The following is a 57671-nucleotide window of genomic DNA, read 5'->3' as shown; positions in this document are numbered from 1 at the left end:
GGCCGGCCAGTCCCTCGAGCGTCGTCGAGGCGCGGTTGCCCTCGTCCCGGTTCAGGACGACCTCCTCCTCCCGCACCTCCCCGGACTGCTTGTCGAGGACCTTCTTGACGCTGGTGAGCGCGACGATCTCCTGGTCGAACCGGCCGGCCTCCTGCGCCGCGGCGGTGCGCTGCTGTGACAGCAGGGCGAACTCGTCCTGGCGCTCCCGGCTCACGCCGTAGCGTTCGGCGACGATCTCCGCCGTCTGCAGCATCGGCATGTAGATGCTCGGCTTGTTCTCGACCAGCCAGGGATCCGTCGCGCGGTGGTTGTTCATGTGGTCGTTCTGCACCAAGGAGATCGACTCGACACCGCCGCCGACAGCGACCTGCATGCCGTCCGCGACGATCTGCTTGGCGGCCGTCGCGATGGCCATCAGACCCGAGGAGCACTGCCGGTCGATCGTCATGCCCGACACGCCGTCCGGAAGTCCGGCCCGCAGAGCGGCCTGGCGCGCGACGTTGAACCCGGCAGACCCCTGCTGCACGGCGCAGCCGAAGACGACGTCCTCGACCTCGTCTCCCTCGATCCCGGCGCGCCGCACGGCGTGCGCAAGGGCGTGGGCGGCGAGTTCCTGCGCCTGGGTGTCGTTGAACGCACCGCGGTAAGCCTTGCCTATCGGCGTCCGTGCCGTCGAGACGATGACTGCTTCCCTCATGTGGCCTCACTGCTTCCTGTGGGTCCCGCGGGTCCGGGAGCTTTGGGCGTGATTCGGCTCCGTGGGCCGGGCTCGTTGCCGGTGATCCGGGCCGATGGTCGGCTGGGGCGCTGTGAGCGGTCGTCGAGCGTCTCCCTCGTCGACCGAAGAGGTGAGTCATGACCGCGGGGGTGACGGAGCCGGCCTCCCCACTCGTTATAGTTGAATTTGGCGTCATGTTCAACCATGCTCTTCGGCGCTCGCGGCCTTGACAGCCTGCCTCCGCATCTGAAGGCTACCGACCAGTCGGTATGAGGAGGTGAGTCGTGACCGAGTCGAGCATCTTCACCGCCGCGGGCGTGTTCGACGCGATCGTGGCGGGTCCGCCCGAGGGCCGCCCGGTCTTGCTGCTGCACGGCTTCCCGCAGACGGGACTGGTGTGGAAACGGCAGATCGCGGCACTGGCCGCGCACGGCTACCGGGTGGTGGCGCCCGACCAGCGTGGATACTCCCCGGGTGCCCGCCCGCAGCGGCCCGAGGACTATCGCATCGGTCGCCTCGTCGACGACGTGGTCGCGATCACCGAGAAACTGGGCTGGGCGGCGTTCGACCTGGTCGGCCACGACTGGGGAGGCGCGGTGGCCTGGTGGACCGCTCACGCCCACCCCGGCCGCGTGCGCACCCTGACCGTTGTCTCCACCCCTCACCCCGGCGCTCTGGCCACCACACTGCGCACCGACCTGGATCAACGCGAACGCTCGCACTACATGATCGACTGGCGCGAAACACCCGCGACCGAAGAGCGCATGCTCGCCCACGACGCCCAGGAGCTTCGCGCGTTCTACGCCGGAAAGGTCCCCCAGGACAGCGCCGAGGCCTACGTACGGCACCTGTCCCGGCCGGGCGCTCTCACCGCGGCGCTGAACTGGTACCGGGCCGGCCGCCCCGACGGCCCGATCGGCATCATCGACGTGCCCACGCTGTACGTCTGGAGCACGCAGGACAGCGCGTTCGGCCCGGCGGCCGCCCAGGAGACCGGGCAGTGGGTCAAGGGGCCGTACTGGTTCGAGACCCTTCAGGGCGTCAGCCACTGGGTCCCCGAGGAGGCGCCCGAGACGCTGAGCGGCCTGTTGCTCGGACACCTGCGAACGCACGGTCAGCAGAAACCGCGACGCAATGCCCCGTTCGTCGACTCTCCGAAGAGGTGACCCCATGAAGACAGCGCGGGCGGCCTGGCGCCGCCTCGAGCCCGTACACGGCATGATCTACTTCGTTCCCGAGGCTAGGCGACGGTACGCGGACCTCGGACTCAGTGGACGCGCCGGGTACTTCGCCTCCCGCAGCGCCGCCTTCGGCCGAGCATCCGCCGAGCTGGTCATCTCGACCTTCTACAACTTCAATCCCGATTTCGTACGCCGGGCGGTGGAGGGGGCCTGGGACGCGACGACGCCGCGGCAGGTGCTGGACGCGCGGTACGCCGCGGCGGGCGAAGCCCTGCGGCGCGCGGGAATCCACGAGCTGCCCCACTTGGAGGAGGTCCTGACGCTGACCCGCCGGGCAGCCGAGGCGGCCCGCGAACATGCGCAGGGCCGTCCGCTGTTCGCCGCGCATGCCGCGCTGCCTTGGCCGGAGGAGCCGGTGCTGCAACTGTGGCACGCCCAGACGCTGCTCCGGGAGTTCCGTGGAGACGGCCATGTCGCGTGCCTGCTGAGCGAGGGCGTCGGAGGCTTGGAGGCACTGATTCTGCACGCCGCCACCGGTGAGGTTCCCGGCGACTTCCTCAGGGCGAGCCGCGCCTGGCCCGAGGACGAGTGGGACGGTACCCGGGAGCACCTGCGAGAGCGAGGCCTTCTCGACGGCGACTCCCTCAGCTCGCAAGGGGCACTCCTGCGCGGGCACATCGAGGACCGCACCGACCGTCTGGCCCTTGCCGCCTACGCCGCCCTGAGTGACGCCGACTGCGAGCGTCTCGCCGAACTGGCCCGCCCGTTCGGCCACGCCGTCGTCGAAGCCGGCCTTCTCAAGGTCGGCTGACCACCGTTCCATGCCGTGAGGACGGGCGGCGGCTCGCCTGGGGGCACGCACCTGTCGACGGAACCGGCTCGACGGTCTCCAGAGGGTCGACTGAGCCACGCCGGCACAGTCGGTCCCGGTGGTCGCCCCCGGACAAGGAGGGACGGAACTGTCCGGGTTGATCACCATGTCGTGGGAGGGCGAGCCCGGCGCCTGGTCGCCGGAGTTGAGGGCGGCGAGAAGGCCGGAGCCTGTACGCATCTCGGCGCAGGAGGTGCCGAAGCGGGTGTTGGCGCTGTCGGTCCCCCGGCTCGGGCCGCCCAGCGCCAAACAGGGCGCCGGCCTGCCCAGCGCCGCCGCCCGCCGCGACCGCCGAACCGGACAGCTGCAAAGGCTCTGAGCGCATGGTGGTGGGTGCCGCCACGGATGCCCGGAAGCCAGCAGCCATGGTTGCCGAGGCAGTCCGCCCGCCCTCCTCGGCGCTCAAGCGGCCTCCACCCCCTCCAAGACGCCGTCTCTATCCGGTCATTCCCCTGCCGGTCGGTAGACACGGAACCCAGTGAATGGAACGCTCCCTACAGAGCGCGGACGGTTCGCACGCCGTGCGCAGCCCGCCGGCCCCCTGCTCCGGCCCGCCTCGCCGCTCGAGCGCCGCACCGGAAGGCGCCCGGCCGCGTTTCTCGCACGAGCCGCATCCGCACCAGCAGGAAGTACTCGCCTCAGCCGAGTCTTCCGCTTCCTCTCCGAGAGGAGTGCACCGATGAACCTGCGAACCAGCCCGGCGGCACTCGCCGTCGTCCTCACCACGGCCGTAGCGCTCGCCGCACCCACAGCCAGGGCTGACGCGACGCCCGCAGCCGCCGGACCGACGGAGTTCACCGTGGACACCACGTCCGACGCGGTCGATGCCGACCCGGCGGACGGCCTCTGCCGCACCGCGTCGGGCGCCTGCAGCCTGCGTGCCGCGGTGATGGCCGCCAACGCCCGCCAGGGCAGCACCATCACACTGCCTCCGGGCCGCTACCAGCTGACCGTCCCACCGGATCCCCGCCTGATCATCGGAGACCACCCCGACCCGACCACGGGCGACCTGAACGTCACCGCGCCCACCACGATCCGCGGCTCCGGCGCACGGACCACCGTCATCGACGCCAACCACCTGGACCGCGCCTTCCGCATGCAGGCGGACACCCGGCTGTCCGATCTGACGATCACTGGGGGTGTGGCCAAGGAGCGCGAACTGCCCATCACCGACACCGGTGGCGGCGGCATCGCCAACGGACACCACATGACGCTGCGCCGGGTCGCCGTGACCGGGAACTCCGCGGGCTACGGCGGTGGCATCTTCAACATCCCCGGCTCGCACCTGGATCTGATCGACAGCACCGTCGGCGCGAACGTCGCGGGAGAGGCCGGGGGCATCAGGTTCGACGACACCGGCACCGTGACCAACTCGACGGTCGCCGACAACCGCGTGACAAATCCAGGCGACCGCCCCGGCAGCCTCGCCGGCTACGGCGGCGGGATCGACATCCGTGGCCGTGGAGCCGTGGAAATCCTCAACTCCACTATTTCCGGCAATACTTCGAGCGACGGCGGTGGCGGAATCAACATCGCCCCCGCCTACCTCGACAGCCTGCCCTCCCCGATCCCCGACGTCGTCGATCTGCCGCTGGGGCGACTGACGTTGCGCAACTCCGTCGTCGCCGGCAACACCGTCGACGGCAAGGCCGCCAACTGCAAGAAGGCCTTCGCCACCATCGCCTCGGGGGGCCACAACATCGACGGTGACGGCAGTTGCCGACTCACCGCCGCGGGCGACCTGCCCAGCCGTGCGCCGTTGATCGGCCCGCTCGCCGACAACGGCGGTCCCACGGACACCGCCGCGCTGCTGCCGGGAAGCCCCGCCCTGGACGCGGCGGCCGACTGCCCGGCCACTGATCAGCGCGGTGTCGGTCGCCCCCAGGGCGCCGCCTGCGACATCGGCGCCTACGAGCACACGCCATGACGACAGCGCTCGCACCGGCCTCAGGAGATGCGATGAGATCGCCGAGCCTGCGCGACACCCTGGCCCGCACCGTGATCGCGGTTTTGGCCCTGCTGCTGTCCTCTGTCGCCGTTCCCCCGCCCACGGCCCGTGCCGACGCCGCTCACGACTCCCCGGTCGTGCGCACCGACCGCGGCTGGGTGCGCGGCGCGGCGCTGCGCGACGGCGGCCGGGTCTTCCGGGGCATACCCTTCGCCGCCCCACCGACGGGCGGACTGCGCTGGCGTCCCCCACGACCCGCTGAGCGATGGCCCGGCGTGCGGGACGCCACCGCAGCGGCCCGACCCTGCCCCCAACCGCCGCTGACGCTGCTCCCCGACGGCGGCCCCGTCCTGCCCGGCGAGTCCAACCGCACCGGCAGCACGACGGAGGACTGCCTGTACCTCAATGTGTGGACCCCCGCCCGCACCGGTGGCCGGGCCTTCCCAGTGCTGGTGTGGCTGCACGGCGGCGGCAACGCCTATGGCGCCGGCAGCGACTACGACGGCTCGATGCTGACCGCGCGGGGCGTGGTCGTGGTGACCGTCAACTACCGCCTGGGCGCACTGGGGTTCCTCGCCCATCCCGCACTGTCGGCGCAGAGCGAGGAACACGCCTCCGGCGACTACGGCTTGATGGATCAGCAGGCCGCGCTGCGCTGGGTTCGGCACAACATCGACGCCTTCGGGGGCGACCACAGACGAGTGACCCTCGGCGGCCAGTCCGCCGGATCGGCGGACACCTGCGCCCACATCGCCTCCCCGACCGCCGAAGGCCTGTTCCAGCGGGCGATTCAGCAGAGCGGGAGCTGCGCCTCGGACGGCGGTCTGACACCGCTCACGCTGGGCGCGGCCGAGCGGAGAGGCAGCGACTTCGCGGCCTCGGTCGGCTGCGCGGACCCGACCGTCGCGGCGACCTGTCTGCGCGCCCTGACCACCACCGAGCTCCTTCGCGGCACCGGGACCGGGACAGCGTCCTTGTGGGGCCCGAACACCGGGCCACGTGTCCTCCCGCGTGCTCCGCACAGGGCATGGGCCGAGGGACGAGTGAACGCCGTCCCGACACTGAACGGCAACACCCACGACGAATACCGTTACTTCACGGCGCTGTACGTGGATCTGCTCGGCGGCGGCCCCTTGACCACGGCTTCTTATGCCGCCCTTGTCGGGCTCCAGCACGGCGGCCGCGCAGCGGCGGTCCTGCACACGTATCCGGCCTCGGCGTATCCATCCCCCAACCTGGCCTACTCCGCCGTGAACACCGACCAGCGGTTCGCCTGTCCGGCACGGGCCGACAGCCGGCTGTACGGCACCCGGGCGCCCGTCTACGCCTACGAGTTCCACGACCCCCAGGCGCCACCGTTCCTCCCGGCGCCGCACACACCGCAGGGCGCGTTCCACGCCTCCGAACTCGCCTATCTCTTTCCGATGGACTCCCTGCACCTGACGCCCGCCCAGCGACGGCTGTCCGCCACGATGACCGCCTACTGGGCACGGTTCGTGGCCACCGGCGACCCCAACGGCTCCCGGCTCCCCGCCTGGCCTCGCCACACGGCCGAAGAGGACCGCATCCAGGTGCTGGCGCCGGACCGGGTCGCATCGACCACCGGCTTCGCGGCCGACCACCACTGCGCGTTCTGGCTCACCTCCGCCACTTCCCGTGGAGCCGTGCGATGACGTCGGCGCATCGGCGGCCGCGACGAACCCTCAGCCCCTGGGATATGGCTGCCTGCCCGCATGGCTTGCGACGAGCGTCCCCGTCCGTCATTCGCTGTCCGTGACGTCATGCGACAGGGTGCCCTCACCCGAGGGTCCGCGCACCAGAACGTCGTGGTGAGCCGCGAGCGCCAGCAAGGCGACGTGCAACGGCCCGGTCTCCAGGACGGCGCCCGGTTCGAACCAGCGGGCGACGGCGCTGCCACTCGCCATCCTGAGTGTGAAGCGCGCCAGTTCGTCCGCCACCTCCGGGCGGTCGCTCAGCCCGAAGACGGCGCTCAGCGCATCCTGGGCCCAGGACACCAGCGCGTCGCGGTAGTGGTGCACCTCGGCCACGGCCGCCGCGCTGGCGTCCTCCTGGACCATGCCCAGCCCCAGCAGCAGTTTCAGACCGTGCGGGTGGCGCCGGAAGGCGTCCTCGACCTCCGCGAGGAAGGCGTCCAGGCGCTGCGCCACGTCGGCGCCCGGCACCTCGGCCGGGGGCAGGGCTGCCAGCAGTGTGGTCCTGGCGCGCTCCAGCACCGCGACATAGATTCCGTCCTTGCTGCCGAAGTGCCAGTAGATGGAGCTGGCCGGCAGGCCGCACTCGGCGGAGATCATGGAAATGGACGTGGCGGCGTAGCCGTACCGCGACATCAGTCCGCCGGCGCTGTCGAGAATCGCGTCACGAGACCGCGCGCCGCGGTCCTGGGCCAGTGCCTCCGTCATACAGCCGACTCTAGGCGAGAGGCTGGGCGGCGCACCCTTCTTGCTCCGCCCTGCGGCGCATCCGCGCCCGGGCACCTGGTGCCGGCTGTGCGGCCCCTTAAGGTGAGCTGTGGGGAACGAAGATCGACGCGGGTGAGCGGGTCACCCGCCGGGCCGGGGGGCGACAGCGTGGCAGGACTGGTGGGCAGGTCGTCGGAACTCGCGCGGCTGGACGCCCTGCTTGCGGGCCTGGACCGGTCGGACCTGCCGAAGGTCGTCGACATCGTCGGTGAACCCGGCATCGGGAAGAGCAAGTTGCTCGACGAAGTGTGCGCGCGGGCCCGCACAACCGGGTTCACCGTACTGCGCGGCCGGGCCACGGAGTACGAACAGCACGTCCCCTACCAGCTGTTCACCGACGCGTTGGCCGACGCCGGCCCACCGGACGCCGGCCCCGCCCTGGCCGAAGCGCACTCGGTGCTGTGCGGCATCCGGAAGGGGCTGGGCGACGGATCCGCCGACGGCACCTCCGCCCGGTTCGGGCTGCATCGTGCGATCGCCGCTTCCCTGACGCACCTGAGCGAGCAGGGACTGGTGCTGGCCCTGGACGACCTGCACTGGGCGGATCCCGCCTCCCGCGAGCTCGTGGACCACCTGATCCGGCACCCTGCGCGCGGACGCGTGCTCCTGGTGGTGGCCCGGCGGGTCCGGCAGACGCCGACCCCCCTGACCGCGGCGCTGACGCGCGGCGCAGCGGGCGGAGCCGTGCTCCAGCTCGCCCTGGAGCCGTTCTCCGAGCAGGAATCCGTCCTGGCACTGGCTCCCGACGTTCCCGAGGACCGGGCCAAGCGGCTGCACGCCGCCGGCGAGGGCAACCCCCTGTATCTGTTCGCCCTGGTGCACGCCCACCGCACGGAAGCGTCACCGCACGGCCTCACGCCCGACGGACTCGGCGACGCCGTGGACCCGGCCGGCCTGCCCGCTGGGCTCGCCGCGCTGCTGCTCGACGAGTTGGCCACGCTCACCGGGCCGCAGCGCCGGCTCGTCGAGGCGGTGGCGGCACTCGGCGACCACGCGACGCCTGCCATGCTGACCGTGGCGACCGGGCTGTCCCCCGAGGACGTCGAGAACGAGACCGGTGCTCTGGTGGTACGCGATCTGCTGCGCGCCGGGCCGGGCGGCCCGTGGGCGCTGCGCCATCCCCTGCTCCGGGCCCTGGTCTACGAACGAACCGCGCCGGGGTGGCGGGCCGAGGTCCACCGCCGTGCCGCGCGCGAACTGGCCCGTGGCGGCGCTCCCGCCATCGAGCGGGCTCGCCACGTCGAACGGTCGCTGACCGGCTGGGACCCCCAGGCCGCACAGGTGCTCGTCGATGCCGCCACAGGGTTCGCGGCGACCGCGCCGGCCACGGCCGCCCATCTGCTGGACGTGGTCCTCACTCATATGCCGGACAGCTCCGACCGTTTCGGACAACGCGGCGAACTGGTCCTGGCCCGCGCCCGCGCGCTGGGCGTCAGCGGGAGCCTCCAGGAGAGCCGGGACCTGCTGCACATCCTGATCGAGAAGGCCGGCAAGGACCATCCCGAACTGCGTACGCAGGCCGTCGCCCGGTGTGCGGTGATGGAGCGGCACCTCGGCCATTCCCCCGAGGCCACCGCCCTGCTGCGCCGGGAGCTGTCCCGCGATCCGGGCCCGTCCCCCACCCAGGCGGTCTCCCTGCGACTGGCTCTCGGGATGTCCGCCCTGCTCACCGCGTCCTATCCGGAGGCACGCGAGGACGTCGCGCAGGCTGTCGCCGTCGCACGTTCCCACGACCATCCGACCGGCGAGGCGGCGGCGCTGGCCCTGGCAGCCCTGGGCGAGGCGTACGAGGGGGAGACGGAGGCGGCGGCTCGTTTCGCCGATGCCGCCGGTTCACTCGCGGACGCGCTGACCGATCCCGGTCTCGCGGATCTGTGCGAGGCGCTGGTCTGGCTGGCCTGGGCGGAAACGCTGCTGGAGCGCTACGGCGACGCCGAGCGGCACATCACCCGCGGGCTCCGCATCGCCCGCCGTACCGGACAACTCCACGTGTTGCCTCACCTGTTGACGAGCCAGGCCTTCGTCCACCTCACCACCTGCCGGCTGCCGTCCGCGCTGGAGGCCGCCGAGGAGGCGGAGTCCATCGCCCGGGCCGCGGGCAGCGACGAACTCCTGGGCTTCACCCTGGCCATCAAGACACTGGTGCTGTTGCTGGTGCGTCCGCTGGGGGACGGCAGCGCCCTGTCCACCGGCGAGGAGGCCGTCGCCGCGGCGGGCCGGAGCAGGGGCTGGTGGTCGTCCCTGGCCTGGTGCATGCTCGGGCACGCGACGTACGCGAGCGGAGACCCCCACCGCGCGCAGGAGGCCATCACGACGGCAGGCGGCGGCGCTGAACTGCCGCTGCTGCAACCCTCGATCCGTCCGGGGCAGCTCGACACCCTCGCGGCCGCGGCCCTCGCCGCGGGTGACGTCGACGCGGCCGGCCGCTGGGTCGCCCAGGCGACCGTCGAGGCCGACCGGCTCGGCCTCGACGGTCAGCGCGCCGCCGCCCTGCGCGCCCAGGCCACGCTGGCCGAGCACAACGGCGAGACCGCCAGGGCCGTACGGCTCCTCGACGCGGCGGCACAGGAATACGTCCGCTGCGGCCAGTCCCTGTGGGAGGCGTACTCCCTGCTGCGGGCGGCGCCCTTGGCGCGGCGCACGGGGCAGGGGGCGCGTGCCGCCGCCATGTGGCGCCGGGCGCACCGGATCGCCGTCGGCGGCGGCGCACGCCTGCTGGTGGACCTCGCCGAACTGATCCGTCCCCAGGTGACGGAGGAGACGCCGACGGTGCCCGCGCAGCTCGCGGAGCTGACGGCCCGTGAGCTGGAGGTGGCGGAGCTCGTGGCGCGAGGGCTGAGCAACCAGGACATCGCGGCTCGGCTCCACCTCAGCCGACGCACCGTCGAGACCCACCTGTCCTCGATCTACCGCAAGGCGTCGGTGCCGTCCCGCGCGGCCCTGGCCGGACTCATGACCCGCGTCGGGCTGGGAGCCGGATCCTGAGCGACGTCCGGTGATCAGGCGTCGGCACGGACCCGGCCGCCTGAAGCTGTGGCGCAGGGATCACCACAACGGCGACCGCGACTGTGGTGAGCCACGACGCGTACAGCACGGCCGGGTCTACCCGGCGGCGCGAGGCACCTGGGACGCGGCGAAGCACGTAGAGGGTTACGTGTTTCCACTGAGGTCTCTTCCCGTGCGGCCGTCTACGGTCGGCAGTCGGACGGCTGAAGCGGTGGCAGAGGGGAATGCGTGGAAGGCAACACCCGAGGTGTGGGGGGAAGTTGGGTGGCGCTCGTGGTGGCGGGGAGTCTGCTGGCCGGGTGTTCGGCACAGGGGGCGGACGGCGGCTCCTCGCCTCGAACGGGGTCTCCCACGCACACCGCGACGTCTGAAGCAGCGGCGCCCTCGTCGGGCGGCTCTTCCGCCGGGCCCGCCTTCAGACCGGACGCCGACCTCGTCCCGAGGACCTCGAAGGGCGGGCAGGACCTGGTGGACTCCGTGGTGTTCGCTCCGGGCGACTGGGGCCGGCGCTTCGTCGCTCAGGACCCGGCCGAGAGCACCCCGGGCACCTGGGCGGTGCTGGACGACAACTGCCGCTGGGAGCGGCCGAAGCTCCCCCGAGGCGTACTGGCCAGTCTGTCCCGCTACGGCCGGCTGCCCGCCGGCGGAGGGAAAGGTGCCGTCAAGGTGACGGCCGCGGCCACCACGCACTCCTCCGTCCTCGGCGCCGACGAACAACTGAGCACCACCCTGGAGGAAGTCCTGCGCTGCCCGGAGCAACGGCCCCGGGCCGACGAGCGGATCACGGGTCTGAACTCCCTCGGCACCCCCTTCGGCGCCCGCGAGCAGGACTACGCCGACGACTCCATCCTGGAGGCCGGTCAGTACGTCGGGAAGAGCGGCGCCGCCCAGCCGTACCTGTGGATGGTCGCCCGGCTGGGCACGGTCGTCGTGGCCGTCTCCGTGACGGGCGGAAGGGGGCACACTCAGGAAGAACTCAAGGAACTGGGCAGCACCGCCCTGGGTCAGATGCTGGTGCGCGTCCAGCAGCGGCTGAAGGAGAAGTGATGGAGCCGCTGCGTACCTCGGACCCCTCCCGGCTGGCGGGCCATCGGCTGCTCGGGCGGCTCGGCGCGGGTGGCATGGGTGTGGTGTACCTGGCCCGCTCGGCCGGCGGTGCACTGGTCGCGCTGAAGGTGATCCAGGCCGAGTACGCCGAGGACGCCGGATTCCGGGAGCGTTTCCGGCGCGAGGCGGAGACGGCCCGCCGGATGACGAGCCCTTGGGTGGCGTCTCTGGTGGACGCGGACCCCGAGGCAGCGTCGCCCTGGCTGGCCACCGTCTTCGTGCCGGGGCCCTCGCTGGGCGAGGCCGTCGCCGCGCACGGGCCGCTGCCCGTACGGAGCGTGCGGGTGCTGGGCGCCCGGCTCGCCCAGGCGCTGCGCGACCTCCACGCGGTCGGTCTCGTGCACCGGGACGTCAAGCCCGGCAATGTGCTGCTGGCCCTGGACGGCCCCCGGCTGATCGACTTCGGCGTGGCCCGCGATCTGCGGGACACCGCTCTCACGTCGACCGGTGTCGTGGTCGGCACCCCCGGCTTCCTGGCACCGGAACAGGCCCAGGGCGGGCGGGAGGTGGGCCCGGCCGGCGACGTCTTCTCGCTGGGCTGCGTGCTGACCCACGCGGCCACCGGCCGCCCTCCCTTCGGTACCGGGTCACTCGACGCGCTGCTGTACCGCACGGTGCACGACACCCCGGATCTGGAGGATGTGCCGCAGGAACTCGCCGAAGCGGTGCGCGGCTGTCTGGAGAAGGACCCGCGGCAGCGGCCCACTGCGGAGGCGTTGTCGCAGGCCCTCGCGGCCACCGAGCCCGCCGACCCGCGGGAGATCCTCCGGGCGGTACGTCCTTCGGCGCGGCAGGACCAGGCACCCGCTGACGAGGACTGGTTGCCCGAGCCGTTGATCCGGCTCATCGCCGAACGGTCGGCCGCAGGGCTCGGGCTGCCCGCCGTCGATGACACCGAGATCGCCTCCGAGTCCGCCGACACCACCGCCGCGGACGACGCGGACGCACAGCCAGCGGGACGTGCCGTCGGCAGACGCCGTCTCCTGATCCTCACCGGGGGAGCGATGGCCGTCGCAGCCGGAGGCGGTCTGGCCGCATGGGCCGCGCTCTCCCGTGACGGAAAGAAGAACGGCTCCACCGCCGCCCCGACGGCGAACGGGCCCGTCCACACGATCGGCCTGCACGCCGATCTGAGCGGTGACCACAGGGCGGTCGGCCGGGCTCAGGAGCGGGGACTGCGGCTCGCGGTCGACGAGTTCAACTCCCGTGGCGACAGGCCGTTCACGCTCGCCGTGCGGACGGTGGACGACGGCGGTGTTCCGGCCAGGGCCCCGGCGGTGGCCAAGCGACTGGTCGCCGACCCTTCCGTGCTGGCCGTGATCGGTCCCACCACGGACGACACCGCCCTGGCCTCGCTGACGACCTACGACACCGCGTCGCTGCCCCTCATCGCGGTGTCGCCCGGCGCCACCGCGCTGGGGGTGATGGGCAGCCGGTCCTTCCTCCACGCCCGCGTGACGGACACGATCCTGCCGTTCTATCTCCGCGCCTATCTGCACGGCACCGCGAAGTCGCACACGATCGGAATCGTCGACGACCGGGCGGCGGACGCGTACGCCTGGGAGATCAGCAGCTCGCTCTCCCGCATGCTTCACCAGGACCGGCAGCCGGTCGTCCCCAAGGTGGTCAGCGCGTTGCGCAGGGACTTCGGACCGACGCTCGACGCCCTGCTCGACGGCGGAGCGGACTCCGTGGTCTTCGCCGGCTATCACGACCGCGCCGCGCTGCTGGCCCGGGAATTGACGCATCGCCACTTCGCGGGCGCGCGAGCCGCCGCCCAGGGCGTGCTCGACCCCCGGTTCCTGTCCGCCGCCGGGGATGCGGCCCACGGCTGGGTGATCGTCGCCCCCGTCATGGACGCCTCCACCGCCCCCGAGGCCAAGACGTTCGCGACCGCGTACCGCAGGCGTTTCGACGCCGAGCCGGAGCGGTATGCCGTCGAGGCGTACGACGTGGCCCGGTTGATCGTGCAGACCCTCAGATCGCCGTCCGCCGGGCGCGTGACCCGGCAGAGCCTGACGACGGCGCTGCGCGGGGCCTCGTACAAGGGGATCACCAAGAACCTCGCCTTCGACCAGAAGACCGGGGCACTGGTCATCGACGGCCGCGGCGTCTACCTGTGGAAGATCGACGGCGGCCGGTTCCGGTACCAGGGCGCGGCGTCGTTCCAGGTGTCCACCTGATGGGGCGCTGATGGAGCCGTTGCGCGGCGCCGACCCGGCCGGGATCGCGGGCTACCGGCTGCTGCGCCGGCTGGGCGCGGGCGGCATGGGCGTGGTGTACCTGGCTCGCTCCGGCACTGGCTCACTGGCCGCGTTGAAGGTCATCCGCGCCGCGCACGCGGACGATCCGGGATTCCGGGCCCGTTTCCGCCGTGAGGTGGAGACGGCGGGCCTGGTCGCCAGCCCCTGGGTCGTACCGCTGCTCGACGCGGACCCGGACGCGGAGTCTCCTTGGCTCGCCACGGCGTTCGTGCCGGGCCCCTCACTGGCGGAGGCGGTCGAGGAGTACGGGCCGCTGCCGCACCGCTCGGTGCGGTTCCTGGGGGCCCGCCTCGCCGAGGCGCTGGAGGCCGTGCACGGGGCAGGTCTGGTGCACCGGGACGTCAAGCCGGGCAATGTGCTGCTCGCGGTCGACGGACCGCGGATGATCGACTTCGGTATCGCCCGGATGCCGGAGGACACCGCGCTCACCGCCACCGGGATGGTGGTCGGCTCTCCCGGATTCCTCTCCCCCGAGCAGGCCCAGGGACGGGGTCGGGAGATCGGCCCGGCCAGCGACGTCTTCTCGCTCGGCTGTCTGCTGGCGTTCGCCGCAACGGGCGAACGCCCCTTCGGCCGGGGTTCCGCGGCCGAGGCGCTGGTGCGTACGGTCCACGACGAACCGGACCTGGACGGCGTACCGGCGCCACTGCTGCCGTTGCTGCGGAACTGTCTGGCGAAGGAGCCGGGCTCCCGGCCCCCCGTGGCCGAGATCCGGCGAACCCTGGACGGGCCGGAGCCTGACGACCGGGACAGCGAGGGCGGGGGCTGGTTGCCCCAGTCGTCCACCCGGCTGATCGCGCGCCGTTCGACCGCCGCTCTCGCCCTGCCCGCCGTCGAGGCCACCGAGGTGTCCGGCGCACCGCCCGGCATCGACACCGTGCCCGGCTCGGAGGAGCCGCCGAAGAGCGCCACGCGACGCCGCTTCCTGGTGCTGGGCTCGGCCGCCGGGGTCCTGGCGGCGGGCGCGACGACGGCCTGGTGGACGACGGACCGTCCCGGTCGCGCATCGACGCGGGGCGGCGGCGCCCGGCCTCCGCGCATGGTGGTCGCGCTGCACGCCGATCTGACCGGAGGACACAAGGCGGCAGGACTCGCCCAGGAGGACGGTGTCCGGCTCGCCTTCGACCATCTCAACTCCCGTACCGGCCGCGGCTTCGACCTCGCGCTCCAGGTGCACGACGACGCGGGCAGCCCGACCCGGGCACGACGGATCGCACGGCAGATCGCGGCCGACGGCCGGGTCCGCGCGGTGATCGGGCCGACCACCGACGCCTGTGCCGAGGCCGTCCTCGCCGAATACCAGAAGGCTCTGCTGCCCCTGGTCTCCGTATCGGTCGGGCTCGAAGGGGTGTCGTCCTTCAAGTACCGGACGTACGCGGCCACCCGGCCCCCCGACCGCAACCTGGCGGCGCCCCTGGTCGCGTACCTCGTTCGCACCGCACGGGCCCGCAGGACGCTGTTGATCGACGACGCGTTCGAGGGAGACTTCAGCTGGAACATCTGTGCGTCGGTCAGTGATGCCATGCGCTCCGGGCGGAACGCGACGACCCGGCGTACCCTCGCCGCCGAGGACGACACCGCCGACGACTTCCGCGCCCTCGCCGAGTCGGTGACCGACGCGAAAGCGGACGCGGTGGTGTTCGCCGGTGGACATGCGCGCGCCGCGAAACTGGCGGTCGCGCTGCGCGGGGCCGGCTACTCGGGTGCGCGACTGGCGACCGAGCGCGCTCTCGACCCCCGCTTCCTCACCTCGGCGGGCGACGCCGCCGAGGGATGGGTCTTCGCCACCGCCTTCCTGGATCCGACGCGTGTGACGGCCGCGAAGTCCTTCGTCGCCGCCTACCGCGAACGCTTCGGCACCGCGCCGCCGTGGTACTCCGCCGAGGCCTACGACGCGGCGCTCTTCGTGGGCCGCGCGATGACGACGCCGGGCGCGTCCCGCGCGGCACGCGGCGCGATCGTGGGACGGCTGCGCGACATCGACTACCGCGGGATCACCAAGAGACTGCGCTACACGTCGTCGAGCACCGGCTACACCGTGAAGGCGCTGTACCTCTTCCAGGCGTCCGGCGGCCGCTTCCGCTATCTCGGCCAGTACGAGGACGCCACGGCCTGAGCCGGTGCGGGGACGGGAGACGGCCGGACCGCCCGACCGCGTCACGCATCCTCGGCCGCGGTCACGCAGGTCCAGCCGTGCCGGACGTCTCCGCGTTCCCGGCAGTCGACGCGAGTGACGTCAGGACCCCCGTTGCTGCGCGAGAGCAGTCCGCTGATCAGCGTGCGGTACGCGAAGAAGAGCGTCGCGGCCACGCTCACGCCGAAGGCGACGCCGGGCCCGTATCCCGGGCCCGTCGCGGTGCGGGTCACGTGGAGGAAACCGTAGCCGCCGAGGACCGTCGCCAGGGCGTACACCTTCCACAGCAACCCGTGCCTGCGGCGCTCACCGCGCACTTCGGCGAACGACGGGAGCGCCACCAGGAGTTGAGCGCCGCAGTGGTCGCACGTCGCGTGGGCCTCGTTCCTGCGTTCGTCGAAGCGCTCCAGACGTCCCCCGTCCTCGTTGGTGAGGGCGGTCGTCCGCGTGTGGTTGTGACCGCCCTCCTTGCTGACGACGTGCGTGATCCTGTACTCGAAGGTCCCCGACACCTCTGCGGCCACGGCTCCCGCTCCTTCCCCCCTGATCCGGTCCACCTCCGATTCTCGGGCCGCCGCGGCGGCGTACCGCCGGGTCGCACCACCCGGAACAACCCTGTGACGCCACGAGGAAGTACTGCTGACGAAGGACTACCGCCGCCCCGCGACCAGGTACCGGGCCCGCCACTGCGGCAGGCAGTCGTGCAGGTACAGCGCGAAGGGGATCCACCAGATCAGATCGTTGGTGAGGAGGATGACGCCGGAGGCCAGGGGCCACTCGCCGGTGAGGGCCGGCCACAGCCAGCCGAGCGGTCCGAGGACCTTGCCGGCCAGGCCGACCGCCGCGACGGCGAAGCCTTCGGCGGGGCGGAGGGCCACGTCCAGATAGAGAAGCCCGTACAGGCCGAGCACCATGCCGAGGGTCATGAAGATCTGCGGGTGGTTCTGCGGGGGCATGCCGGCGAACCGGAACAGCCATTGCGGGTCGACGGCCGCGTAGCAGCCCCAGACGATGTTGTAGACGCCGGCCGCCGCGAAGACCCGTCGGTGCAGTCCCTCACGGGGAACGGGAGAAGTCTCACTTGATGGGAACACGACCCTATTGTCGTGTCCATGTACCGGTAGCATGCCGCCGCATGGGGGAATCGAACATCGTTGTGGTCGGGGGCAGCGGCTTCTACGGCCGGTACGTCGTCGCCGATCTGCTGCGCCGGCCCGACGTCCGCGTCACCGTCGTCTCTCGCAGACCGCCACATCCCGCCTTCGCCTCCGACCGGGTCCGCTGGGTCGCCGGCCAGCGCGACGACCCGGAGCGGCTGGGCGAACTCCTGGGTGACGCGGTCGCGGTCGTGCACTGCGCGGGTCCGTTCCAGGCCATGGACGGTGCCGGCAGCCACCCGCTGGGGCCGCTGCGGGCGGCGGTGACCGCCGGGGTTCCGTACGTGGACATCTGCGAGGACCGCGGCTTTCTGCGCGCGGCGGCGACGGTGGCCCGCTCGGCGACGGCTCCCGTCCTCACCGGGGCGTCCGTCGTACCGGGCCTCCAGGCACTGATCGTCCACGACCTCGCACACGGCATGGACCGTGTCGACGGCGTCCTGTGCTGTGCCGCTCCCGACACCCGGCGGCACCGCGGCCCGGCGATGTTCGAGGCGATGATGCACGGCGCGGGGCTCCCGTTCAGCGCCCCTCGCGGGGGCGTACCCACCGTGGTGCACGGCTGGTCCGAGCCCGAATGGACGGTGTTCCCGCCGCCGGTCGGCAGACGGCTGGTGCACCAGGTGTACGAGATGGCCGACCTGGACGTCCTGGCCGAACTGTGCGATGCCCGCACGATCGCTTTCAAGGCCGGTACCGAATTCACCGTCGTCAACCGGGCTCTGGGCCTCTTCGCCGCACTGCGGGCCCGCACCGGGCGGCCCCGCGCCACCCGGCGCTGGACCCCGCTGGTGCGCGCGGTGTCGTGGCTCGTCGGCCGGGCCGGCGACGAGGCAGGCGGCTTCACGGTCACCGTGAGGGGGCAGTGCGGCGGGCTGCCGGTCACCCGCCGACTGGGCATGACGGCCCGGCAGGACGGCGGTCGCATTCCCTCACTGCTCGCCGGCATCGCCGTCGACCACCTGCTGGCGGGCCGGCTTCGCACCGCCGGCCTCGTCCCGCTCCATTCCTGGCTGGCACCGCACGAGCTGTGTGCGGCGCTGCGCGACCGCGGGATCAGCCTGTGGCGGAGCGACGACGAGGACGGCTGGCGCCCCTGGGCGGAGTGACGAACCGTCAGGCCGTCCCTTCCCGTGTCCGTATGCGTCGTGCTTCCGCTGTCCGGTCGATCGGAAGTCGTCGCCGACAAGCGCTCCAAGACCTGGTGGACGTGGTCCTCAGGCGGGTCACTTCGTCGTCTTCACGGTGCAGACTGTGGCCGCGCCGTTGAAGACCGGCCACGAGAGCGCCGGCCTGTCGGTGCGCTCGGGGCAGTTGCCGCCGTTCAGCACCGCCGTGATCACCATGATCGCGTTTTGACCGCGCGGCACCTGCGTCCGGTCACAGCCCCAGACGCTGAACAGCCGTCCCTCGCCGTGGAGGGAGCCGTCGGCCTGCCTGCTCAGTGTCGCGGGAAAGCACTGCCCCACGGCGAACACTCGGTCCAGGCACAAGGCCGTGGACGATCCGTCGTCGTTGACGTGACCCCAGCCCCATCGGCCCGCGCCCCCGGGGCAGTTCGAGGCGAACGTCGTCACCATGGTCACCTTCGAGAAGGCGAAACCGGCACCGCAGTCGACGGCGACCGGCCGCTCGCGGTTCAGTTTGCCCCAGCCGCCGTCGTACACATCGAGGCAGGTGCCGACGCCGACCGACGCGAACGCCACGTCGACCGGATCCGGCGGGTCGGGGGTCGGCGAGTCGCTGGGGGTGGGACTGGGTGAGGTCTCCGGGTCCTCCGGCTCCTCGTCGTCCTCTCCGTCGGACGTCGGCTCCCGGTGCGGTGTGGTCGTCGCGGAGGCCCCACCGGAGGGCTCCGACCCGATCACGGTCCCCGCGCGGTTCCGTTTGCCGGTCGCGGCCGTCTCCTGCCACGGCTGCCACACACCGAGGAGGAGCACGAGGCCCACCAGGGCGGCGAGCGCCGCCGACGAGGCGCTGACGAAGTAGGTGCTGTTGATGTCACGGCCGGCCACTGTGATCTTGGACCGGCCGTCCGCTCGTGCGCTGATGCGAGTCCCACCACCGTCGGCGCCCTCCTGGCCGGAGCCGCCCTGGGTCTCTCCGGAGTTCAAACGATCACCCCTTGGTGATGTTGATGTCCCGCCCGGCCATGGTGACGCGTGACCGCCCCGACGCGTGCGCGGTCAACCGGGGACTGCCGGCGGGCGGTTCCGCCGCTTCGGCCATGGGCAGCAACTCGTCGATCATTCGACGGAGTTCCGGCAGCATCTCCGGGTCGGCGGCCAGCAGCCTGCGCAGCCGCGTCTGCCATTCGCCGACGAGTTCCCGCTCGGCCAGCTCGTCGCCGTTCCGCCGGGCGACGAGCACTTCGGCGCGCGCCTCGCCCAGTTCGGCCAGCACCGTGGCCGCCCGCTCGGGGTACACCCGGCGCCACAGCTCGCCCATCGCCCGCTGCGCGCTCTCCCACCCGGCTGTGGCCATTCCGCCGACCACAGTCGACGCGGCCAGGTGCACCAGTGCCGCCAGTTCCGATTCCATTGCGTACTCCTTGTGTCTGCTCGATGTGCCGGTCGCCGTGTGCATCGCCCGAGGCGAAGGACGTCCCACGGCCCGGGAGTTCCGGAGCGGGAGACGGGCGCGGGCCCGCTCGGGCGAGCGAGCGGGTCACACCGGCCCTGCTCAGGGGAGGTCGGGGCCGACCGCCGACGGCACTGAAGCTGCGCTCCTCCTTGTCCGGCCGTCGTCCGTGCAGTCGGCGCGGTCAGTGCCGGGAGGCGATGATCAGGAGGAGGACCAGGATGCCCAGGGCGATCAGACATCCGGAGCCGCCGGAAGACGATCCCTTGCGGAACTCGACCATCCCGCCGGGAACTACATCCGGATGGCTTCGGCCGTAGTGCGCCTCGATCGCCCCCGCCCCCTGGGATTCGCTCCCCCAGGCGGTGCGGTGCCCGCACTCACCGCACCGGTATCGGTAGTTGTCGGCCATGACTGTCTCCTTCTGGATTCGGTGGATCGCATGTGGCCGCCCGTCACGTCCTTCGGACGCCGGGAGCACCCGCTGAAAACCCCGTGAAGCAAGGGGCCGTATGTCAGTCGTCGTCCCGCTCGGCGCCGGCGAGGTGCTCGGTGAGGGCGTGGAACACGCAGAGGTTCGGGATCCCGGACGCGACAGTGACCCACACCTGCCAGCGGCCGGTGGCGCGGACGGCGACGAAACCGTTGAGCATCTCGATCCGCTGGACCTGCGCCCATCGCAGGGCAGTCCCTCCGGAGCCGACTTCGTCCCTGGTGATCCATACAGGGCCGAAGGCCAGCCGTGCTCCCTGGTGCAGCGCGGCCAAGGCCCGTGGCACCTGCGCGTCGACGACGGCCCGGCGGATCCCGGGCCACCACTCCTCCGGACGGTCGAAGTCACCGCTGCGCAGCACGATCCGTTCGCCGTCGACGTCGACGAGCACCAGGGCGCGGGTGATGCCCCGCGACGACAGCACCCTGCGTCGGCGCACCACCGTGGAGTCGAAGCGGATGACATGGATCCGCTTGCCGACGGCAGCCGTCATCCCGTGCTCGTACAGGTCCAGCCGTGCGCCCGCCCGCGTGACCGACCTGCCACCGGTCGGCTGCGGGCGCCGCACGCCCACGATGACCGCCCGCCGGGGGCCGGACTCCGTGGGCAGCGCCCGATGGGTGGCGCGTCGCCTGCCGAGACCCGCCCGGCCGGCGGCCGCGGAGATCCGCGCCAGCAGCAGTTCCTCGTCGCGCCCACGGTGAGCGGCTCCCCCGCTCACGCCGCGCCCGCCCGAACCCGACCGGTGCCGGCGTCGTCCCCGCGCAGGGCCGCCCGCCGTGCCTGCAACAGCACGTCACCCGGTACCACCCCCAGGTCGTCGGCCAGGCGCCGGACGGCGCGGTCGAAGACGGCCAGAGCCTCGGCCCGCCGGCCGTCGCGCCGCAGCGCGTGCATCAGCATCGCGGCGACCGGTTCGTTCAGCGGCTCCTCCAGGGCAAGGGCGGACAGCCCGGTGATCGCCTCGGCGTGCCGGCCCAGCCTCAGCTGCCAGTCCGCCTTCCGCTGCGCCAGGGCGACCCTGCGCCGGGTGAGCCGCAGCCGCTCCGACTCGGCGAACGGCCCGGGCAGTCCGGCCAACGGCTCACCGCGGAACAGCTCCAGCGCCCGGGCGCACAGCCGCACGGCCTCGGACAGGTCGCCGGCACGTGCGGCCTCTCCGGACCGGGTGACGAGGTCCTCCATGCACAGCACGTCCACCTCGGCCACACCGCGGGCCAGTCCGTATCCGTACCGGTCGCGCCGGATCACCGAGTCCGGACGCTCTCCGAGACGCAGGGCCTTGCGCAGCCGGTACACGTAGACCGGTACGACGTTCCCGTCCGGCATCTCCCTCCCCCACACGTTCTCCAGCAGCTGCCGCCGGCTGACGGAGCGGCCCGGACTCAGCGCCAGCGCCGCCAGCACCGCCTGCTGCCGTACGGGGCCGACGTCGACGGGCCGCCCCGCGAGCCCCGTCCGCAGCGGTCCGAGCAGCGACAGCCGGAGCTTGGGGCCGGGTTCGGAGTCCGGCCGCCGCCCGACGGCTGTCCCCGGCACCGGCACCGGCCCGCGCGGGCCCTGTCCCGGCACGACCAGACCGCAGTCGAAGGCGTGCACGATGGCGGCGGCCCGGTCGCGCAGCCCCAGCTTCCCCAGGACACGGCCGAGCCGCTCGGCCACCACCTGCTCGGGCAGGGCCAGGACGTCGGCGATCTCGGCGTCCCCCAGGCCGCATCCGAGCGCGTGGAGCACCTCGCGTTCCTCGGCGGTGAGGACCGTGACGCCCGGGCTGCCCTGGGCTGCGGTCGTCGTCGGCATGCACACTCCCCGTTCTCAGGACCGGCCGATCCACTCGCCCGGTCGATCACGTCGATGCCGTCGAGGCTGGCCGCCGTGCAGGAAATGTGGACAGAGCATTCAGGAGGTCATATGTGACCGGTGACCGCGCTACAGTCCCCACCTGCGGAAAGACGCACAACTCAAGGGGGAGGGGCCGTGACTTGTGGCCAGTGAGTTCGGCACGGTCCTGCGACGGCTGCGCGAGAAGGCGGGGCTGACCCAGGACGAGCTGGAGCGTCGTTCCGGGATCAGCGTGAGCACCATCCGCGGTCTGGAGACCGGCAAGCGCAGCAACCCCCGGATGACCACGGTGCAGCGCCTCGCCGACGCGCTCGCCCTGCAGAGCGAGGACCGTGAGGAGTTATTGGGCGCCGCCGTCCCGGGGCACCCGGGCGGCGGCGCGGGCGCGCCGGGCGAGCCGGGGCCGGACGATGCGGCGTTCGAGGCGCCTGCCGCGCAACAGCCGCCGTCTGCGGCACAGAACGCGCTGACGGACGCGGCGGAACAACTCGCGAAGGCGGTGGCGGCCCGCTGGCAGCGCGAGGAGGAACAACGGCGGATCCAGGATCCCTATCCGCTGCCGGTCCGCTGGAAGGCCGCCTGCGGGACACTCACCGACCACTGGGCCAACATCCGCCGCCTCCCGCCGGGAGCCGCGGGCGATCCCCTGGACCTGAGCGGCCGGTTGGAGGAAATCGCCGAGACCTACCGGAACATCCCCTCCGGGCGGTTGGTGGTTCTCGGCAGGTCCGGATCCGGGAAGACGATCCTGACCCTGCGCTTCGTCCTCGACCACCTGAAGTCACGGACGCCCGCGGAGCCCGTTCCGGTCATCTTCAGCATCGGTGCCTGGGACCCCACCACCATCACCCTGCGCGACTGGCTGACCGAGCAGCTGACGCGCGACCACCCCGGTACGGCCGCCCTGGGACCCGGCAGGGTGAGCCTGGCGTCCGCGCTGGTCGACTCGGGCCGCGTACTGCCGGTGCTGGACGGCTTCGACGAGATGGCCGACGGGCTGCGCCGCCCCGCACTCGAAGCCCTCAACGCCACCACTCTGCCCCTCCTGCTCACCAGCCGCCCCGCAGAGTACGCCGCCGCGGTCGACGAGACCGACGTGCTGACCTCCGCCGCGCCGATCGAACTCACCGACCTCACCCTCGACGACCTGGACCACTACCTGCCCCGAACCACCCGCAAGACCGACCGCACGGACCCCGCGGCGGGCGCGTGGGACTCCGTGATGAAGAAGCTGCGCGAGCCGTCACCGGACGGGCCGGTGGCCCCGCTCGCCACGGTCCTGTCGACTCCGCTGATGGTCGCGCTCGCCCGTACCGTCTACAGCGACACTCCGGACCACGATCCGGCCTCCCTGCTCGACACCGAACTGTTCGGCACCGCGGAGGAGTTGGAGGAGCACCTGCTCGACAACTTCCTCCCCACGGTCTACCGCCACCGGCCCCGCCCGGGTTCACGCGGCTGGGAGCCGGACCGCGTCCAGCGATGGCTCGGCTACCTCGCCCACCACCTGACGGAGCGCAAAACCCCCGACCTGGCCTGGTGGCGGCTCGGCGACGGCCTGCGCGACTCCACCCGCACCCTGGTCACCGCCCTCACCACCGCACTGGTCATCGGACTCGTCGACGGCACCATCGCCACCTGCGTCTACGGCTCGCCCGCCGGCGGTCTCCTGGACGGCACGATTGTCGGGCTCCTGGCCGGCTTCCTGTTCGGGCTCGTGCACTGGCTCACGTACACGGTCACAGGCAAGGACATCAGACCGTCCGCCGTACGCCTGCAGATCCGCGGCCGGCCGGAGACCACCACGTGGACGGCCGGCCCCCGACTGGTGATCGGCACGCTGGGCGGAGCGCTCTTCGGCTTCGCCTACGGATTCGCGGTCGGCCTGGTGCACGGGTACGGCTGGAAGGTCGGCCTGTCCGACGCGCTGTACCTCGGGCTCGTCGACGGGATCGTCTACAGCCTGGTCTTCGGCGGCGGTGCCGGACTCACCTTCTGCCTCCTCGGCCTCCTCGAAACCCCCCTCGACATCGTCTCCGCCGTCAGCCCGCGCAGCGTCCTGACTGCCGACCGGCGGGCGGTGATCACTCAACTGGCCGTCTGGACGCCCGTTTTCGGCGCAGCGGTCGGACTCGGGATCGGGGTGGTGGTCGACCTGCTGCAGGGGCACCTGGGCCGACTCGTCGTCGACCCCACGGCCAGCCTCATGCTCGGCACCATCAGTGGCCTGGGCGGCGCCCTCGGCTACACCCTGAGTCTGACCGCCTGGGGCCAGTGGTGCGTACTCTCCCGCCTCTGGCTGCCGTTGACCGGACGCCTCCCCTGGGCCGTCGCCACCTTCCTCGACGACGCCTACCAGCGCGGCGTCCTGCGCCAGGCCGGTGCGGTCTACCAGTTCCGCCACGCTCGTCTGCAAAGCCGCCTCGCCCAGGCCCACCGACGACGATGAGCCGCCTCGGGGTCGGGCTTCAGCGCGATTTCGACGCTGCGCCCGCCGGGCTGCCGCTCAGTGCGGTCAGGGTCAGGATCGTGAGGGCGAGCAGGGCTGTGCTGCCCGGTCTTGCACGTCGTAAGCCGACGCCGCTCATCAGTTCCTCCTGTGCCGGGGATGTGTGCCGAAGGGGGATCGCGGAACGCGGACTACGGGTTGATGCCGTCGTACTGCAGTACGCGGTAGGGCGACTGGTCGGGCTGCCCGTTCCACTGCGACACGATCAAGGTCAGGGAGTTGGGGCCGGCGCTGCCCGGGTGGATGTATCCGCCGTAGAGGAGGGGGAGTTGGGGTTTGCCCCAGTGGTTGGGCGGCCAGGCGGCGTCGCCGACGATCTGCGGTTTCGGCGCGCTCCACACCGCATCGGGCCGGGCAGCGGTGCGGGTGCAGATCGAGTAGTCGGTGACGTCGAAGTAGCTCATGCAGTACGTGCCGCCGATGCGCTTCACCGAGAACTCTCCGATGTTGTTCCCGGACAGGATGATCGAAGGCTGGACTGCCCGGGTCCACTGCCAACGGCCGTCGAGGTGGGCCCAGTTCTCCTGGGCTCCGAAGTTGCCTGCGCGGAACTCCTCCGGCCGGATGCGGAAGAGCTGGATCGCCCCGCCGTCACCGGTGTTGCGGTGGCTGCCGTTCCAGCGTTTGGAGAAGATGTACAGCCAGCCGTCGGGGTCGATGCCCGCGAACGACCACATTCCGTACAGGGACTGGTTCACCCCCTGGGTGTCACCCGCCCAGTGGTAAGGGTAGTCGTACCAGGTCACGCCGTGGTCGTCGGAGTAGGCGACGCCGGACATCCGCGAGCCGTCGTAGCCCGCGGGCGGCTGCCAGACCTCCACGGAGGTGTACTGGATGTACGTGCGGCCGCCGAACTCGATGCAGTCGTTGGGGATGCGGCTGACCTCGAAACCGTGCCCGTTGTCGGCGTTGTGCCGGTAGTCGAAGAGCTGCCGGGCGGCGCCTCCCGTGGGCATGGCCCAGGTGAACGAGATCGGCGTCGCGCCGGAGGCGTCGAAGTCGGCCTGGTTCAGCATGACCGGGGAGCCGAGGTAGTCGCCCCGCAACCCTGGTTCGGTGAAGGAGTCACCGAAGACATAGCCCCAGGTGCTGTCGTGCTCCCGGTAGTAGGGGATGGCGAGATCCCCCGATCCCAGCCCCTGCGAGCTCGCCGAGTCGCCGGGCTGTTCGCACAGGGGGGTGCCGCGCTGGGCCGCGGCGGCGCGGGGAGCGGCGGCAATCGAGCTGCCCAGCGCGCCGGCGGTCAGAGCGACGCCCGCGCCGGCCCTCATCAGCGATCTGCGGGTGAGCGAGAGGCGGTCGGGGTGTGCGGGGTTGGACATGGTCGGCCCTCCAGGGTCGGCTCACCGTGGCGAACGCGGTGTCGAGTCGGGGGATGCAGTCCGCGAGCGCTGTGCCGGGTGTTGTGTCTCACGCTCGGCCGGCACCGGGCATCACGGGGCGCCCGCTGCGGCACGGCTCCGGTAACGGTCGAGCGGCCACGGCGGCACGTTCATCCTGGCGAGGAGCGCTGAAAAGTCGATGAAATCCCGGCTCAGCGCCCGGATGCGGTGGTGCGGTGAGGAGAGAGGGTCACCGTGGAGCAGGCCGGGGACAGAAGGAGGGCGGCTGCGCCGCCCGGTACACAGGCCGGGCATTCGCCCCGGGGGGCAATGACACCCTCAGGCACGGCGGCATCATCGAGATTTCATCGGTTCTCGCTAGCGTGGCCACGTTCGAACACAGGCCGCTACCACAGGGGGTGGACGGCTCGATGGCACGGAGCGGTTCTCGCGCTGCGCAAGGCGGGCATTCCGCTGAACACGCCGCTCTCCGACATCCAGGAGGTCACCCGCAGCGGTGAGCAGATCCCGATCCACGGCTCGATCAGCGAACTCGGCGTGCTGAACGTGATCACGCCCGGCCAGGTCGACGGCGAACCGGACGTGGTCAAGGTCCTGAAGTGAGATCGACGGTGAGCACGCGGGAGCGCGAATGACGGTCTCCGGCGTGCTCCTCCATCGGAGCCTCACCGCTTCCCGACACATCTCGCGCCGCACAACGACAAACTCACGAGGGGACACGCTGTGGCAAGGACATCGAAAAAATGGCGACCGGTGGCGGCATGGATGGTCGCCGCCGTGGCCATGGTCATGCTGCCGACCGGTCCGGCACAGGCCGCTGACGGCACCGCGCCGCCACCGATGGCGAACGGATTCGGCCTGACCCAGGTGGACACGGCCGTGGGAGGTCCCGCCAACTTCACCATCACCGTGACCACGCCCGAGGTCACGGGAAAGCACCACATCAAAATCATTCTGCCGAGCGGCTATTACACCGACCCGGACCGACGCTACCCGGTGCTGTACTTCCTGCACGGCTCACCTGACGACCCGATCCAGCAGACCTATCCGGCGCTGACCATGTCGGACTCGATGATCACCGTCATTCCGGACGGCGGCGCTCGGGGCTGGTATGCCAACTGGCTCAACCAGAAGACTCAGCTCGGTGCCCAGAACTGGGAGAACTTCCACCTCAAGCAGGTGATCCCGTTCATCGACGCGAACCTGCGGACCATTCCCACCAAGAAGGCCCGGGCCATCGCCGGTGTCTCCATGGGCGGGTTCGGCGCCTTCCACTACGCCCAGGTCCGTCCCGACCTGTTCAGCCAGACCGCATCCCTGTCGGGAGACATCGATCTGTCCGCCAAGTCCATGGACCTGCGGCTGGCCGCCGTCGCCTCCGTCACCGATGCGCTGGGCGCGATCTGCGGCTCGTCGTCCGGAGCCTGCGACCCCGACAACTCCCCCTACAAGCCCGGCGTGGACAGCGACGCTCTCTTCGGCTCGCCCTACCCGGTGTTCAACGCCGACTGGCGATGGAACGAGGTCGACCCGGCAGCGCACATGGACAAACTCGCCGGAGTCGGCGTCTCCGTCTATGTGGGCAACGGAGGCGGCTCACCCCTCGAACCGGAGTTCTGGCTCGAAGGCGCGGCCAAGCACGCCAAGGACAGCATGGACGCGCTCGGCATGTCCTACCACTACGTCGACTACGGGGACGGTTCCGCCTGGGGCACCCAATGCAACGGCGGCCACAACGGCGGCTGCTGGGAACAGGATCTCCGGGACCTGATCCCCAGGCTGGAAAGGGCCTTCGCCTCCTGACCGTCCAGAACGGCCGGGGGTGGGTGGCACCGTCCTGGCCGAGCAGACTGTGACACCCGCCGCCGCGTGTCGGAGGATCGCCTGGTGCGTCCGCAGCATCCGGCTCGGGGGAATGCCCACGTCGTCGGACAGGCGGTGGCGGGTGCGGTTCGACACGGTCGGCTTCTTCGTGAGGCTGGAACCGCCGCGGGCCCCGTTGCGCGCGGCGGTGCAGGCCGTCGAGGGTACGGGCGAGTTCCCGGGGCTCGGTGCGGAAGCCGGCGAGGGCCCGCTCGATCCGGTCGCGCGCCTGGGTGAGCTCTTCCGTCGCTGCGTGGTGCCGGCCCAGCCGGTTGCGGATCTCGGCCGCCGGCCTGGTGCCGGACCGTTCGCCGACCGCCGCGAGTGCCCGGTCGTGGAGTTCCGTCGCCCCGGCCAGGTTGCCCAAGCACTCCTCGGCGGTGGCCGGTCAGCCGAGGACCGCGGCGTACAGCGGGATGTTCCCCACGCGCTCGGCGAGTCGGGCGGTCTCCCGTCCGTGCGGAGCACATCGCGCAGGTGGGTCAGGAAGCGGAGTACGTTCCGCCGGGCCGCGGATGTGTCCGGACAGCGGATCGTGAGGTGGGTGCGGCCCCTCGGACGGTTGCCCCGCTGGGCTGCACGGTCCTCGCGGGCTGAGGGGCGCCGGCGGACGCGGCCGGGGCGGGCTCCTGATTCCGGCTCAGTCCGAGGCCGGCGGCGAGCGTCGGCCAGGACCTCTCGAACTCCCCCCGCCACGCGGACCACGCGTGCGACCCGCCCCGGTACAGGTGCGCCCGTACCGGCACGCCGAGGTCGGCGAGGCGCTCGACGAACCTCCGCGCCTGCCACCACAACGTGCCTTCCAGGAAGGCGCCGCCGAGGTTGCCGAAGTCGTCGTTGGGAATGCCGCTGCCCTGCGCGACGTACAGGCGAGTGCCCCTGAGCCGTGCCGCGAGCCGGTACGGGTTGTGCTCCGCCCAGTTCGCCCACTGGACGACGGCGCTTCCCCACAGGTCGCTCGGCCACTGTCCCTCTCGGGCGACGATAGCGTCGACGACGGTGGGCATGCCGGGGGCCGACGTGTCCAGGATCCCGCTGTAGGACGCGGCGGCTGTGAAGGCGCCGGGTCTGCGTGCCGCGAACGCCAGGGCGCCGTAGCCGCCGGTGGACACCCCGGCCACGGCTCTGGTCGGCCCCGCATGGAACTCGTCGCGCAGCAGCCCCATCACCTCGTCGATCTGGAAGGTCTCGTAGTCGGGCGTGCGGCGGCCGAAGTTCCACCAGTCGGTGGGGATGCCGGTGGGTCCCGCCGACGGCATGACGGTGATGACTTCCTGGTCGGCCAGGAAGTGCTCGACATCCGTCTCCCGCGTCCACGAGGTGTAGTCGTCGTGCGCGCCGTGCAGCAGGTAGAGCACGGGCCGCTCACGGTCGGGCGCTTCGGCGTACGAGGCGGGGAGCAGGACACGCACCGGGACGTCGGCGCCCACGGCCGGGGAGCGGATCGTCAGGTCGACGGTCCGTTCGTCGAGCCATCGGCGTCCGACGATGCGGGCGCCGTCGTCGGATACGGCCGTCCGCCGCTCGGACGGTACCGGCGTGCCCTGTGCCGTGGACGCGTCGAGCGCGCCGCCCGTGGCGAGGAGCACGGCGGTGACGGTGAGTGCGGCCAGGCGGGTGCGGGGTCGTCTGCGGTGCCGGCGGCTTCGTTGCATCAGGGCTCCAGGGACGCGGACTTCGCCGGGAGACGGGCGGGGTCGAGGGCACGGGTCAGCTCCGCGGCGAGGGTGTCCACCGCCGGAGGGTCGAGCAACGCCAGATGGTGACCTGGCAGGTCGGCCACGGTGAGGCCGGGGCAGTGGGCGTCCCAGCCGAGCGTGACGTCGGTGCGTTCGTAGCGGGCGTCGCGGACCGTGTGGGGGGCCGGCTCCGTCGCCCGGTAGAGGAGGGTTCGGCCCGGGTACGGGCCCGGTGTGTGGCGTTCCCCGCTGCGGAGGTCCAGGTACGAGGCACGCTGGTGCGCCAGGACGCCGGCGGGCAGGTCGACGGCCTTCTCCAGAAGCCTGAGAACGAGGTCGACCTGTTCCGCGTCGTCCATGTCTCCCAACTCCGGGTAGGGCAGCGTCAGTTCGGCCGCGTACGTGGTGCGGACGTACGCCGCGAAGCCGGCGAAGCGCCGTCGGGCCTCGTCGGCCGGTGTCGCCGCGGGCGGGGCCGGCAGCGGCAGGACCGAGTCGACGAGGACCAGTGCGGCGACCTCGCCCTCCCGGCTCAGCAGGCGGGCCGCCTCCTGGGCGACGACCCCGCCGTACGACCAGCCGCCCAGGATCCAGGGGCCCTCGGGCCGCAGCAGGCGGATCCGGCGGGCGAACTCCGCGGCGCGGCCCGCGACGTCGTCCGGGCGTTCCGGACGGTCGAAGCCGTACACCGGCCGTTGCCCGTCCAAACGCGCGGCCAGGCGCCCGTACACGTCGGAGGAACCGCCGGCGGCGTGTGCCAGGAACAGTGGCGGGTGCGGGCCGTCGCCGGGGAAGGAACGGAGGACGCCCGGCGTGCCAAGGGACGGCTCCTCGGGATGCGCGAGCGGCGGCGGGGTCGGCCGGGGCACGTCGTCGAGCAGTGCCGCCACGCCACGCAGTGTTCCCTGGCGCAGCAGCACACCCGTTTCGGGCGCCGAGCCGAACTCCCGCTGCACGGCCGTCCGGATGCGAACCGCGGTGAGCGAGTCGAGGCCGAGATCCGTGAGGGGGACGTCCGGGTCGAGCCGGTCCGGGCCGAAGCCCATGACGCGTGCGACGAGCGTGCGCAACCGGTCGAGCGGTGTGGTCGTGGCGGGCCGTTCCTTCGGTTCGGGGGCCGGCTCCGGTTCCTCGCCCGCCCAGTACCGGCGGCGCTGCCAGCGGGGCGACGGGACGTCCGTGATCCGGCCGCCCCGGTGCAGCGTCTCGCGTGCCGACGGGATGCGCGTGCCGTGCACCAGGAGCGCGGCGAGGGCGGCCCGGAAGGAGACCGCGTCGTCCGTGCCGCGGCGCAGCGTCGGGACGATCAGCGCGTCGTGCGCCCCGGCGGCCTCCAGCGTCCGGGCAAGCGGTTGCGCCTGGGTGGGGTGCGGCGCGACTTCGACGAACACGCGGTGCCCGTCCCGCGCCGCCGCGCGCACCGCCTGCTCGAAGCGGACGGGGCGGCGCAGGTTCGCCAGCCAGTAGGCGGTGTCATAGGGGTCGTCGGCCCGGGGGTCGTCCAACACCGTGGAGTACCGGCGGCACGCGGGCTCACGGTGCGGGACGGCGCCGAGCTCCCACGCGAACTCCTCCAGCAGCGGTTCGACGTCCGGCGAGTGTCCCGCCACCGGCACCGGCATCGTCCTCGCGAAGGCGGCCTCGGCGGTGACCCGGGCGACGAGCGCCCCGACGTCCCGTGCCGGACCGGTGACCACGCACTGCTCGGGCGAGGCGTACACCGCGACGTGCAGCGTCGGCAGGTCTTCCGTCATCCGGCGGATGCCCTCCGGGGGCAGGTCGACGACGGCCATCGTGCCGCCCCGTACGGTGGCCAGGAGGCGGGAGCGGGACGCGACGATCCGCGCTCCGGTCGGCGGGTCGAGGACCCCGGCCGTGACCGCCGCCGCGATCTCGCCCAGCGAGTGACCGATCACCGCCGAGGGCTCCGCACCGTAGGAGCGCCACAGTTCGGCGAGCGCGACCTGGAGGCCGTAGAGCGCCGGCATGACGGCGGTGAGCGAGGACAGGTCGGCGTCCGGTGCCATCGCGCCGAGCAGCGAGATCCCGGCGTGCTCCCGCAGCACCGGTTCGAGCCGTTCGACGGCCGCCGCGAACGCCGGTTCCGAGCCCAGCAGTTCACGTGCCATGCCGGGCCACTGGGAGCCGTATCCGGAGAAGACCCACACCGGCCCCGGATCGTCGGCGGTGAGCGGAGCGCGGTCGGCGGTGACGAGGTGGGTGTCCGGGTCGCCCGCGGCGAGGCGGCGCAGGGCGGTCGCGGCGGCGGCCCGGTCGCGGCTGACGACGGCCGCGCGCCGCTGACCGCGCCCGGTGCGGCCCGCCAGGGTCCGGGCGACGTCGGCCAGCCGTGCGCCGCGGCTCGCCGGCGAGTCGAGCCACCGCGCCAGCTCGCCCGCCTGGGCACGGAGGCGGGCGTCGGTGGGGGCGTCGAGCAGCACCACGGCGGGCTGGAGCGGTGCGGGTGCGAGGCGGGCGGATCCACGCTCGCGGTGTTCCTGGAGCACGACGTGTGCGTTCGTGCCGCCGAAGCCGAAGGACGACACACCCGCGGTCGCCGTGCCGGAGTAACGCGGCCACGGTTCGGGCGAGGTGAGCACCCGCAGGCGCAGCGCCTCCAGGTCGATGTGCGGGTTGGGGCTGCCGAAGTGCAGTTGCCCGGGCAGCTCGTCGTGGTGGAGGGCGAGGACGGTCTTGATGAGTCCGGCGATGCCGGCGGCCGCCTCCAGGTGGCCGATGTTCGTCTTCACCGAGCCCAGCAGCAGGGGCTGTTCGGCGGGGCGGCCCCGTCCGAGCACCGCGCCCAGGGCGCCGGCCTCGACCGGGTCGCCGAGCGGCGTGCCGGTGCCGTGGGCCTCCACGTAGTCCACCCGCCGCCGGTCCGGACCGTGGGCGTGGGCCAGCAGCGCACGCTGTGCGGACGCGCTCGGCGCGGTCAGACCGTTCGAGCGCCCGTCGGAGTTCACCTCGGTGGCCGTGATCACGGCCAGGACTCGGTCACCGGCCCGCTCGGCGTCGGCGAGGCGTTTGAGGACGACGACGCCGCACCCCTCGCCCCGGACCATGCCGTCGGCCGCCGCGTCGAACGCCTTGCACCGCCCGTCGGCGGCCAGTGCGCCCGCCCGCTGGAGCCCGAGCGTCACGGCCGGGGAGAGCAGGACGTTGACGCCGGCCGCGAGCGCCACGTCGGACGTGCCGTGGGCCAGGCTGCGCACCGCATGGTCCACGGCCACCAGGGACGACGAGCAGGCCGTGTCGACGGCCACGCTCGGGCCCCGCAGGTCCAGCGCGTAGGAGACGCGGCCCGCGGCCACGCTCAGGGCGGCGCCCGCCACCGTCCACGGCGTCACCGACTCCGGTCGTGCCCCGGTGAGATGTGCGTACTCGGTGCCGCTGATCCCGACGAACACCCCCGTGCGGGTCCCGGCGAGCGAGGGCGCCGGGATCGCCGCGTGGTCGAGGGCCTCGCGGGTCACTTCCAGCAGCATCCGCTGCTGCGGGTCGAGGGCCACTGCCTCGTCGGCGGCGATGCCGAAGAACTCGGCGTCGAACTCCTCGACGTGGCCGAGGAAGCCGCCGTGCCGGCCGAGGTCGCCGGGCAGGACGGACCCGGCCGGCACGAACCGCTCCCAGCGTCCTTCAGGCACCGTTCCGACGCCGTCACGGCCCTCGGCGAGCAACTGCCAGTACATCGCCGGGGAGTCGGCTCCACCCGGGAAACGGCAGCCGACACCGACCACGGCGACCGGTGACCCGGCGGCGGGGAGGACGGCCGTGACCTCGTCGGGCAGGGGCTGCTCCGCCTCCGCCGTGAGAGTCGCCACGAGCGCCGCCGGCGTCGGCGTCTCCCACAACAGCGTCGCGGGCAGCCGCCGCCCCATGGCCTGGCCGAGGAGCGCGGTGAGGGCGACGGTGTCCCGTGACGTGAGCCCGTACTCGGCGAACGGCCGGTCGTCGGTCACGTCCTCCGGCGCCACGCCGTACCATTCGCCGAGCCGCGCGACCAGCACCTCCCGAACCCGCCGTGCCGTGGTGCTCACAGCGCCCCCGCGCGCAGCGCGCCGGAGAGAAAACGTTCCCGGCAGGCGGCCCGCGCCACTTTCCCGCTCGATGTGCGCGGTACCGCGCCCGCCTCGACCAGCACCAGATCGGCCAGCCGCAGTCCGTGCCGCGCCGCGACGGCGGCCCGTGCGTGGGCCAGGCTCTCGCGCTCCTGCGCGCCGTCCTGTCCGGTGCCCCGCCGTACCTCGGCCACCACCACGAGGTCCTCCTGGGTGCCGTCGCCGCGCGGCACGCCGAAGGCGGCGAGCCGGTCCCTGCGCACCACGTCCACCGCGGACTGCACGGTCTCCTCGATGTCCTGGGGGTAGTGGTTGCGGCCGTCCACGAGGATCAGGTCCTTCAGACGCCCGGTCACCAGCAGCCTCCCGTCGTGCAACGCGCCCAGGTCGCCCGTGTGCAGCCAGCCCTCGCGGAAGGTCTCGGCGGTGCGCTCGGACTGCTTCCAGTAGCCCGCGCCCACGTTCGGCCCTCGCACCTGGATCTCGCCGACGCGTCCCTCGCCGAGCACGGTCCCCGTCTCCGGGTCGGCGACGCGCACCTCCTGCCCGACCGGCCGACCGCACGCGGTGAGCCGTGCCGTCCCGCCGGGCCGCTCCTCGACGTGGCCCGCCGCGAGGGCCTCGGCATCGCACTCCACTGTCGCGGGCGGCCGGTCGCGCCGGTCCGCCGTGACGAACACGGTGGCCTCGGCGAGTCCGTACGCGGGACACAGCGCCTCGGCGGCGAGGCCGGCCGGGCCGAACGCGGCGAGAAACCGGTCCAGGGTGGCGGGCCGCACCGGCTCGCTGCCGTTGAGCAGGGCCGCCACCCGGTCGAGCCGCAGGCCGGCGGCCTCGTCCGCGTCGACGCGGGTGACGCAGTAGTCGTACGCGAAGTTGGGCGCGGCGCTGAGCGTCCCGGGATATCCGCCGAGCAGGCGCAGCCAGCGCACCGGGCTCTCCAGGAACGCCACGGGATCGAGCAGCACGGACCCGAACCCGGCGTAGACCGGAGCGGCCACGCACAGCACCAGGCCCATGTCGTGGAAGAGCGGCAGCCAGCCCACGGTCGTGCTGCGGCCGGGGGCGGCGTCGAAGGCGGTGACGGCCTGCCGGGCGTTGGCGACGACGTTGGCGTGGGTCACCATCACTCCGGCCGGGCTGCGGGTGGAGCCCGAGGTGTACTGCAGGTACGCGATGTCGTCCGGTGCGGGCCGGGGCAGCCGCGTCGCGGGCGGGCCCTCCGGCAGCGCGTCCACCTCGGTCACGGGCAGGCGCCCCCCGGTCACCCGCCCCACCGGCTCCCGCGACGGCCCGTCCGTCAGCACGTGGGCCGGCTCGCAGTCGTCGAGCACGGCGGCCAGGCGTCCCTCGTGGCCCGTCAGGTCCGGCGTGAACAGGGGAACGGCGATCACTCCCGCGTACAGGCAGCCGAGGAAGGCCGCCGTGTAGTCCAGGCCCTGCGGCAGCAGCAGCGCCACCCGGTCGCCGGTCCGCACCGTTCCCTGCAGCTGCCCGGCGACCGCACGTGCCCGTGCGTCGAGGCCCTGCCAGCTCAGCGTGCGGTGCACACCCGAGGAGTCCGGTCCGGGAAACTCCACGTGGGTGACGGCACGCTGGTGGGCACTGTGGGTGGCCCAGTGCCGGAGCCGGTCGGTCAGCAGCGGCGCGGGTTCGGACGTCTCGGTCATCTCGACTCCACTGAAGTGACGTACGGTTCGGCTGAGGCCCCAGGTTCCGCTCCCGTGCCGCGGTGGAAGAAGACGGGGCACTGACAGTTCGTCCGGTGCGGACTGTCAGCGCGGTGACAAAACAGGCCCCGGGAATCGGCAGCCCGCACAGCAGAGCGCGGCCCGCCCGCGCACGCACAATCCGTTGAGCGCATCCGGCGGAAGGGACGGGGTCGTGCATCGCGGAAGGCTGTCGGCGTTACTGGTCCTGCTGTCCCTGACCGGGTTCCTGACCACGCTGGACAACACCGTCATCAACGTGGCCCTGCCCACCGTCCAGGAGGACCTGGGGCTGGACGTCGCGGACCTGGAGTGGGTCGCGGCCAGTTACGTCCTGTCGTTCGGGGCGTTGCTGCTCGCCGGAGGGCGTGTCTCCGACCTCGCCGGGCGGCGTGCCGTGCTGGCCGTCGGCATCGTCGTGTTCGTCCTCTCCTCCTGCGCCGCCGCGCTGGCCGGCAGCGGGACGGCCCTTGTCGCGGCCCGGGCCGTGCAGGGCGCCGGTGCCGCGCTCGTCGTCCCCGCCTCCCTCGCGATGGTCGCCTCGGATCTGCCGGCCCGGCGCCGCGCCACCGCCATCGGGGTGTGGACGGCGTCCCTCGCCCTCGCTCTCGCCCTCGGACCGGTCATCGGCGGATTCGTCACCGAGCACTGGGGCTGGGCCTGGGTCTTCCTGCTCAACGTGCCCGTCGGAGCGGTCGCTCTGCTGCTCGTACCCGCGGTCCCCGGGGCCGGCCGACGCGGCGCCGACCGGTTGCGGACCTCGCTTCTGGACGTGCCGGGCGTCGTCCTCTCCGCCGTCGCGCTGTTCTTCCTCACCTACGCGCTCGTGAAGGGCGGAGAGCACTCGTTCAGCGCGCCGCCCGTCCCGTTGTGCCTGTGGCTGTCGGCCGCGACCGGCGGCGCGTTCCTGCTGGTCGAGGCGCGCACCCTCCTGCCCCTGGTGGATCTGCGCATGTTCCGCGACCGGCTTCTCGTCGGGGGTGTCGCGGTGCAGGTGCTCTGGGGGGTCGGGGTCAACGGCGTGTTCTTCTTCACCGCCCTCTACCTGCAGCAGATCCTCGCCTTCTCACCGGTCGAGGCCGGCTTCGTGTTCCTGCCTCTCGCCGGTGCCCTGCTGCTGTGCACGCCGTTCGCCGAAGCGGCTGCCCGGCGCGTCGGCGCCCACCGCTCCATCGCGGCCGGCCTCGCGCTGGTCGCGGCGGGTCTGCTGCTGGTCTCCGGGACCGGCGCGGACGCCTCCTACGCCGATCTGCAGCCGGGGCTGCTGCTCATCGGCGTCGGTTCGTCACTGACCACGCCGTTGACGGTACGGTCGATCGCCGACGTCCCCGCCCCCCGGACCGGCTTGGCGTCGGGCCTGGTGAGTGCGGCACGTGAGATCAGCGGAGTGTTCGGCGTGGTGCTGGTCGGCATCGTGCTCACCCGTACCGAACGCGATGCGCTGCGGGGCGGGGCGGCCCCGCACACCGCCTTCCTCGACGGCTACGGCACGGGACTGCGACTGGCCGCCGGCTGCGTCCTGCTGGGCGCCGCCGTCAGTGTCGTGGCGCTGCGCCGTCCCGGCCGTCACCGTCGCCGTCACCGTCGCCGTCGCCGATCAGGGTGACGGACCCCGTTGGGGCACGGCGATCCGGCGTGCGGATGGTGGCCCCTCGGACCCTGATGCCGGCTGTGCCCGCACGCGCGGGGCGTCCCGCCGCCTTGTCACTTCGATGACAAGCGCCACCGCGCGATCCGTCCGCCGCTGACGGGCCGACGCACCGACTGGGCGGTATGGTCACCGGGGCCCCTGATGTCCCCACATGCTGAGGGAGCCCCATGGTCGACGGAGACCGCACACGGACCGAACCTCCCGAAGGTGACACCCCACTCGAGGCCCTGCCCACCGAACTCCTCGACCAGTTGCGGCCGTTCCTCGACGAGATCACCGAGGAGGTCGTACGGGCCATACGCACCGAGATCGCCGAGTACGCCCGCCCGATGGACGAGACGTACATGCATGTCGTGAACCGGGGTGTCGCGCGGGCCCTGGAGGGCTTCGTGGCCCGCCTGTCCGGCTCCGAGACCGACTGGGAGGACGTCAAGGCGACGTATCAGCGCATCGGGAGGGGCGAGGCCGACGAGGGCCGCAGTCTCGACTCGTTCCAGGCGGCGCTGCGGCTCGGTGCGCGCGTGACCTGGCGCAGGGTGAGCGAACTCGTCGAAATCCAGCGGCTGCCGCCGCACGTGCTCATCGCGTTCGGCGAGACCATGTTCCTGCACCTCGACGAGATGGCAGCCGCCACCACCAGCGGGTACACCGAAGCCCGGCTGCATGCCGCCGGCGAACTGCAGCAGCGTCGCAGCAGGTTGATCGATCTGCTCACCGCCGATCCGGCGGTCTCCTCGGAAGCGGTCGCCGACCTCGCCCGGACCGCGCAGTGGCCGCTGCCGCGCGAGATCGCCGTCGTCGTCACCGACCACGCCGGGGAGTCGGACGCCGTCCGTCCCATCGTGCCGCCGGAGTTCCTCGCCCGGTTCGACGGCCAGCCGGGCGTCATCGTCGTGCCCGACCCGGAGGGCCCCGGCCGGGAACGGGCCATCACCGGGGCGCTGCGCGGCCTGCGTGCGGCGCTCGGGCCCACCGTCGCGCTCGACGCGGGCGTCCGCTCGCTGCGCTGGGCCCACGACGCCCTGGACCTCGCACGGCGCGGCGTCCTGCCCGGTACCGGGCTCGTCCGCTGCGCCGACCATCTGGCCACGCTGCTGCTCTTCCGCGACGAGGACCTCGTCGACGCGCTCACCCGGCAGCGCCTCGGCCCACTCGACGCCGTGCGGTCTCCCCAGCGCGAGCGGCTCGCCGAGACCCTGCTGTGCTGGCTCAGCTGTGCCCGCAACGCGAGCGAGGTCGCCCAGCGTCTCGCCGTGCATCCGCAGACCGTCCGGTACCGGCTGCGCCAGTTGGAGGAAGTCTTCGGTGAACAGCTTCGCGACCCCACGGTGCAGTTCGAGATGCAGGTCGCGTTACGCACCCTGGGCCTGCGCCGCTCACCGGACTGAGCTGGTGCGTGCGGCCGCCGGGCTCGGAGTGCCGGGTCCGGGCGGCCGCCGGGGCCCGGCCGCGCGGACCAGGTGGAGGTTTCCGTGCCGGGAGCCCTGCCAGGGTCTCAGTCACCGGCTTCCACCGTGCTGCTCGGTGAGCCACTACTGGTAGGAGAGGCGCTGATGCTGCCGGAAGGACTGGCGGAGGGCCTCGAGGAAGGGGGTGTCGTCCGCGAGGGTGAGCTGGGGCGGCGGCCACTGGAGGCTCGGGGGGTCGGCGTCGCCTTCACCGGTGGCGGCGCACTGGTGGTGGCGGGAGGCCGAGAGACCGGTGACGTGCTGCGAGTCGCCGTGGGCAGAGGACGCCGGATCTCGTCATCGTTTCGGTCCCGGACGCCCTTTCGGGCCGGGTGCGTGGTCACACGCTCCGGTGAAGCCTGCGCATCGGTGACGCGGTCCCCAGGCTCCTCGGGGGCCGGCCGTTCCGGGATCGAGGCCGCTCGTGGGGCCGTCGACTGGGGAAACACCGATACGGTGACCAGGCCTCCGAGGAGGGTGAAGGCGGCTGCGGCAAGGGATCGGACGGCATACTTCTTCAGCCGCGCCGGACGGTCGTGCCGGTCAACCGAGTTCTCTTGCGAAGCAGTGGGTGACCCGGGAAGGAGCGACCCGAAGGAGCTCGGTCCCCCGCCCAGTCGGGCCTCCGGCATCGCGGCGTCGACGGCCGAAGCACCGTCTCTCCGATCGCTCGGCTGTGCCATGCCGGGGTCGTACGCCCCACATTCCGGGCAGGTTACGGCGCCGTTGAGCGTGCGGCTGCACGGTATGCAGTAGTCCATGAAGCGACCGTTCTCAGTCCTTGAGTTGACGGGAGCAAAGGCGCACCCGGTCCGGGCAGCAGTCACCGGCGGGGAGACGCCGCTCGGTTTGTTCCGGACCGATCTTTGACATGTGCGAACCTCACTTACCGGTCTGCAGGTGCGTCACCGGTTACTGGGGCCAACGGGGCGCATCGAATGAGTGCTCACACGCAGGCAGGAAAGTGGGGTATGTAACTCTGCCGGTCACGCACCTGGACCGGCGTCCCCCTCCGGCCGGGGCCGGGCGTGTGCGCACCTGCAGGAACACACGCACCCTCCGAGCGGCGGGAGTTGACTGGTCTACACCCTTGACTGGTACAGACCAAAGCGGTTGAGTGTGCCTCCCACCCCCCACCACGGCCGCGCCCACGCCGTGACCGGTCCGACCGGCACGTGCGCACAAGGCCCGGCTTCGCGCTGCCCTTGTCCGGGTGCGGCCGTGCTCCACAGAGGAGTTGACCCTGTGTCGAAACGCCGCCTCTCCGCCGTGGTCACCGCACTCGTCCTGGGAAGCACCGTGCCTGTCCTGCTGCCGGCCACGGACGCGTCCGCCGCCGCGTGTTCGAGCTACCCGAGCTGGGTTGCCGGAAGGCCGTACACGACCGGCGACATCGTGCGTTACACCGACGGCAAGGCCTACATCGCCGAACACGACAACCCGGGCTACGACCCGATCATCAGCACCTGGTACTGGGAGCCGTACGCCTGCGACAGCGGCTCCGGGACCCCCGTCGGCACCTTCGTGGTGAGCGAGGCCCAGTTCAACCAGATGTTCCCGAACCGGAACTCCTTCTACACCTACAGCGGACTCACCGCCGCTCTCAGCGCCTACCCCGCTTTCTCGAACACCGGCAGCGACACGGTCAGGAAGCAGGAGGCCGCGGCCTTCCTCGCCAACGTCAGCCACGAGACCGGCGGTCTGGTGTACGTGGTCGAGCAGAACACCGCCAACTACCCGCACTACTGCGACTGGAGTCAGCCGTACGGCTGTCCGGCCGGCCAGGCGGCCTACTACGGGCGTGGTCCCATCCAGCTCAGCTGGAACTTCAACTACAAAGCCGCGGGCGACGCGCTCGGTATCGACCTCCTCAACAACCCGTGGCTGGTGCAGAATGACGCGGCCGTGGCCTGGAAGACGGGGCTCTGGTACTGGAACACCCAGACCGGACCCGGCACCATGACGCCCCACAGCGCCATGGTCAGCAGCGCCGGGTTCGGCCAGACGATCCGCAGCATCAACGGCTCCCTCGAGTGCGACGGCAAGAACCCGGCGCAGGTCCAGAGCCGCGTGGACGCCTACCAGCGGTTCACGCAGATCCTCGGGACGTCACCCGGCGGCAATCTCTACTGCTGATCGTGCGGCAGGAGCGGGGGCGGTCTGGTCGGCGCCGTCGATGGAGCGCCTCGCCGCCCCGCTCACCCGCTCGCCCCGGCGCAGCCGCACGGCGGCGTCCGCGATCACCGGTGAGGTCGAGCCCAGGCCGGACCACCGCCCGTGCCGTGAATGAGGCGTGGGTTACATACCGGCCGCGGGATGAGGGCAAAGCCGCGCGGCGTTCGTACTGCCTCCCCGAGAAGAGGAACGAGACGAGCTGAGGAGGACTCGGTGGGGCGCAACGACGCCGACCCTGAGCGGACTCCCGGCTCCGGCCCCGACATCGCGCAGGAGATCAGGGACTCCTTCCGGGCCGTGCTGGACGCTTTGGATGCCGCGCGCGCCGACCTCCTGCGCGACGAGAACCAGGAACGCGCCGAGGGCCGGTCTCTCGTCCCGCGCCAGGACACCCCGCAGGCAGTCGTGGCGGAGCCGCCGGGGCTGCCCAGAGGGCTGGAGGCCGTACCGCCCCCGTCGGTGGGAAAGCCGCCGACGACCGGCGGACCGGCTCCGGAGGCTGTCGCACCGGCCGTGGCTCCCCCGAGTCCGGCTCCCTGGCGGGAGCGCGAGCCGAGCAGGAGCCCCCGGCCGGGCGCCGTCCCGTTCGACCAGCTCGACACCGCTCCCTCGGGGGGATCCGCGCCATCCGCCCGCGCACACGGGAGGAAGACCGGCGGCAGACGGCGGCGACTCACCAACCGCAGATACCTGCGCATCACCGGAATCCTCGGGTTGGGCGCGGCGAGCGGATCACTCCTCGCCATGTGGCTGCTGACCTACCACCACGCCGACCCCGCGGCCTCCTCTCCGCCTCCCCGGCACATGGAATTCCCACTGCCGGCGACTCCCGCGCCGAAGGACCCCTCCGGCACAACCGACCCGCCGCTTCCCGAAATCCCGGGCACGGGCGTCCTGCACCAGGGCGACAGCGGCCATGGCGTCTACGAGTTGCAGGTACGTCTCCTGCAGATACCCGGCATCTACGACGGTGGCCCGATCGACGGCCGCTACGACGCGGAGGTCCGAGCGGCAGTGACCCTGTTTCAGGAGCGGTACCGGATCCGCGGCGATGAGACCGGGGTCTACGGCGACCACACACGTTTTGCCCTCATGCTGCGGACCAAATGACAGCGGTTGAGGATGCGGTGATGTGCGTCCAGGGAGCCGGGTTCAACGGAGCGTGGTCAGCACCAGGACGCCCAAGCGCTGTGCGGTGAAGTCGCTTCACGTCGGTGCGCGTGCGACACGCAGAATGCTGGAGTGATGCGGTGCCGGCCGGACATCTGCTTCTTCGGGCTCGCCCGGCAGCCCAAGGCATTCTCGCTTTCACGACCGCGTTCAGACCAACAACGTCCGCCACCGCTTCGTGATCGACACGGCCACCGTCTGGCCGGCCACCAGCAGTCAGGTAGCTTCACCATCATCGGCTTGGGCCGTCGCCCCGCCGGCGCGCGCTCCACTGGCGGCAGTACCAAGCCGGGGCAGTAGCGCCCTGATCGCGGCTCATGCCAAGGGAGGTGCCTGCGGCGCACTCTTGCCGTACCGCAGAGAACTCTTCGCCCCAAGGCCGCACCCATGAACGCCGGTCCGGCTGGCCCGAGGGCGACCGGATACAGTGCGCGAGACGGCAGCCTGGCCAGGGAGGAGAAGCGTGACCGACACCAGCAACACCCGGCCCGCCGAGGGTGAAGCGCAAGCGCCGCGGCAGAGCCGACTGCACCGCCTGATGCGCTACATCCCCCTGATCGCCCCCGTTCTGCTGTGGGCCGTGCCCTGCTGGGTGCTCCTGCACACCGGCCAGCACTGGCCGCTGCCCGTCACGCCGGTCGGCACCGCCCTGTTCGCCCTCGGCCTCATATGTATGCCGCTCGCGATGGTGCGCGGCCACGGCCGGCGCCAAGGGGACCGGGCGGCGATCATCGGTGACACCCTGCTGGGCACCAGCTGGGTCCTGTTCACCTGGTCCGTTCTGCTCGGCGTCCTCCTGCGGCTCGCCCTGACCGTGGCCGGCGTCGAGGAGAGTCAGGACCGCGCCCGAATCGTCACTTGGGCTGTCCTCGCCGTAACCGCCCTACTACTCGTCTGGGGGTACGCCGAGGCCCGCCGCGTGCCACGCGTGCGCCGACTCGACGTGCAACTCCCGCGACTGGGTGCCGGGTTGGACGGCATCCGCGTCGTCCTCATCACCGACACCCACTACGGCCCACTCGATCGCACTCGCTGGTCGGCACGGGTATGCGAGACGGTGAACACCCTGGAAGCCGACCTGGTCTGCCACACCGGCGACATCGCGGACGGCACGGCCGAACGCCGCCGCGCCCAGGCCACCCCACTCGGTACCGTGCGGGCCACCCGGGCCCGTGTATACGTCACCGGCAACCACGAGTACTACAGCGAGGCCCAGGGCTGGGTCGACCTGATGGACGAGCTGGGCTGGGAGCCGCTCCGCAACCGCCATCTGCTGCTCGAACGCGGAGGCGACACCCTCGTGGTCGCCGGCGTGGACGACGTCACCGCCGAGTCCTCCGGCCTGGCGGGCCACCGCGCCCACCTCGCCGGAGCCCTGACCGGCGCCGACCCCGACCTGCCCGTCCTGCTCTTGGCCCACCAGCCCAAGTTCGTCGACCGGGCGGCAGCCGCCGGCATCGACCTCCAACTCTCCGGCCACACCCACGGCGGCCAGATCTGGCCCTTCCACCACCTGGTCCGCGTCGACCAGCCCGCCCTCGCCGGCCTCAGCCACCACGGCACCCGCACGCTCCTCTACACCAGCCGCGGCACCGGCTTCTGGGGCCCGCCGTTCCGCGTCTTCGCCCCCAGCGAGATCACCCTGCTCGTGCTCCGCTCCCCGCACCTGCCCGCCTCGTCGTAGCAGTGGGCGGGCCAAACCGTTCACGAGCTGTGGGGTGCTGCGTCGGCAGATGACCAGGCTCGTCTCGCCGAGGACAAGATCCGGACCATTCCCGGGCCGACGGCTCCAACGAGCCACACGTGGCCACGTTTTATGCAGGTCAGCGATGCGTGGCGCCCGTGCCACCAGCAGACGAAGAATGTGCTGGGACGAACGCGCACCGCGTTCAGGCACAGCGCCTTGCCCATGCCCGCAGAGGCTGAGCAGCGAGGTCGGGCTCGGTCGCTCAGTCCGGTCACCTACCACGCGACGACTCTGAGCCGATCAGCCCCAGATGTCGTCTTCCTACGGTGTGCCGACACGTACCCGTCCCCACCGCACACGTGGAAGTGGCGCACATGGCCTCCGCAGCAGCATCCGCTCCCCCACCCCCCGCCCCCCATCGTCGCCGCCAGCCTCGTCGGCACCACCATCGAGTGGTACGACAACTCATCCGATCAGAGCTACGACCTGCTGTTTCCCGCTCATCGACCCGGCAACGTCAGCACCGACCCAGCACCGGAGAATCTCGTGCTGTGGGTGACGCGGTCGTGCCCGATCGAACTCGACGGGTAGGTCGAGCTCGATCTGCACCGTGAGCAGCGGGTTCCACATCACCTGGTGCAGCAGACGTGGAACGATCGCCAGGTCAATGGCCCGATCCGCGCTGACCGCAGGGTGCAGCCCTGTCAGGAGCCGTCCGAGCGGGATCCGGTGGTTCGCCGGCGGTGCTGGTCAGCCAGTCCCGGCGCAGTAGCGGCAGGGTGTGCTCCACGTCCCGGACGGTGGTCGCCGGCAGCCGTACCTCGAAGCGGGTGCCAAGGCGGCCGTCGGCACGGTCCTGCACGGTGATCCGGCCGCGGTGCAGGGCGACCTGCTGCGCGACCAAGGTCAGGCCGAGACCGGAGCCGGGACTGTCCGGCCCCCGGCGGAAGCGCTGGAAGATCCCTTCGCGGTGTTCGGGACGGATGCCGGGACCGTGGTCGTCCACGGTGAGCACCGCGGCCGGCTGGTGCAGGTCGCCCGACGGGACCAAGGTCACTTCGATGCGGGCGACGCCGTCCGTGGCACGGCCGTGGACCAAGGCGTTGATCAGCAGGTTGTCCACGGCCGAGCGCAGGCCCTGCTCCCAGCCGTGCACCTGCACGCCCGCGGCGGCGTGCACGGACACATCGGCGTCGGGGTTCGTGCGCCGCAGATCGGAGACGGACGCGTCCACGAGCTCCGCCATGTCCAGCGATGTGAACGCGTCGGCCTCGATGAGGTCGCCCCGCGCGAGCGCCTTCAGCATCACCAGCAGCCCGAGCAGTCGGGCGTGCTCGCGCCCGAGGTCCTCGAGCACGCCCGCCCGGTCCTCGGTGCCGAGGTCGGGGTGGTCGGTCAGGATGTCGAGGTTGGTGCGCATGCTCATCAGCGGGGTGCGCAGCTCGTGGGACGCGGTCGAGGCGAACGCGCGGGCGGTGGCAAGCGCTTCGCCCGTGCGTGCGACCTGCTCGTCGTAGCGGGCGAGCACGGTCTGCACCGTGTACGCCAGGTCGTCGACCTCGGCGACACGGGTCGGGGTGTGTTCCAGGCGTGCGGGGCTGGTCCGGGGGTCCAGGCCGCTGGTACGTCGCTGCAGCCGCCGTAGCGGAAGAACCGCCCGGACGGCGATGGCCCAGGCGGTGACCGCGGACAGGGGCGCGGCCAGCAGTGCCCCGGTCAGTACGCGTCGGCGCACCAGCGACAGCTCGTCCTCGGCGGTGTCCGGCGACAGCAGCCACAGATTCGGAGTGGTGCCCTCCTTCGCGGCGCCGACGCGCAGTGACAGGACCATCCAGTCCTTGCCGTCGGAGGTCACGGTGACCGGGTCCGGGGCGCTGTGGGGCAGTGTGGGGAACGGGTCGGGCTGCGGGCCGGCCGCGATCGTGTCCCCGGGGCCGGTCAGCCGGACGCCCACGTCCCGCGCGGAGTTGACCAGTCGCCGTCGCCGGACCTGTTCCAGGATCGGGTGGTCGGTCCCGGCGACGTCCAGGTACGCCTTGGCGTTCTTGGCGACGACCGTCGCCCGTGCCCGCAGTTGGTCGTCCTGGTGCGCGCGCAGGTCGCCGGAGACGAGGTGCACCAGCACCCAGCAGGAGACGAGGACCAGCAGGGGTACGCTCGCGCCGACCGCGAGTGCGATGCGGGTGGACAGTTTCACGACGCGCCCTCGGTCCGCCGGTCCTCGCCGTCCGTGCGCAGCACGAACCCGACTCCGCGGACCGTGTGCAGGATCCGGGGTCGGCCGCCCACCTCCAGCTTGCGGCGCAGATAGCTGACGAAGGTGTCCACGATGTCGCTGCGGACCTGGAAGTCGTAGCCCCACACCCTCTCCAGCAGCTGCTCGCGGGTGAGGACGATGCCGGAGTTGCGGGTAAGGAGCTCCAGTAGCGCGAACTCGCGCCGCGTCAGCTGCAGGGGCCGGTCGTCCAGGGAGGCCTGGTGGGCGGCGGGGTCGAGGACGACGCCGCCGACGCGGAGGGTACCGACGGCGGCGGGCGGGCGGCGACGCAGCAGGGCATGCAGCCGAAGGACCAACTCCTGGAGTGCGAACGGCTTGACGAGGTAGTCGTCCCCGCCCGCCTGCAGGCCCGCCACCCGGTCGGCCACCTCGTCCAGCGCGGAGAGCATCAGTACGGGCACGTCGTCGCCGTCGTCGCGCAGGGCCTGGCACACGTCGGTGCCGCCCAGGTCTGGCATGCAGACGTCCAGGACGATGATGTCGGGGCGGTCGGTGCGAGCCTGCGCCAGGCCGGCGTGACCGCCCTCGGCGAGTGCCACCGAGAAGCCGCTCAGCCTGAGCCCCCGCTCCAGGGACCGCCGTATGGCCGCGTCGTCGTCGACCACCAGCACACGCCCGGCCTTGCCTACCATGCACACCTCAGTTTCATCGCGTTCAACGAGCCTGTCCGGAGAAGACCGACCACATCGTGGGCACCGCCCCTGGCTCCGGACCGAACAGCACCCGACCGTAGTACTCCGCGACGGTGCGGGGGCTGAACCGCGGGTGTCGCGTGATGACCGCCGCGTCGCGCCGGAAGCGCCGCAGCGCGACATCCGGAGCCTTCGGAGCCGAGCCGCCGACGCTGTGCAGGCCCAGCAGCTTCTCCACCGCTTCCCGGCACTCCTGTGTCGCGGTCACCGTCTGCGCCCGCAATCGCGCCTGTTCCCGCAACGGGAGGGACTTGGACTCCCCCAGGACGTCGAGAACACCCGCCACGTGCAGGACGCGTCGTGTCGCGGAGTCGACGAGGCGGGCGGCGCCGGTGAGCAATGCGTCCGGGAGCAAGGAGCCGACGGGCCGCCGGTCGCCGGCTACCGGCAAGGACCTGCCGCCCGCCCGTCCCGCCCCCGTCGCTTCCCGTGCGCCGCGTGCCGCGCCGAGCAGCGGGGCGAGCATGAGCACGGTCACGCCGAGCAGCATCGTCGACTCGCCGGAAACCCGGGCTTCTCCCCCTGCTTCGGCAGGGCTGAACACCACGTGCGTGATGGGCACCACCACGTCCTGGGCCACCAGGGTGCGACCACCGGTCCCGGCCGTTGCGGTGGTGGGCGCGGTGCGCTCGACGGTGAGATCCCTGGTGGAAATCAACACCAGGCAGGGCAGTAGGAGTTGACTTTTCGTGCGCACGGGGACGGCGAGGACCGCCCACGACGCATACTCGCAACCGGCGGCGGCCCGCCACCTTCCTGAGATGCTGACGCCGTAACCGGTCCACTCGCCTTCGGCCCCCAGCGGCGTGGTGGAACCGCAGACGACCGCGTCAGGGTCGGCGAACAGAACTTCTCGGGCCTCCTCGGGAAATACGGGCGAGCACACGCTCTTCAAGGCCACCGACAGCGCGGCGATCCATGCGGTGGAGGGGCACCCCTGCGCGAGTTCCGCGACCGCCCGCACCTGGGTCCGCAGACCGGCTCCGGCGCCTCCGCCACGGCGCGGGACGCCCATTGCGAACAGCCCGACCCGCCGCGCCGCTGCCAGGGAGAGCGCGTCCGGCCGCGGATCGGGCTCGGTCTGCCCGGCGTTCGCCGCGAGCGTCGGCGCGGCGGCGCGGGCTCGTTCCACCAGTTCCTCGTCGCCGGCAGTTGCGGGAACGTGCCGCAGTTCAGCGCTCATGGCAGCTCCTTTGCAATATGGAACTCAAGGTCCTTGGTCACCAGCCGTGCGTTGCGCGGGGTTTCAGGCGCGCATCGCCCGATACTGGGACGGCGTACACCCCATGACTCGACGGAAGCTCCGCGAGAAATGCTCAGACCCGGAGAATCCGCAGCGCTGGCCTATGCGGGCGATCGTGTCGTTGCCGCAATCCAGATACTTGCGCGCCAGGTCGATCCTGAGCTCGGTGAGGTAGCGATAGGGGGTTGATCCGGTGGTGGCCTTGAAACAGCGCACGAAGTGGAAACGGCTGAAGGAGACGAGGGACGCCAGGTCGTCCACCGAGACGGGTTGCCCGAGGTTCACCCGCATGTAGGTCAGAACCGTCTCCAGTTGCCGGGAACTGAGCGCACCGGCGGAGCTTGCCGAACCGTCGGCGGGCGGAGAGAGAACGTGGGCGACGATGAACTGCGCCGCGGACCGTACGTACAGGTCGTCCGCACCGGCCTCGCTCGCCGCAGCAACTGCCTTCACCACCGACGCGAGAACCGGGTCGAACCGCACCGCCGGATACCTGTCCCGCAACTGCGCGACGCGCAGCTGCAGGTCCTCCTGGCCGATGAAGCCATGCAGCGTCTCGGGGGAAACGGTCAGGGACGCGATCGTCGCGGGCTCGTCTCCGTTCGATGCGACGATCAGCGTCCGGCCGAGCCCCGGAGGGATGATGCACACGTCGTCGGGGAGCGGGAACGTCTCTTTCCCCGCAACTCTTTCCAGATCCCCTCGAATTCTCAGTTGACCGCTCATGTGAGTGTTCAGCGTGATTCCCGACGACGACGGTAGATGGAGAGTGTGGACGCCCTTCTGAAATGTTCGCTTCGACACCTGAAGGCAGCGCCACCTTCCCCCGCCCACCCCGCTGGTTGCCTCCAAGGCCGGTTTCCTCCCTGCCGGTTCGCTGCGACTCTCGACGCAGGTGCTGCATCGAGAATGCGGGTGAAAGAGAAGCGGTCGCAAGGCAGTCGATGCCGGATTAATTCGCCTCGGCTCCGGAATAATTCGGTCGAGCCCCATCGGATATTGACCGCCGCGGAATCACGCTGGCAGGCTGCCCGCATGATTCGCACTCGTCAATTGCTGACAGGGATAGCGGGCGTGGTGGCGCTGGTGTGCGCCGCCCAGAGCGGAGTGGGTGCGGCGACTACCAGTGCCGCCACCACGACCCCCACTTCGACCCACAGTACAACTGCCCTCGTGCAGCCGGCCGCAGCCGCGGCGAACCGACCGAACATCGTCTTCGTGCTCACCGACGACATGTCCTCGAACCTCCTCCCTTACATGCCGGAGGTGCAGAAGCTGCGGTCTCGGGGCATGACGTTCAGCGACTACGTGGTGAGCAACTCGCTCTGCTGCCCTTCGCGTTCGTCCATCTTCACCGGCCGGTACCCCCACAACACCGGGGTCCTCGGCAACGACGGACCGAACGGTGGTTTCGACGCCTTCCACAACAACGGGCTGGAGCGCGACACCTTTGCCACGGCCCTGAAGGCCAAGGGCTACCGCACCGCGATGATGGGCAAGTACCTCAACGGTTACGACCCCAAGGAGACCGTCGACGGCCAGCAGCCGTACGTGCCGCAGGGCTGGAGCCAGTGGGACGTCGTCGGCAACGGCTACAAGGAGTACAACTACAAACTCGCCCACAACCACAGGATCGAACCGCACGGCAACAGGACCAAGGACTATCTGACCGATGTGCTCAGCAAGAAGGGGCAGTCGTTCATCAAGAAGTCCGCGGCGGCGAACAAGCCGTTCATGCTGGAGGTCGCGCTCTTCACACCGCACGGTCCGTCCAAGCCGGCGCGCCGGGACAAGCACGACTTCCCCGGCCTGCAGGCGCCGCAGGGCCCCGCCTTCGACAAGCTGCCGACCGACGCACCGCCGTGGCTGGCCAGGCAGGACAAGCTGACCCGGCGTGAGAAGGACACGATCGACAAGAAGTTCCGCAAGCGCGCGCGGTCGCTCCAGGCGGTCGACAAGATGGTGGGCAAGCTGCGCGAGACCCTGGCCAGGGCCGGGGTCGCCGACAACACCTACGTCGTCTTCAGCTCCGACAACGGCTTCCACCTCGGTGAGTACCGGCTCAAAGCGGGGAAGCAGACGGCCTTCGACACCGATGTCCGGGTGCCGCTGGTGATCGCCGGTCCGGGTGTCGCGGCGGGCAGGACGAGCAACGCCCAGGTGTCGAACATCGACTTCGCACCCACCTTCCAGAAGATCGGCGGCGCCGCGGTGTCGTCCCAGGTGGACGGGCACAGCCTGGTCCCGCTTCTGGACGGCGGACCGGACACCGGATGGCGCACGGCCAACCTGATCGAGCACCGCCACGCCGACAAGTCGCCGGACGACCCCGACAACCACGGCGGGGAGAGCATCAGCCCGCCGGACTACCAAGCCATGCGCACCAACTCCTCCACCTACGTCGAGTACGCCAGTGGCGCGAAGGAGTACTACGACCTCCGCACCGACCCCAACGAACTGCACAACATCGCCGGCCGGTTGAGCAGCGCCCGCCTGGCTGAGCTGCACGATGCGCTGACCCGTCTGAAGAACTGCCGCGGTGACGGCTGCTGGAGCGCCGGGCACCCGTAGTCCGGCATCCAAGCACCACAGGCTCGTCAACCGACCGACGACCGCTCGCCGCAAGAAGAACGACAAGGGACGATCGGTGCCCGGGCTGCTCCCTGCAGCCCGGGCACCACGTGGTTCATGTGCTGCTGGAGCAGGGCGATGGCACCCAGGGCCGCGCCGGGATCACCGAGCCCGGCCGGACGCACGCGGGGCGGCCCGCAGGAACCGCGCACCACGGTGGTGTTCAGCGCACGTTCGATCGGCTCCGTCAACGCCGCACCGGCATCGATCAGTTCACCCCCCAGGACGATCACGTCCGGGCCCACGGCATGACACACGTCGGCCAGCACCCTGCCGACGTGCGCGCCGGCTCGCGCCAGAACGGCGCGCGCGGTCCGGTCACCCGCGTCCAGCGCGTCCACGAGCTCCGGCACATCCGCTGCCGTGCCCCCCGCGGTGCGATAGGCGTCCAGTACTGCCCCGACCGAGGCCACCGTCTCCAGGCACCCCGTCCGGCCGCATTCGCACGGCACACCGTGCGGGTCCACAGAGATGTGCCCGAGCTCACCTGAGACACCGTGAGCGCCGCGGTGTAGTGAGCCGGCCACCACCAGACCCCCGCCGACGCCATGCGACAACCGCAGGTACAGCACGTTCTGTTCACCCTCGGCGGCGCCCCAGATCGTCTCCGCCAACGCAGCAAGCCGGGTGTTCTTGTCGATCAGCGCCTGGGCTCCGAAGCGCTCGCGCACCAGCGCGGAAACGGTGTCGTGCGGGGGCGTCCACCGTGAGCCGCGGTCCGGCGAGCCGACCGGTCCGTCCACTCCCACGCCGACGCCGTTCAGTGCTCCCGGTCGCAGCGTCCCGCCCGTCAGCGTGTCCGCCAGCCGCCACGCGGTGTCGACACGCTCCTGCCAAGGGGAGTCAGGACCATGGGACTCGCCGGCGGTGCCGATGATCTCGCGCGCCGCGTCCATCGCGGCCACCCGCACGGCCTGCCGCGCGAATTCGATGCCGAGCAGCTGGCCGGCCTCGGGGTTCAGGGCCAGTACCTCCGCCGGGCGGCCCCGCTTGCGCCGGGCCGCCTCCGGTACCGAGGCGAGGACGGTGCCGTTGTCCATGAGCGCTCCGACGACGTCGTAGAGCGTGGTGCGTGACAGGCCGCACAGGCTGCCTAACTCTCCTCGCGTCAACGGACCGTGCTCGCGCAGCAGGCGCAGTACCAGGGCCTCATGTCCTGATCGCGGCCGGGACGGCGCGCCGTGCCCACGCGGCAGGGCGGTCGGGGCGGAAGACCGTGTCGTCTCAGTCGGCATTGCGGAAGGTGTGTCCCCTCTGTGATCACAGCTGTGTCGCGCTGGGACGGAGGAAAGTCCGTCGGCTTGTGGCGCGAGGAAGCTAGAGGGCGTTCTTGTGGGCATTCTGTGGGTTTCCGGAGTGACGACCGGCCGGGTGTGACGTGCCCCTCACCGTTTCCCGGTACGTCATTTCTGTCACCGCTTGGCGGAAAAATTCACGCTGCGTAACGTCCTTTCTCGCCGGTGGCCGTTCGCGCCGGATCCCAAGAGGCGCCCTGTGCGCGCCCGTTCCCCACCGTCAACCGTCACGCACGGTGCAAGGAGAGAGGAACTCCTGCATGACCTCGACCGACTTCCCCATGTTCACTCGCCGGAGGCTGCTCGGTTCGATGGCCGCTGCGGCCGTGGCCGGATCCGCGATCGTCTCCGCCGCCCAGCGCGCCCTCGCCGACTCCGACGGCGACCTGGCCGCCGAGGCCGCTCACGGGCTGCCGCTGACGATCACCAACAACAGCGGAGAGTTCGCCAACCATTCGGTCCACCTGTACATCGTGGGAACCAAGAGGGAGCGGCAGGTGAGGGTCACCCGCGGCGGCCTGGCACCCGTCAAGCTCTCCGACAACCACGACAACGGCTTCACCGACTACGCCATCCCCCTGTCCGCCCGGGGAAGGACCACGCTGCGACTGCCGTTCATGTCCGGTCGCATCTACGTCGCGCTGGGCCACAAACTGAAGTTCAAGGCCGTCATGGGCGCGGACGGCAGGGTCGCCCTGCAGCACCCCGCGGGCTGGGTGGAGGACGATCCCAACTACCCCGTGCTGCACGACTTCGTGGAGTTCACCCACGACGCGTCCGGCATCTTCTGCAACACCACCATGGTCGACATGTTCAGCGTGCCGATGATGATCCGGCTGAACGGAGCGAAGGACCACAGCACCGGCAGGCTGCGCGGCGGCGGCCGCGACCGGGTCTTCCGCGCCCTGCGGAACAACCCGGACTTCTCCCGCCTCGTCGTGGGCGACCGGCGCGTCATCGCCCCGAGCCACGGCCTCGACATCGGACGGTTCCCCCAGCACTACTTCGACGGCTACATCGACAAGGTCTGGCACACCTACCGGAACACGAACCTCGTCGTCAGGACGAATGCCGGAACCTTCACCGGCCGAGTGAAGGACCACAGGCTCACCTTCACCGGCCCGGCAGCGGTGTCCTTCGCCAAGCCCTCCACCCGCGACGTGCTGTTCTGCGACGGGGCGCTCGCCGCTCCCAACGACGGAACCACCGGTCCCTTGGCCGCCGTCCTGGGCGCCGGGTTCAACCGGTCGACGCTGGTCAGCCACCGCAAGCAGCCGACCACCCACGCGGCCGCCTTCTACGGCACACCCGTCACCAACCACTACGCCAAGGCCATCCACGCCGCGACCACCAACGGCAAGGCCTACGGCTTCGCCTTCGACGACGTCGCCGCCTGGGCCTCCTACATCCAGGACACCAGGCCCCAGCACATGCACCTGACGCTGACCGCGTTCTGAACCCTGCGACCACCTAGGGAGTACCGGGTGAAGAAGTTCCGTGAGTTGCTTCTCGCGGCCGTCCTGTGTCTCGCACCGGCCGTCGCGGCCGCCGGTGCCGCGCACACCGCCGTGGCCGACGAATCCCGCGCCGTGCCGGCCGCCTCCTCCGGCACCCGCGCGGCAGCAGGTCCCCACACGGTGACGTTCGTCAACCGGTCCGGAAAGAAGCTCTGGATCGGCAGCACCGTCAACAGGGCTGAGCCCGACGGCAATTCGAAGAATCTCAAGTCGCTGCCGACGCTCAACCCCGGACAGTCGGCGACCGTGAAGATCCCGGAGAACACCGCGCCTCATCACTGGCGCGGCAAGTTCTTCGCCCGCCAGGGCTGCTCCGGCAAGTCCGCGAGTACGTTCCACTGCGCCATCGGCGACTGCGGCAAGTTCGCCGAGCGATGCGTGACGGGAGAACAGCCGGTCAGTCTGGCGGAATTCAACTTCGACAAGAAGGACCGTGACGCCCCCTGGTACGACGTCAGCTACGTCAACGCCTTCTCCCTGCCCATCACCATTGCGCCCAAGGGCGCCGAGAAAGTCACCAAGAACGGCCCGTGCTCGAAGCAGGGCTGCAGGAAGAACCTGCTCCGCTACTGCCCGAAGGACGATCGCACGCACAACTCCGCCGGGAAGGTGGTGCTGTGCGTGAACCCCAGCCGTGACGCTCCGAGCGCCTACAGCAATGCAATCAAGAAGCACTGCCCCAAGGCGTATGCCTGGTCCAAGCAGGACACCGAGACCGGCAACAAGACAATGCGGCAGTGCAGTAAGTGCAAGGGCTTCGTCGTCACCTTCCGGTAGTCGCTCCACCCGGCCGACACGAACAGTTGAGGAATCCATCACATGAGACGCACCGCCGTCCTCGTGAGCGCGCTCACGCTCTGTACCTTGGGCTGGACGCTCAGCCCCGCGCACGCCGAGCCGGGGTCCGCCCATGACGACACACAGGTCACGTCCTTCTCCGACCAGGAGCAGGACGCGGCGCTGGAGTTCTGGACCACCGCGCGCCTGCGCGCGGCCAAGGACGTCACGGTCGCACCCGCCACCCGAGGGACCGCCGTGCCCTCCTCCGCCCCTGCCGACGACGGCCCGGAACTGACCGTCCCCCCGATCCCGGCTCCCGCCTTCACGTCGGGCCGGACCGCCGACCCCGCCCGGGTATCCGCCCGCGCCTCCTCACCCACTCCGTGGAAGCGCGGCGGGCTGATCCGAAAGACATCGGGCAAGGTGTTCTTCCAGAACGCCGACGGCGCCCTGTTCGCCTGCTCGGCCACGGTCGCCGGCAGCAGGAACAAGTCCGTCGTCCTGACCGCGGCGCACTGCGTGGTCGACCCGGCGACCGGCAGGGGCTACCGCAAGTGGGTGTTCATCCCCGGATACACCCACGGCAGGCGCCCCTACGGCACGTTCACCGCCCGGAATCTCTTCCACCTGAAGCGGTACGTCACCTCGGGCAGCAGGGACAACTGGGACTTCGCCTTCGCTCGAATGCGCAGGCTCGACGGCCGCACCCTGGCCGGCACCGTGGGCGCGCAGGGCATCAGGTTCAACTCCCCGACGGGACGCCACGTCCACTCCTTCGGCTACGGCGGTACCCCTGCCGAGGGCAACGGCGAGCGGCTCAACCACTGCCGGGGCAAGGAGCACGCCGACACCACACGCCCCGGGTCCACGATGTGGGGCATCGACTGCGTGCAGTCCTTCGGCGCCAGCGGCGGGGGCTTCCTCGCCGGATTCAAGGAGGCCACCGGCTCCGGCTACCTCGTGGGCAACATCAGCGTCGGCAACGGCACCACCGAATTCCACCCTCGCCTCGGCAACGACGCCAAGAAGCTCTACAGCAAGGCCAGCCGAGGCTGACCCCGCTCCCGGAGCGTGATGGTTCGAGCAAAACAGGCCCGGCATGGTCATGGCGACCATGCCGGGCCTGTTGTGTCGGCTCAGAACTTCGCACCGAAGTTCTGGGTGCATTAGGGGCCACCCACGGAGCCGGGCTTCTTCACGTAGCCGACGCCTATGTGCCTGAGCGAGCAGTTGAGGGATCCCGCCGCCTCGGCCCTGTCCACCAGGGTGCTGCCGTTGGAGCCGGTGTGCCCGACGTAGTCGTTCCTCACCATGTCCGCCGGGACGGCCTCCTGCATCGCCGCGGCGCCGGGTGCCGCGGAAGCGGAGGCCGGCGCCGCCTTGGCGGACGTCATTGCTCGGAGACGGGCTGCTCTTGCTCTGACCCGAAAGTGACCCGGTGCCGATCTGGAGGGTGACCCGCCCACCCGTGTACTTCCTACGCATGCCATGACGCCAATTCCGCTCCTGGCCAAGGTTGTTGGACGATACAGGAAGATCCAGTGCTCCGTATTCGGAGGAAACACGAGGAACTCGTCCTGCGGCTGCTGTGCCGGCACGGACCGCTGTCACGGAGCGAACTGATCGCCATGAGCGGACTGTCCCGAACCACGCTCTACGACATCGTGGTTGCCATGGTGGAGCGTTGTGAATTGTTGCCGTCCGACCGCCAGTTCTTGCGCTCGCGCGTCAAGCAACAACTGGCGGTCTCCCAGCAATTTTTGACCATTGCCTCCTTGATGCGACGGGTAACTTCGTCGCCGGATGCCCGCAGAGCAACTCGCTCTTGAGCGGCTCGCTTTATTCCAAGGAGTTTTGGTATGCGAAAGCTACGCGCTGTCTACGCCGTGCTCACCGCCGTGCTGATAGCCGTCACAGGAGTCAATCTGACCGCCAGTACGGCGTCTGCCGCAGAGCACAGGGGTGGGTTCGTCGTCAGCAAGGCGCAGTACAACAAGATGTTCCCGAGGCACAAGAAGCTCTACAGCTACAAGGGCCTGGTCGAGGCGATGAAGGCGTTCCCGGCCTTCGCACACACCGGCGACGCCAGGACCAGGAAGCGTGAGGCCGCCGCGTTCCTCGCCAACGTCAGCCACGAGACCAGCGGTCTGATCTACATCAACGAGCAGAACAAGGCTGCCTGGCCGACCTACTGCGCCGACGAGCCGTACGGCTGCCCGGCCGGCAAGTCCGCTTACCACGGCCGCGGCCCGCTCCAGATCAGCTGGAACTACAACTACAAGGCCGCCGGCGACGCGTTCCACGTCGACCTGCTGCACCACCCGAATCTCGCGGCGAAGAACTCCGCCGTGACATGGAAGCTGGCGCTCTGGTACTGGATGACCCAGTCCGGCCCGGGCACCATGACGCCGCATCACGCGATGGTCAAGCGCGGCGGTTTCGGCGAGACGATCCGCAGCATCAACGGCGGTATCGAGTGCAACGGCGGCAACCCGGCAGAGGTGCACGACCGGATCGCGAAGTACAAGAAGTTCACCAGGATGCTCGACGTCGGCACGGGCGCGCACCTGAGCTGCTGACGCCCGCATGACCGCGGCGGCACGACGACATTCTCCGTGCCTTTCCTGATTCACCGTGACCGTACGGCGCCCCGTGGCGCCCGTCAGCCGCTTGGAGACGTCATGCGAAAAATACGCGCCCTCGCCCTGCTGCTCGTGCTGTCCGCCGTGCTCGCGGTCGGCAGTCAGGGCGGCACGTCCACGGCGCTCGCGGCCGGCAGCCATCCCGCTGCCTCCGCCGCCCCGGCGAAGAAGAAGGGCATCAGCGCCTGGAACTTCCACGGGGTCACCAAGGCACTGGCCGATGCGAAGGTCGGCTGGTTCTACACCTGGGCCTCGAGCAAGGGCGGGATCAGGGCACCGCGCGGCGTCGAGTTCGTGCCCATGATCCATGACGCGGGCTCGGTGACCGACGCGGAGCTCGACCGGGCCAGGAAGCAGGGCAGGACGTTGCTCGGCTTCAACGAACCCGACAGGCCGGATCAGGCGCACATGACGGTGCATCAGGCACTCGACCTGTGGCCCCGGCTGCAGTCGACCGGTATGCGGCTCGGCGCTCCCGCGGTGGCCACCGGAGGCGATGCCGCCGGTGGCTGGCTGGACCGCTTCATGAAGGGCGCCGCCGCTCGTCACTACCGGGTCGATTTCATCCCCCTGCACTGGTATGGCGCGGACTTCAACGCCCAGGGTGCGACCGCACAACTGCGCACGTACCTCCGGGCCGTGCACCAGCGCTACAAGAGGCCGATCTGGCTCACCGAATACGCGCTGACCGACTTCTCGGCCGGCACCCCGCGGTATCCGACGAAGGCGCAGCAGGCCGCGTTCGTGAAGAAGTCGACGGCCATGCTGCAGCAACTGCCCTACGTCCATCGGTACGCCTGGTTCACCCTCTCCACGAACCGCGGCGACGGCACCGGCCTTTACCACGGCGCGAAGGCCAACCGGGTGGGCGCCGCCTACCGCGCGGCGGGCTGAACGGGACATGCACACCCCTCAACTCACCCACTCCTCATCCAGATCCCACGACAAGGGAAACGAGGCAACAACATGAGCAAGCGGATTCTGCGAGTCTCACTCACGGCCGGCGTCGCCGCGCTGACCGCGACGGTGGCGCTCGCACCGGCGAGTTCGGCCGCGCCCGGCACCGCGCAGGCCCACAGGAAGCCGTGCTGGGCGACGCACTACGGCCCGATACCCGCCGGCAGCCACACGTCCAACGGCGAGATCTTCGACAACAGCAAGAACACCGCGGCTACTTCGCTGAGCCGCAGGCCTCAGCTGCCGTTCGGGACGAGGGTGAAGGTCACCAACGTGGCGAACGGCAAGTCCTTGGTCGTGCGCATCAACGACCGGGGCACCTTCGAGCGGACGAAGCAGGTACCGCTGTGCCTGGACCTGACGGACGGAGCCTTCCGCCGCCTCGGCGGCAGCCTCAACCCCGACGCCGGCCACATCGTCGTCCGTCAGAAGGTGCTGAGGTGACCACCACCGGGGTGTCCGGCTGACGGCACACCCAAAGAGCGTGGCGGGGGGGGGGGGGGGGGGGGGGGGGGGGGGGGGGGGGGGGGGGGGTGGGGGCGGGGGGTGCCGCCCCCCCC

The 57671-nt window shown here is 71.3% G+C and carries 44 protein-coding genes (1 of these 44 only partly in view); 25 read left to right on the top strand and 19 right to left on the bottom strand.

Features of this window, described 5'->3' with window-relative positions; all coding sequences use genetic code 11:
• Positions 1-697 carry the 5' portion of an acetyl-CoA C-acyltransferase gene (locus tag AC07CM_RS09975; protein WP_478875855.1) on the bottom strand. Its footprint begins 503 nt before the window's first position, so only the first 697 of its 1200 coding nucleotides appear in the window; its start codon is at positions 695-697; its stop codon lies beyond the left edge, outside the window.
• A gap of 305 nt (positions 698-1002) precedes the next feature.
• Between AC07CM_RS09975 and AC07CM_RS09970 the strand changes: the two genes are divergently transcribed.
• The 4 genes from AC07CM_RS09970 (at position 1003) to AC07CM_RS09955 (ending at position 6391) form a co-directional block, all read left to right on the top strand.
• Positions 1003-1884: an alpha/beta fold hydrolase gene (locus tag AC07CM_RS09970; RefSeq protein ID WP_478875854.1), complete on the top strand. Its 882-nt coding sequence runs from the start codon at positions 1003-1005 to the stop codon at positions 1882-1884.
• Positions 1885-1888: 4 nt separating this feature from the next.
• The gene (locus tag AC07CM_RS09965) at positions 1889-2710 is read left to right on the top strand and encodes an SCO6745 family protein (RefSeq protein WP_478875853.1); all 822 of its coding nucleotides are present in this window, start codon (positions 1889-1891) and stop codon (positions 2708-2710) included.
• Between the two features lie 739 nt (positions 2711-3449).
• The gene (locus AC07CM_RS09960; protein ID WP_478875852.1) at positions 3450-4697 is read left to right on the top strand and encodes a choice-of-anchor Q domain-containing protein; all 1248 of its coding nucleotides are present in this window, start codon (positions 3450-3452) and stop codon (positions 4695-4697) included.
• Between the two features lie 32 nt (positions 4698-4729).
• A complete protein-coding gene (locus tag AC07CM_RS09955) occupies positions 4730-6391 on the top strand; it encodes a carboxylesterase/lipase family protein (protein ID WP_478875851.1) in 1662 nt (553 codons plus the stop codon).
• A gap of 87 nt (positions 6392-6478) precedes the next feature.
• Here AC07CM_RS09955 and AC07CM_RS09950 read toward each other — a convergent pair whose 3' ends face one another.
• On the bottom strand, positions 6479-7138 hold the full coding sequence (locus AC07CM_RS09950) for a TetR/AcrR family transcriptional regulator (RefSeq protein ID WP_478875850.1): 660 nt from the start codon (positions 7136-7138) through the stop codon (positions 6479-6481).
• A 168-nt stretch (positions 7139-7306) separates the two neighbouring features.
• On the opposite strand from AC07CM_RS09950, the gene AC07CM_RS09945 reads away from it, so the two are divergent.
• From AC07CM_RS09945 to AC07CM_RS09930, 4 genes are all read left to right on the top strand, one after another.
• Positions 7307-10183: an AAA family ATPase gene (locus tag AC07CM_RS09945; RefSeq protein WP_478875849.1), complete on the top strand. Its 2877-nt coding sequence runs from the start codon at positions 7307-7309 to the stop codon at positions 10181-10183.
• Positions 10184-10672: 489 nt separating this feature from the next.
• Complete coding sequence (locus AC07CM_RS09940) at positions 10673-11251, top strand: hypothetical protein (protein WP_478875848.1); 579 nt, start codon at positions 10673-10675, stop codon at positions 11249-11251.
• Positions 11251-13494, top strand: a complete 2244-nt coding sequence (locus AC07CM_RS09935; RefSeq protein ID WP_478875847.1) for a bifunctional serine/threonine-protein kinase/ABC transporter substrate-binding protein — start codon at positions 11251-11253, stop codon at positions 13492-13494. Before AC07CM_RS09940 ends, AC07CM_RS09935 begins: the two co-directional genes overlap by 1 nt.
• A gap of 10 nt (positions 13495-13504) precedes the next feature.
• Positions 13505-15691: a bifunctional serine/threonine-protein kinase/ABC transporter substrate-binding protein gene (locus AC07CM_RS09930; protein WP_478875846.1), complete on the top strand. Its 2187-nt coding sequence runs from the start codon at positions 13505-13507 to the stop codon at positions 15689-15691.
• A gap of 41 nt (positions 15692-15732) precedes the next feature.
• On the opposite strand, the gene AC07CM_RS09925 is transcribed toward AC07CM_RS09930, so the two are convergent.
• Together AC07CM_RS09925 and AC07CM_RS09920 are read right to left on the bottom strand one after the other, a co-directional pair.
• The gene (locus AC07CM_RS09925) at positions 15733-16233 is read right to left on the bottom strand and encodes a hypothetical protein (RefSeq protein ID WP_478875845.1); all 501 of its coding nucleotides are present in this window, start codon (positions 16231-16233) and stop codon (positions 15733-15735) included.
• A gap of 126 nt (positions 16234-16359) precedes the next feature.
• Positions 16360-16803 carry a hypothetical protein gene (locus AC07CM_RS09920; protein ID WP_478875844.1) on the bottom strand — a complete coding sequence of 148 codons (444 nt, stop codon included), beginning with the start codon at positions 16801-16803 and terminating at the stop codon, positions 16360-16362.
• 41 nt (positions 16804-16844) lie between these two features.
• Between AC07CM_RS09920 and AC07CM_RS09915 the strand changes: the two genes are divergently transcribed.
• A complete protein-coding gene (locus tag AC07CM_RS09915) occupies positions 16845-17975 on the top strand; it encodes a saccharopine dehydrogenase NADP-binding domain-containing protein (RefSeq protein WP_478875843.1) in 1131 nt (376 codons plus the stop codon).
• 117 nt (positions 17976-18092) lie between these two features.
• Here the strand turns inward: AC07CM_RS09915 and AC07CM_RS09910 are convergent, their stop codons facing one another.
• The 5 genes from AC07CM_RS09910 to AC07CM_RS09890 all read right to left on the bottom strand — a co-directional run bounded on the left by AC07CM_RS09910 (position 18093) and on the right by AC07CM_RS09890 (position 21739).
• Positions 18093-18980, bottom strand: a complete 888-nt coding sequence (locus AC07CM_RS09910) for a hypothetical protein (protein WP_478875842.1) — start codon at positions 18978-18980, stop codon at positions 18093-18095.
• 4 nt (positions 18981-18984) lie between these two features.
• Positions 18985-19407: a hypothetical protein gene (locus AC07CM_RS09905; protein WP_478875841.1), complete on the bottom strand. Its 423-nt coding sequence runs from the start codon at positions 19405-19407 to the stop codon at positions 18985-18987.
• A gap of 223 nt (positions 19408-19630) precedes the next feature.
• On the bottom strand, positions 19631-19858 hold the full coding sequence (locus AC07CM_RS09900) for a hypothetical protein (protein ID WP_478875840.1): 228 nt from the start codon (positions 19856-19858) through the stop codon (positions 19631-19633).
• A 103-nt stretch (positions 19859-19961) separates the two neighbouring features.
• Positions 19962-20660, bottom strand: coding sequence for a DUF6585 family protein (locus tag AC07CM_RS09895; RefSeq protein WP_478875839.1), 699 nt, complete (start codon positions 20658-20660; stop codon positions 19962-19964).
• On the bottom strand, positions 20657-21739 hold the full coding sequence (locus AC07CM_RS09890; protein ID WP_478875838.1) for an AfsR/SARP family transcriptional regulator: 1083 nt from the start codon (positions 21737-21739) through the stop codon (positions 20657-20659). The genes AC07CM_RS09895 and AC07CM_RS09890 overlap by 4 nt, the downstream gene beginning before the upstream one ends.
• 184 nt (positions 21740-21923) lie before the next feature.
• Here AC07CM_RS09890 and AC07CM_RS09885 point away from each other — a divergent pair, with 184 nt between their 5' ends.
• Positions 21924-24230 carry a helix-turn-helix domain-containing protein gene (locus AC07CM_RS09885; protein ID WP_478875837.1) on the top strand — a complete coding sequence of 769 codons (2307 nt, stop codon included), beginning with the start codon at positions 21924-21926 and terminating at the stop codon, positions 24228-24230.
• Positions 24231-24421: 191 nt separating this feature from the next.
• Here AC07CM_RS09885 and AC07CM_RS09880 read toward each other — a convergent pair whose 3' ends face one another.
• On the bottom strand, positions 24422-25612 hold the full coding sequence (locus tag AC07CM_RS09880; protein WP_478875836.1) for a DUF4185 domain-containing protein: 1191 nt from the start codon (positions 25610-25612) through the stop codon (positions 24422-24424).
• Positions 25613-25867: 255 nt separating this feature from the next.
• Here AC07CM_RS09880 and AC07CM_RS09875 point away from each other — a divergent pair, with 255 nt between their 5' ends.
• Together AC07CM_RS09875 and AC07CM_RS09870 are read left to right on the top strand one after the other, a co-directional pair.
• A complete protein-coding gene (locus AC07CM_RS09875) occupies positions 25868-26236 on the top strand; it encodes a hypothetical protein (RefSeq protein WP_478875835.1) in 369 nt (122 codons plus the stop codon).
• A gap of 162 nt (positions 26237-26398) precedes the next feature.
• Complete coding sequence (locus AC07CM_RS09870) at positions 26399-27436, top strand: alpha/beta hydrolase (protein ID WP_478876124.1); 1038 nt, start codon at positions 26399-26401, stop codon at positions 27434-27436.
• A 542-nt stretch (positions 27437-27978) separates the two neighbouring features.
• Here AC07CM_RS09870 and AC07CM_RS09865 read toward each other — a convergent pair.
• From AC07CM_RS09865 to AC07CM_RS09855, 3 genes are read right to left on the bottom strand one after another with little or no spacing between them, the layout of a single operon-like run.
• Complete coding sequence (locus AC07CM_RS09865) at positions 27979-29151, bottom strand: alpha/beta hydrolase (protein WP_478875834.1); 1173 nt, start codon at positions 29149-29151, stop codon at positions 27979-27981.
• Complete coding sequence (locus AC07CM_RS09860; RefSeq protein ID WP_478875833.1) at positions 29151-33215, bottom strand: beta-ketoacyl synthase N-terminal-like domain-containing protein; 4065 nt, start codon at positions 33213-33215, stop codon at positions 29151-29153. Before AC07CM_RS09860 ends, AC07CM_RS09865 begins: the two co-directional genes overlap by 1 nt.
• On the bottom strand, positions 33212-34906 hold the full coding sequence (locus AC07CM_RS09855) for a fatty acyl-AMP ligase (protein ID WP_478875832.1): 1695 nt from the start codon (positions 34904-34906) through the stop codon (positions 33212-33214). Before AC07CM_RS09855 ends, AC07CM_RS09860 begins: the two co-directional genes overlap by 4 nt.
• 214 nt (positions 34907-35120) lie before the next feature.
• Between AC07CM_RS09855 and AC07CM_RS09850 the strand changes: the two genes are divergently transcribed.
• The 5 genes from AC07CM_RS09850 to AC07CM_RS09830 all read left to right on the top strand — a co-directional run bounded on the left by AC07CM_RS09850 (position 35121) and on the right by AC07CM_RS09830 (position 43073).
• The gene (locus tag AC07CM_RS09850) at positions 35121-36551 is read left to right on the top strand and encodes an MFS transporter (RefSeq protein ID WP_478875831.1); all 1431 of its coding nucleotides are present in this window, start codon (positions 35121-35123) and stop codon (positions 36549-36551) included.
• A gap of 212 nt (positions 36552-36763) precedes the next feature.
• Positions 36764-37984, top strand: a complete 1221-nt coding sequence (locus AC07CM_RS09845; RefSeq protein WP_478875830.1) for a PucR family transcriptional regulator — start codon at positions 36764-36766, stop codon at positions 37982-37984.
• Positions 37985-39289: 1305 nt separating this feature from the next.
• Complete coding sequence (locus tag AC07CM_RS09840) at positions 39290-40180, top strand: glycoside hydrolase family 19 protein (protein ID WP_478875829.1); 891 nt, start codon at positions 39290-39292, stop codon at positions 40178-40180.
• Between the two features lie 252 nt (positions 40181-40432).
• Complete coding sequence (locus tag AC07CM_RS09835; RefSeq protein ID WP_478875828.1) at positions 40433-41329, top strand: peptidoglycan-binding domain-containing protein; 897 nt, start codon at positions 40433-40435, stop codon at positions 41327-41329.
• Between the two features lie 523 nt (positions 41330-41852).
• Entirely contained in the window at positions 41853-43073 is a 1221-nt protein-coding gene (locus tag AC07CM_RS09830; RefSeq protein ID WP_478875827.1) for a metallophosphoesterase, read from the top strand.
• A gap of 667 nt (positions 43074-43740) precedes the next feature.
• Here AC07CM_RS09830 and AC07CM_RS09825 read toward each other — a convergent pair.
• From AC07CM_RS09825 to AC07CM_RS09810, 4 genes are all read right to left on the bottom strand, one after another.
• Positions 43741-45273: a sensor histidine kinase gene (locus tag AC07CM_RS09825; RefSeq protein WP_478875826.1), complete on the bottom strand. Its 1533-nt coding sequence runs from the start codon at positions 45271-45273 to the stop codon at positions 43741-43743.
• The gene (locus tag AC07CM_RS09820; RefSeq protein ID WP_478875825.1) at positions 45270-45986 is read right to left on the bottom strand and encodes a response regulator transcription factor; all 717 of its coding nucleotides are present in this window, start codon (positions 45984-45986) and stop codon (positions 45270-45272) included. Before AC07CM_RS09820 ends, AC07CM_RS09825 begins: the two co-directional genes overlap by 4 nt.
• A 22-nt stretch (positions 45987-46008) precedes the next feature.
• Complete coding sequence (locus tag AC07CM_RS09815) at positions 46009-47229, bottom strand: acyl-CoA dehydrogenase family protein (protein WP_478875824.1); 1221 nt, start codon at positions 47227-47229, stop codon at positions 46009-46011.
• Positions 47230-47292: 63 nt separating this feature from the next.
• Positions 47293-48015 (bottom strand): helix-turn-helix domain-containing protein, encoded by a 723-nt coding sequence (locus tag AC07CM_RS09810; protein WP_478875823.1) that lies wholly within the window; start codon positions 48013-48015, stop codon positions 47293-47295.
• A gap of 309 nt (positions 48016-48324) precedes the next feature.
• Here AC07CM_RS09810 and AC07CM_RS09805 point away from each other — a divergent pair, with 309 nt between their 5' ends.
• Complete coding sequence (locus tag AC07CM_RS09805; protein WP_478875822.1) at positions 48325-49860, top strand: sulfatase family protein; 1536 nt, start codon at positions 48325-48327, stop codon at positions 49858-49860.
• 26 nt (positions 49861-49886) lie between these two features.
• On the opposite strand, the gene AC07CM_RS09800 is transcribed toward AC07CM_RS09805, so the two are convergent.
• Positions 49887-50960 carry an ROK family protein gene (locus tag AC07CM_RS09800; protein ID WP_478875821.1) on the bottom strand — a complete coding sequence of 358 codons (1074 nt, stop codon included), beginning with the start codon at positions 50958-50960 and terminating at the stop codon, positions 49887-49889.
• Between the two features lie 515 nt (positions 50961-51475).
• Between AC07CM_RS09800 and AC07CM_RS09795 the strand changes: the two genes are divergently transcribed.
• The 3 genes from AC07CM_RS09795 to AC07CM_RS09785 are packed head-to-tail and all read left to right on the top strand — an operon-like array spanning position 51476 to position 54568.
• Complete coding sequence (locus AC07CM_RS09795; RefSeq protein ID WP_478875820.1) at positions 51476-52672, top strand: beta-1,3-glucanase family protein; 1197 nt, start codon at positions 51476-51478, stop codon at positions 52670-52672.
• A 27-nt stretch (positions 52673-52699) separates the two neighbouring features.
• Entirely contained in the window at positions 52700-53509 is an 810-nt protein-coding gene (locus AC07CM_RS09790) for a thaumatin family protein (protein ID WP_478875819.1), read from the top strand.
• Positions 53510-53551: 42 nt separating this feature from the next.
• On the top strand, positions 53552-54568 hold the full coding sequence (locus tag AC07CM_RS09785) for a trypsin-like serine peptidase (RefSeq protein WP_478875818.1): 1017 nt from the start codon (positions 53552-53554) through the stop codon (positions 54566-54568).
• A 110-nt stretch (positions 54569-54678) separates the two neighbouring features.
• Here AC07CM_RS09785 and AC07CM_RS09780 read toward each other — a convergent pair whose 3' ends face one another.
• Entirely contained in the window at positions 54679-54906 is a 228-nt protein-coding gene (locus tag AC07CM_RS09780) for a CAP domain-containing protein (RefSeq protein WP_478875817.1), read from the bottom strand.
• A gap of 234 nt (positions 54907-55140) precedes the next feature.
• Between AC07CM_RS09780 and AC07CM_RS09775 the strand changes: the two genes are divergently transcribed.
• From AC07CM_RS09775 to AC07CM_RS09760, 4 genes are all read left to right on the top strand, one after another.
• Positions 55141-55341 carry a hypothetical protein gene (locus AC07CM_RS09775; protein WP_478875816.1) on the top strand — a complete coding sequence of 67 codons (201 nt, stop codon included), beginning with the start codon at positions 55141-55143 and terminating at the stop codon, positions 55339-55341.
• A 30-nt stretch (positions 55342-55371) separates the two neighbouring features.
• Entirely contained in the window at positions 55372-56091 is a 720-nt protein-coding gene (locus tag AC07CM_RS09770) for a chitinase (RefSeq protein ID WP_478875815.1), read from the top strand.
• 102 nt (positions 56092-56193) lie between these two features.
• A complete protein-coding gene (locus AC07CM_RS09765; RefSeq protein WP_478875814.1) occupies positions 56194-57048 on the top strand; it encodes a glycoside hydrolase family protein in 855 nt (284 codons plus the stop codon).
• Between the two features lie 72 nt (positions 57049-57120).
• Positions 57121-57555, top strand: coding sequence for a septal ring lytic transglycosylase RlpA family protein (locus tag AC07CM_RS09760; RefSeq protein ID WP_478875813.1), 435 nt, complete (start codon positions 57121-57123; stop codon positions 57553-57555).
• The last annotated feature ends 116 nt before the right edge of the window (positions 57556-57671 follow it).

It is taken from the genome of Streptomyces sp. NPDC044061 (genome assembly GCF_056434305.1).
The sequence above is the reverse complement of the archived record's forward strand: the minus strand, read 5'-3'. Positions and strand labels throughout refer to the sequence as shown.

Excerpts from the sequence above, each read along its gene's own strand:
- AC07CM_RS09965 (WP_478875853.1), top strand. The coding sequence starts at position 1,889 with ATGAAGACAGCGCGGGCGGCCTGGCGCCGCCTCGAGCCCGTACACGGC.
- AC07CM_RS09960 (WP_478875852.1), top strand. The coding sequence starts at position 3,450 with ATGAACCTGCGAACCAGCCCGGCGGCACTCGCCGTCGTCCTCACCACG.
- AC07CM_RS09955 (WP_478875851.1), top strand. The coding sequence starts at position 4,730 with ATGAGATCGCCGAGCCTGCGCGACACCCTGGCCCGCACCGTGATCGCG.
- AC07CM_RS09950 (WP_478875850.1), bottom strand. The coding sequence starts at position 7,138 with ATGACGGAGGCACTGGCCCAGGACCGCGGCGCGCGGTCTCGTGACGCG.
- AC07CM_RS09935 (WP_478875847.1), top strand. The coding sequence starts at position 11,251 with ATGGAGCCGCTGCGTACCTCGGACCCCTCCCGGCTGGCGGGCCATCGG.
- AC07CM_RS09930 (WP_478875846.1), top strand. The coding sequence starts at position 13,505 with ATGGAGCCGTTGCGCGGCGCCGACCCGGCCGGGATCGCGGGCTACCGG.
- AC07CM_RS09915 (WP_478875843.1), top strand. The coding sequence starts at position 16,845 with ATGGGGGAATCGAACATCGTTGTGGTCGGGGGCAGCGGCTTCTACGGC.
- AC07CM_RS09905 (WP_478875841.1), bottom strand. The coding sequence starts at position 19,407 with ATGGAATCGGAACTGGCGGCACTGGTGCACCTGGCCGCGTCGACTGTG.
- AC07CM_RS09900 (WP_478875840.1), bottom strand. The coding sequence starts at position 19,858 with ATGGCCGACAACTACCGATACCGGTGCGGTGAGTGCGGGCACCGCACC.
- AC07CM_RS09890 (WP_478875838.1), bottom strand. The coding sequence starts at position 21,739 with ATGCCGACGACGACCGCAGCCCAGGGCAGCCCGGGCGTCACGGTCCTC.
- AC07CM_RS09880 (WP_478875836.1), bottom strand. The coding sequence starts at position 25,612 with ATGTCCAACCCCGCACACCCCGACCGCCTCTCGCTCACCCGCAGATCG.
- AC07CM_RS09870 (WP_478876124.1), top strand. The coding sequence starts at position 26,399 with ATGGTCGCCGCCGTGGCCATGGTCATGCTGCCGACCGGTCCGGCACAG.
- AC07CM_RS09865 (WP_478875834.1), bottom strand. The coding sequence starts at position 29,151 with ATGCAACGAAGCCGCCGGCACCGCAGACGACCCCGCACCCGCCTGGCC.
- AC07CM_RS09855 (WP_478875832.1), bottom strand. The coding sequence starts at position 34,906 with ATGACCGAGACGTCCGAACCCGCGCCGCTGCTGACCGACCGGCTCCGG.
- AC07CM_RS09845 (WP_478875830.1), top strand. The coding sequence starts at position 36,764 with ATGGTCGACGGAGACCGCACACGGACCGAACCTCCCGAAGGTGACACC.
- AC07CM_RS09820 (WP_478875825.1), bottom strand. The coding sequence starts at position 45,986 with ATGGTAGGCAAGGCCGGGCGTGTGCTGGTGGTCGACGACGACGCGGCC.
- AC07CM_RS09815 (WP_478875824.1), bottom strand. The coding sequence starts at position 47,229 with ATGAGCGCTGAACTGCGGCACGTTCCCGCAACTGCCGGCGACGAGGAA.
- AC07CM_RS09810 (WP_478875823.1), bottom strand. The coding sequence starts at position 48,015 with ATGAGCGGTCAACTGAGAATTCGAGGGGATCTGGAAAGAGTTGCGGGG.
- AC07CM_RS09805 (WP_478875822.1), top strand. The coding sequence starts at position 48,325 with ATGATTCGCACTCGTCAATTGCTGACAGGGATAGCGGGCGTGGTGGCG.
- AC07CM_RS09800 (WP_478875821.1), bottom strand. The coding sequence starts at position 50,960 with ATGGACAACGGCACCGTCCTCGCCTCGGTACCGGAGGCGGCCCGGCGC.
- AC07CM_RS09795 (WP_478875820.1), top strand. The coding sequence starts at position 51,476 with ATGACCTCGACCGACTTCCCCATGTTCACTCGCCGGAGGCTGCTCGGT.
- AC07CM_RS09785 (WP_478875818.1), top strand. The coding sequence starts at position 53,552 with ATGAGACGCACCGCCGTCCTCGTGAGCGCGCTCACGCTCTGTACCTTG.
- AC07CM_RS09780 (WP_478875817.1), bottom strand. The coding sequence starts at position 54,906 with ATGACGTCCGCCAAGGCGGCGCCGGCCTCCGCTTCCGCGGCACCCGGC.
- AC07CM_RS09775 (WP_478875816.1), top strand. The coding sequence starts at position 55,141 with ATGAGCGGACTGTCCCGAACCACGCTCTACGACATCGTGGTTGCCATG.
- AC07CM_RS09770 (WP_478875815.1), top strand. The coding sequence starts at position 55,372 with ATGCGAAAGCTACGCGCTGTCTACGCCGTGCTCACCGCCGTGCTGATA.
- AC07CM_RS09765 (WP_478875814.1), top strand. The coding sequence starts at position 56,194 with ATGCGAAAAATACGCGCCCTCGCCCTGCTGCTCGTGCTGTCCGCCGTG.
- AC07CM_RS09760 (WP_478875813.1), top strand. The coding sequence starts at position 57,121 with ATGAGCAAGCGGATTCTGCGAGTCTCACTCACGGCCGGCGTCGCCGCG.